The organism is Methanothermobacter tenebrarum, assembly GCF_003264935.1.
Lineage (GTDB): Archaea > Methanobacteriota > Methanobacteria > Methanobacteriales > DSM-23052 > Methanothermobacter_A > Methanothermobacter_A tenebrarum_A.
This window is the reverse complement of record NZ_QLOE01000006.1, coordinates 1-57,671: the sequence shown is the minus strand read 5'-3', so window position 1 is coordinate 57,671 and position 57,671 is coordinate 1. Positions and strand designations below refer to the sequence as shown.

The following is a 57,671-nucleotide window of genomic DNA, read 5'->3' as shown; positions in this document are numbered from 1 at the left end:
CCTTAAAAGGCTGAACGCCCTCACTGGATAATGCCTTCATTATACCAGTGGAAATGGTGGTTTTACCGACAGCACTACCACTACCTGCAAGCACAACTCTCATAATATAGGATCCAATAAAACTCCTATTTAATTCCTTCGAAAAGAAGCTCCTTCATAAAGAGTGGATAATAAGTCAAAAATTCTAGCTATAAAATTTCAAATTATTAGATTCGCATTCTATATCTGAATAGGGGATATGAGGAGTATTGAATCATATAATATTGTATGCTCACATTAGAAGTGAAAAAGTATAAGTCCGATCTTTAGCTTATTGAAAGGATCCATCTAAAAAGTAGAGAAATGAAAGCCAAAAGTATATAAGGATCCTTTTATGTCCATTTATCTTAACAAGAAAAAAAGAAATTTTAATAATACCAAAAGCCTTTTGGCTTCCTTTGTGGGGGGTAGGATATGGTCGTCCAGAATTCGTCTCCAATCCAGTACTCATAAGATATCATCAAAAAATTATATATAAATCTTTCCATCTTCCACAGATATAACTTTAAAAAGGCAAGTCAAAATTTATCGCAGATCCTTCAGAAATTGAATCTATGGTAGCAATTTTTGTGGTTTCTGCAGGGCTTTAAGGTATTTTAGTCAACTATTAAATTATTTATTCTACCTTAGTACCGCCCCATATTGCTATGAGTCCAACGATTATTTTCAATGCTGCATGCCAAACCGGATCCTTAAGATTTGGAAATGGGAATCCAACAAAGCCGAGTATACCCATTATTATTAACAATATACCAATTATGTAAAGTAACCATTTTGTCACAATACCACCCCCTCTCTAATCAGCCCTGCAGAAACCAAATAAAAATTATATAATGAAAGTAATATAAATTTTATTAAATAGTGTTTTTGAGTATGAAGTTATGTTAGAGCGCAAAAGAAAATTGCAAATATTAAGTGATTCTGCACAATTTGACCTATGCGATTATAGTGCAGATGAAAAGCAAAGAAATGTAAATCTTCCTGGAATATATTATAGTAGTATGAAAGGTTGTAAGGTTCCCTTATTCAAGGTTCTGCTTAGTAATAAATGCTACAACGATTGTAAATATTGTTTAAATTGTAGTAAACGGGAATTCACGCGCATTGAACTAGAACCGGATGAATTATCCAAGGTTTTCATGGATTATTATGAAAAAAGGTACGTGAAAGGTTTATTCTTAAGTTCGGCCACGATAGATGATGTTGATAATACCATGGAGAAACTCGTTGAAGTGGTGAGGATTCTACGCCATGATAAAGGATATGATGGTTACATACACCTTAAAATTTTGCCGGGAACTTCGAAGGAACTGATTAAAAGAGCCATGGAACTGTCAAATAGGGTGAGTATCAACATTGAAACAGCAACAGCAGATGGACTTTCAGCCCTTTCATCAACCAAGGACTATAAAATAGATATTATAAGGAGAATGAAATGGATAAAGAAAATCCATGACAAGAACCCTGATCTCACCCCTTCTGGTCAAAGCACCCAATTCATTGTAGGCGCGGTTGAAGAAACCGACCAGGAAATTCTGAAGAGGATATCATGGCTTTATGATAAATTAAATATTAAAAGAACATATTTCAGCAGCTTCCAAGCATTGGATGGCACTCCATTAGAGGATAAACCAGAACCCGATCCCAGACGTTCAATACGTTTATATCAAGCTGATGCATTGGTAAAATCTTATAATTTTAAATTAAGTGAATTTGAATTCAATGAAGGGTTTTTAGACTTGGAAATGGATCCAAAGTATGTGGCAGCGCTCAAAAGTGACCTGTTCCCATTAAATATTAACACTGCTACTTACGATGAACTTATACGAGTACCTGGTATCGGCCCTATATCAGCAAAGAGGATAATCTCAAAAAGGAGGAAAAGCAGAATAAATAGTCTAGATGAACTTAAGGGAATGGGTGTATGGGTTAAACGTGCTGGAAAATTCTTGTACATTGATGGTTATCAAAGCAACTTAGATAACTTTCAATAATCCTATCCAAGTTCTGAAAATAGATCCCATATCTCAGGGTATTTGTTTTTAACAGCTTCTTCGATTAAAAGAGACGCCTCTTTGCTTATGCTGAATTCCGGTTTTGTCTTCTTTAGGTATCTTAAAACTGCAGCTGATCTTGCGGACCATAATGTTATCCTAGGGTTCTTTTTAACCTCTTCTAAAACCTCTTTGACTTTATCCTTGGAGTGTGTGCTTGGGGGTGTTAATGTATCCTTAGCATGTTCCTTTTGTGGAGTGGTTGTTGATTTTGCTTTTATTAGAGCGTCAAGACCTCTTCCAAGACTTTTATTTTGTCTTGTCATTTCTCGTCCTCCATCTCGATCAGTTCCTCTGCTAACTTAAGGTATGCTTGGGAACCTTTACAGTCTTTGTCATAAATTATGCATGGTTTTCCATGACTTGGGGCTTCTGCTAAGCGAATGTTTCTTGGTATTATTGTTTTGAAGATGTATTCTTGCGGAGAGAAGAAATTTTTAATTTCTTGGTAAACTTCCCTTCCAAGTCGGGTTCTTCCATCATAGAGTGTTAACAGTATGCCTTTTATTGGGCATGGGCTTTTTAAGCGGCTTTCAACCAATTTCATGGTTTTAAGGAGGTCAGCCATGCCCTCAAGGGCGTAATATTCTGCTTGTATTGGTATTATAATGCTATCGCCTGCAACAAGGGCGTTTAATGTTAGTATTCCAAGGGATGGTGGGGCGTCAATGAATATGTAATCAAAATCTCTTTTGATGGGGTCTATAGCTTCCTTGAGTATGGTGTGATAGCCTATTTGGCTGGTGAGTTCCACTTCCGCGCCGCTGAGGGCAAGGTTGCTTGGGATAATATACAAGTTGGGTATCATTGTCTCATGTATCGTATCTTCTATTTTTGCTTCTCCGCTTATAACAGAGTATATTGTCGAATTTAATTCTGCCTTGTTGACTCCAAAACCTGTTGTTGCATTTGCTTGGGGGTCTATATCAACTATTAGAACTTTTTTGCCCAAAATTGCGAGTGCACTTGATAAATTTACTGCTGTGGTTGTTTTACCACAACCTCCTTTTTGGTTTATAATGGATATTATTTCACCCATGGAAAACCTCCAAGAATTTAACTATAATAAGTTCTAAATTATCATTTATAAAGTATACCCTATAACTTATAAGTTATAACTTACAATGTGGGTTCATATAAATTTCACAAAAATCCTACCCTCAGAAATTGATTCTCTCAGAAACCCTCACAGGTAACGTAAGTGGCCTGAAAGGCATCCCCTTTACTTCATTTTTCACCATGGAAATAAAATCTCCCAACTTGAAAATCTCTTTCGCACCAGTTTTCCTAATATTCACTGAAAATTCAGCACTTTCAAGTTCTCTGTCACCCACAACTATAACATACGGTATCCACTCCTTGGCCGCATCCCTGATTTTTTTACCAACACTCTCTGGCCTATCATCCACATCAACCCTGATACCCTCATCCCTTATCTTATCAGCGATCTTCATTGAATAGTCAACATGCCTCTCTGCAACTGCTATTATCCTAACTTGAGTTGGTGAAAGCCACACAGGAAACATTGGAGGCCTCTTTTCCATTTCAATCGCAGCCTTCTCCAACAAACTACATATTACTCTCTCTATACTCCCAGTAGGGCTGCAATGGAGTATTATAGGATTTCTATCAGCCCCATCTTCTTCGAGAAATGTTATATCAAATCTCTCCCCACTCTCAACATCTATTTGGACTGTTGGATTCTCTATGGGCCTTCCAAGATAATCTATCGCCGCAAAATCCATTTTAGCTATCCAATAGTGCTTTCTTTCAGGTAAAAGTTCCAATAATATTGGTTTACCAACCTTCTCCACAAGTGAAAGTATCCAATCCCTGTAACTATTATAGAAATCCTCTGTAGCCCTGAATATCACCTCATAGTCCACTTCAAAATCCCTGGAAGTTCTAAGACAAATTTCAACTTGCTTCTCAAACTCTTCAAGTGCTTGGCCCATGTCCCTACATACTGTGTGAAGATCTGGCATAGTGAAACCTCTAAGTCGCTTAAGACCAACAACTTCTCCCTTCTTTTCTAGTCTGAAACTGTAAGTTGAAAGTTCATAGACGCGAACAGGGAGGTTTTTCCATGTTAAAAACGAGTCTGATAATATCCTGAAGGCCCCGAAACAACAAGCATATCTTAACATTAATTCTTTTTTGTTTTTCATCCTGTATTGTCTTTCCCCAAACTTTTCAGCGTGCACTCTTATTGCTTTGTCTTCAAGGTCGTACATTATTGGCGTTTCCACAGGCATGGCACCCTCCGATGTTACGAGTTTATATACGTAATCTGCTAGGAGATCCCTTATAAGACGTCCCTTTGGGTACCAGCGGAGGTGTCCAATATCAGCAGAAGGTTCATAATCAGCCAAGTTTTTTTCCTTCATGAGTTTAACATGGGGTGGTTCTCCTCCTTTAGTTTCCAAGACTCCTAACTCGTAGTCTACAAGGGATTTGAAATTCTTGCTTTTGAATTCAAAATCTTTGGGATCCATAAGTTTTCCATTTTTGATTATGAACCATTTGGATTCTATTTCTTCCTTGGCTATTTTTTCTCTTTTAGGTTCTGCTTTTATTGTCCTTGAAAGTTCCGAGAGTGGATGGCCTTTACATGATATCTTGAATGCCTTGTACCATCCGAATGGTACTCTTGAAACATTGAATCCTTCATTTTCCAAGGCAGTTTCCATGCTTTTTAGGATTTTTTTCGCCATTTCGGGCGAGCTTAAGGATGAACTAAGGTGAGCATAAGGGTATATGACGATTTTCTCGGCTTTAACTTTGTTAAAAACCTCTTTTATCTCTTTGATGGCATTTTTGATCACAGCCTCTGGGTTGGTTTCATCTTCTTTTTCAATTGCTGTGAAAACTACTAAAGATTCTTTGAAGGACCCTTCCATCATCTTCTCTGGTATATCCTCTGCTATACTTGTTTTATCCCGTACATTGTATTTTAGATAATCCGCGTGGATTAAAAGTATTCTCATCTAAATCACCTAAGGCCTTTAAATGTGGAGTAAACTTCAATTATTTAATTTGAATCTTTTGAGTATTATAAAAATTTTGGGGGAGGGTTTACTCTGATCTAATAAAAGAATTCCAAATAGGATATTTGGATTAACTTTTCGACGATTCTTTGATATTTAGCGACAAAAGCTATTTATATATTTTGCATACACAACAGAAAATGGTGATAGATTATGAAATATCGCTGTAAAGTATGTGATTATATCTATGATCCAGAGAAGGGCGATCCTAGCCAGGGTATAAAACCTGGAACGCCCTTTGAGGATCTGCCAGAGGATTGGATTTGTCCAATCTGTGGGGTTGGAAAAGACCAATTCGTGCCATTAAAAGAGGAAGGACCCATTCCAAGGGTAGAAGATATTCAAATGTTTTGCTACCAATGCTCTCAGACAGCAAAGGGGAAGGCTTGCACAATAAGGGGAGTTTGTGGAAAAGAGCCAACAGTTGCAAGATTACAAGACAACTTATTATTTGTCATAAAAGGAATTTCCGCCTATCTTTACCATGCGAGAGAACTAGGATATAGTGACAATGAAATAGACGCATTTCTTGAAAGAGGATTCTATTCTACCCTAACAAATGTCAATTTCGACTCAGAAGAATTTATAAAACTTGCACTTGAAGCGGGAAAGATGAACATAAAAACAATGAAGCTTTTAAAAAGGGCCCACATAGACAATTATGGCGAACCAAAACCCACAAAAGTGGAAGTTGGAGCATCCTCCGGGCCAGGAATCATAGTAACAGGGCACAGTTTAAAAGCACTCGAAGAATTATTAAAACAGACAAAAAATACAGGTATAAACATTTACACCCATTCTGAGCTTTTACCAGCTCATGGCTACCCTGGCTTGAAAAAATATGAACATTTGAAGGGGCAGCTTGGCGGTCCATGGTTTGATCAAAAAGAAACATTTTCAAAATATCAAATTGCAATACTTGGAACATCAAATTGCGTACTCCTCCCAAAGGATGAGTATAAGGACAGAATGTTCACATCTGGTGTTGCAAAACTCCCAGGAGTAGAGTACATTGAAGATTATGATTTCACACCATTAATTGATAAAGCCCTTGAATTACCATCACTAAAAGAAGAAGAGGAAAAGAAAACATTTACAACTGGTTTCGGCGCTTCAACCATACTATCATTATCTAACAAGATAAAAGAGCTTGTAGAGGATGGTAAGATCGGAAGATTCTTCTTGGTTGGTGGATGCGACTCCCCACTCCCCCAAGCGAAATATTATAGAGAATTCGTAAGTAAACTCCCAGATGATACCATTATATTGACACTCGCTTGTGGAAAATACCGTTTCAACGACATGAACCTTGGGGATATAGAGGGAATACCACGTCTTATAGACCTTGGACAATGTAACGATGCCATAGTAGCAATAGAAATCGTAGAAGCCCTCAGCAAAATATTCAACATGGAAATAGATGAACTACCACTTAACATTGTCCTAAGTTGGATGGAGCAAAAAGCAACAGCCATACTCTGGAGCTTACTCGCACTAAACATGAAAGGAATGTATGTCGGCCCCATACTCCCAGGTTGGGCTAACGATGACATCAAAAAATTCCTAGTGGAAAAATATGATCTGAAACTTATAAGCAAGCCTGAAAAGGACATGAGGGAAATGTTAAGGTGATATAATTGGAGGATTTAAAAGGAAAAGTCTTGAAGTTGAAAGAGCTGATAGATTATCAGGATGGTGCGGTCGTAAGTCGTGAAATCATAAGACGTGATACAGGTACAGTTACAATATTCGCCTTCGACAAAGGACAAGGCTTAAGTGAGCATACGGCACCATTTGATGCCATGGTCCAGATCATCGACGGCAAGGCTGAGATAACAATAAGTGGCAAAAAACATGTGCTAGAAGCCGGGGAAATGATCATTATGCCGGCCAACGAACCACACGCATTATATGCAATGGAACCGTACAAGATGGTACTCACCATGATAAAATCATAGCCCCATGTAGCGAAAACCAACTAAGAGGATTATAATTAGCCCTGCAAGTATCATAGTAGCGAATATTACCCCTATTCTTTTTCCAAAACTCTTCGTGCCAAATAATAGAGCTATTCCAAACTTTACAAGGGTATTGGAGATGCTTGCAAGTGTTATTGTAGTTATCGCAGTATATGGTGATATCATATTATTCCTGGAGAGAATGGCCATGCTTACTGTGATGGCGTCAACGTCGGCAATGCCTGATATCAAACCTGCTAAATAGACTCCCATATTCCCTATATAGATATTGGCAGCCTTCGCCGTGAAAAGTATCATCATAAAGAGGGCTCCGAAAATAAATGCTGGTCTTAGTGAGAATGGGTTCTTCAATTTCACCTCAGATTTCACATTTTCATCCGGACTTCTAAGCAAACCCAAACCAAGAACTATTCCAATAATACCCATAGTAAGGAGTGGCAATGAAAGGAATGTTAAAAGTCCAGGATTTATAACCATGACTTCGAATAATATCCTGAAAAACATCATAGAACTTGCAACAACAGATGCAAATACAGCAGCCCTCATAACACCCTTTGATTCCTTCACCCGCCCGGCCATAGCTGTTACAACAGCTGTGCTGGATACAAGACCCCCAATGATCCCTGTAATACTAAGGCCCCTCTCAGGGCCTATTATTTTCATGGCAATATACCCTGCATAGCTTATACCTGAAATAAAAACAACCATTAACCATATCTGATACGGATTAAAAACATTAAAAGGACCCATATAAGTGTTGGGAAGTAATGGTAATATCACAAATGCAACTACTAGAAATTTTAGGGTGTCTATCATCTCCTTTTCACTTATGCGCTTGGCGAATAAATGTAAATACTTTTTAAGGGCGAGTAATGCTGTTATGATAATCGCCACTATCGGTGCAAGCTTGTAACCATCACCCCATGCGCAGATGGCACCAAGTACAAATGTCAAAAGCGCCGCAACTTCACTTGTAAGTCCAATATCACCATCATCCTTCGTACTCATAATATAACTCGCAACTATAAGAGCAACAAGTCCTATAAATGCCACAAGCAAAAAATATGGGAAAACTTCTGAAACATAAAATGATAATGTCCCCAAAAGAGCCATTAACATGAAAGTCCGTATACCTGCAAATTCAGAATTTTTTCTACGTCTCTCCCTCTCAATACCAATAAGGGCGCCTATGCCAAGGGATATAAGGATTCTTAAAATCAAAGATTCCATATTACAATATAAGCCATACATCCTATATATCTATAAATCAGATAATAACATATACTCCTATAATTGTTATCATCAGGTGGGTTTTCATGAGAAGTGACGAGATTAAAAAAGGATTTGAAAGAGCCCCTCACCGTTCACTACTAAGGGCTTGCGGATTAACAGATGAAGATTTCAAAAAACCTTTCATTGGGATAGCGAACAGTTACACTAACATAGTACCGGGACACCTCCACCTTAAAAGCTTAGCAGAGGCTGTAAAAGCTGGTGTGAACCAAGCAGGTGGTATACCATTCGAATTCCATACCATGGCAATATGTGATGGTATAGCAATGAACCATGATGGAATGCGCTACTCACTCGCCTCAAGAGAGATAATAGCAGACACCGTTGAAAGCATGATCCAAGCACACCGCCTAGATGGTTTAATACTCCTCTCATCCTGTGACAAGATAGTCCCTGGCATGTTAATGGCCGCAGCCAGACTCAACATTCCAAGCATAGCTGTTACAGGAGGTCCCATGCTCCCAGGAGAATGCCAAGGAAAAAATGTCGACCTTATAAACGTATATGAGGGTGTTGGCGCCCTTAAAGAGGGTAGAATAAGCCCCAAGGACCTTGAAGAGTTAGAGAAGTGTGCTTGTCCAGGGCCTGGATCATGCGCTGGCCTATTCACTGCAAATAGTATGGCTTGTCTTACCGAGGCCATTGGCATGAGCCTTCCTGGCTGTGCCACAGTCCACGCCATAGACTCCAAAAAATTACAGATCGCACGCCTTTCAGGTGCCAGGATTGTTGAAATGGTGAAGGAGGATCTCCGCCCAGCGGATATAATGACCCAAGAGGCCTTTGAAAATGCAATTGCTGTGGATGTTGCTCTCGGAGGTTCAACAAATACTACACTTCATCTGCCCGCCATCGCAGCCGAACTCGATAATGTTGATGTAAACCTAGATTTATTCGATGAACTAAGCAAGAAAATACCCCATATAGCTGCAATATCCCCTGCAAGTGAAAATCATATGATAGACCTTGAAAGAGCTGGAGGTATACCAGCCGTACTAAAAGTCCTAGAGGAGAGAATAAACTTAAACGTGATTACGTGCACTGGTAAAACTTTAAAAGAAAATATAAAAAATGCAAAGGTGAAAGATCCGAATATTATCAGGCCATTAGATGATCCCATACACAAACAAGGTGGTATCGCCGTTTTGAAGGGTAATTTAGCCCCCAGGGGGTCGGTGGTTAAACAAGCAGCTGTCAAAGATGATATGTTAACCTATAGTGGAACTGCAAAAGTATTTAACAGCGAAGAAGAATGTGTCAAGGCAATCTTTGATGGTGAAATAGAAGAAGGATGCGTTATAGTTATAAGATATGAAGGGCCTAAAGGCGGTCCTGGTATGAGGGAGATGCTCAATCCAACCTCGGCCATAGCAGGGATGGGATTTGAAAAAGTGGCCCTTATAACAGATGGAAGATTTTCAGGGGGCACCAGGGGACCGTGCATAGGACATATATCACCAGAGGCTGCTGAAGGCGGTCCAATCGCCGCCCTAGAGGATGGGGATATAATAGAGATAAACATTCCAAAAAGAAGGCTAAATGTTAAACTCTCAGATGATGAAATAAAGGAGAGGCTTGCCAAAGTCGAACAACCAACCCGTAAGGTTAAAGGGTGGCTTAGAAGATACCAGAAACTTGCAACCTCTGCTGATAAAGGAGCTATATTAAGAAGTTAAGGGGAGTGTGAAATGCAACCTCTGCTGATAAAGGAGCTATATTAAGAAGTTAAGGGGAGTGTGAAAAATTGAAAGATCATCTAGAACTAGTAACATATATCGTAATATTATTAGTGGCGGTGATACTTTCACAGCATATGAACGTGGTTGTTTCAGGTAGCATGGAGCCCGTATTTTACCGTGGAGACATTGTTATAGTCCAAAAAAGCGACTTTCTCGGAATCCGGGAATTCGATCCCTTGGATGTTAAAAAGGGTGATATTATAATATATAATGCCAATTGGTTCCCCGAGCCTGTTATACACAGGATTATAGATATAAAGAAGGATGAGAATGGAGTATATTATATAACTAAGGGTGATAACAATCCTGTTCCAGACCCTGAAAAGGTAAGACCATCACAAGTAACAGCCCGTGTAATCAAAATAGACAATCACCTCCTTATAATACCAAAGATAGGATACATAACCTTGTGGATAAAAGGATTATAGCAGGCAGTGGTGAAGCAATGATAAAAACAGTGGAAGATTTGGCGAGAAAATCGTTAAAAAAAGCCATTTCAAGCCTCGATTACCCCATGGTTGATATAAGATTTGAAGAACCCCCCAACCCTGAACTGGGAGATCTTGCGACAACAATATCCTTCGAACTTGCAAGTAAATTAAAAAAGAATCCTGTTGAAATCAGCAAAACAATAATAGGGATGGTAAAGTTACCCAAATTCTTTGAAAGAGTAGAAGCAAATGGCCCATATATAAACTTTTTTATAGATTATCAGAGTTTTTCAAGGGAACTGTTAAATTCCATAGATGAAGATTATGGTAGATTATCTAAAAAAAGTGAAAAAGTCATTTTAGAACACACGTCTGCTAATCCCAACGGACCCCTACATATTGGACATATAAGAAATGCTATTATAGGTGATTCCCTTGCAAGGATACTTAAATTTGCAGGTTATAATGTTGAAACCCATTATTACGTAAATGATATGGGTAGACAAATAGCCATGATAGTATGGGGCCTTCTTAATCTCCAAAAAAATTTGGCAGATTATCATGGAGACAAATGGGATCATAAAATCGGCAGATTATACTTTGAAGTCAATCAGTACCTTGAAAAAAATCCAAAATTAAAAGATGAAATCGATGAACTCATAAGATCCTATGAGAACGGAGAACTAGAAAAGATCTTCCAAGAGGTTGTTAAAAAATGCCTCCAAGGTATAAAAGAGACGCTCAAAGAACTCCATATTAAACATGACAAATTTATCTGGGAAAGCAAATTTGTAAGGGACGGATCAGTCAAAAATGTCCTTGAGAAACTGAAAAAGACCCACTACATCCGAGAAGATGATGTCTTATATCTCGACTTGGAAGATTTCGACATTGATAAGGAGCTTATATTAACCCGCTCGGATGGCACCTCACTTTACTCCACCCGAGACCTCGCATACCACTTATACAAGTCAAATAATTGTGACATAGTTATTGACATCCTCGGATCTGACCATAAATTAGCCGTTAGACAAATAGAGGCGGCTATGGAATTACTCGGCGGTAAAAGACCAGAAGTTATATTCTACGAATTCATAACACTCCCAGAAGGTTCAATGTCCACCCGTAGAGGTGTTTTCGTATCAGTAGACGATCTCTTGGATGAAGCCAGATCACGGGCGGTCAAAGAAATAAAAAAGAGAAGAAAGGATTTAAAAATGGCTGAAATTGAGGATATCGCCGATAAGGTAGGTGTAGGTGCCATAAGATATTATATTGCAAGATTATCCCCAGAGAAACATCTTGTTTTCAAATGGGATGAGGCATTAAATTTTGAAATGGGTTGTGCATCAATCCAATACGCCCATGCAAGGGCATGCAAATTACTCAAAAAAGCCCTGTTCAATAATGATGTTAAAATAGAAGGGGAATGGGCACCTGATGAAACGGAAAAAGATGTTATAAGATTGTTAGCCAAATTCCCAAAGGTTGTTGAGGAATCTGCGAAAACTAGACGTGTTCATTTAATAGCTCAATACTTGCAAGAGCTTGCAAATGCATTTAACAAATTCTACAAGTTCTCACCAGTAATCGGATCAGAATTTGAAGGAGCGCGCCTAATCATAGTTGACAGGGTCCGGAAAACTATCAAAAATGGGCTAAAACTCCTCGGGATAGAAGCGCCTACTATGATGTGATTATAGGCTCATTTTATCAGCCAATACATGATAGCCTTCTGAGCATGGAGTCTATTCTCTGCCTGGTCCCATACTACTGAATTTGGACCGTCAATCACATCAGTTGTAGTCTCCTGACCCCTTTTTGCAGGCAAACAATGCATGAATATAGCATCAGCTTTCGCATGATCCATTAGATCCTTGTTAACCTGGTATGGTCTGAATGCCTTTAACCGTTCTTGGGCCTCATTTTCATGTCCCATACTAACCCACACATCAGTATAGACAACATCAGCCCCTTTCACGGCCTCGTATGGGTCATTGGTTATCTTTATCACGGATTGGTCTCGTGCAATTTTTTCAGCTTTTTTTATTATCTCCTTATTTGGTTCGTAGCCTTTTGGCGATGCAACATAAATGTCCATTCCTAGAATTGCTGATATCAAAATTAAGGAGTTGCAAACGTTGTTACCATCACCTATAAATGCTAATTTGCGATTAAAATCCCCTTTATATTCTCTTATGGTCTGCATGTCTGCGAGTGTCTGGCATGGATGCTCAAGATCTGTTAAACCGTTAATTACCGGTACTGATGAATTTTCCGCCAATTCTATAACGTCCTTGTGCCTGAATGCTCTTATCATTATGGCATCAACATATCTACTTAGGGTTCGGGCTGTATCTGCTATTGGTTCGCCCCTTCCTAGTTGCAAGTCTTGAGCAGATAAATAGAGGGGTGTTCCCCCCAATTGGCTCATTCCCACTTCAAATGATACTCTTGTCCTCGTTGAAGCTTTCTCGAACACCATGGCCATATATTTGTCCTTCAATGGTTTTCCTTTTATCAAGCCATTCTTGAATTTATCTGCAAGGTCTAGTAGGTATTCTACTTTGTCTTTCATGTCACATACTGATAGTAGGTGCCTCATTTTTATTCTCCGCTTCTATTTTTTTATCTGTTTGATGTGATTGATTCTCTTTTGGATGAGTTCTCTTGTCCCGATATCCCTGCGGTGATATACGTCTCCTTTGATGAATTTTGTGGCATTTTCACATGTCTGTTCTGCTGTGTAGATATCTTCTGCTAGTGCAACTAATGCCACGGCCCTCGATGATGTTGTGTATATCCTACCATCTTTTTCATTCACTGAAGCGTAATAAATGTCAGCACCCTCACTTTTTATCATTTTTTCATCTATTTCCAATGGTTTTCCAGCCTCTCCCTTGTCAGGGTATCCTCTAGGCACTATATATTTGCAGACTGTTGCTAATTCCTTGAATTTAGCAGTTTTTAATCTAGTGTTGATTATGTCCTCGCATATGTCAACCATGTTGGTTTCAAGTAATGGTAGGACGTTCATGGCCTCTGGGTCTCCGAATCGGGCGTTATATTCTATAATACGTGGCCCATCACAAGTTAACATAAACTGTCCATATAATATGCCCTTATATGGGCCCACTTCTTTATCTAATGCATCTATGGTCTTTTCCATTATTTTAACTGCTTCATCATATTCTTTCTTTTCTAGAAATGGTAGTAGTCCATTTTTATCTGAATAGGACCCCATGCCTCCTGTTATCGGCCCTTTATCGCCTTCGAATGCATGTGGATGATCCTGAACTGCTGGCATGGGGACTAATTTTTTACCATCAGAAAATGCTTGGAGGGTGAATTCCTCGCCAGTGACCTTTTCTTCGATAACAACCCTAGAGTGGCCTCCTATCTTTTCTTCTATTACCTTTTTAGCATATTTTTTAGCTTCTTCATTGTCTTTTAGGTGTTCTCCCACTATCTTGACACCTTTACCCCCTGTAAGTCCAACTGGTTTTACTACTGCCTCGCCTTCAAAATCGTCCAAGAATTGGCTAACCTCTTGGTAATCATTGAATACCTTGTATTGAAGTGATCCTGGTATCTTGTATTTTTCGAAGAGTATTCTCATGAAGGCTTTATCTGTTTCTATCTTGGCGGCTTCAGCTGTGGGGCCTACCGTTTCAATGTCGGCGGCGAGTAGCTTATCTACTATGCCCTTTTCTAGTGGGGCTTCCGGTCCGATGAATGCTATATCAATATTTTTTTCGATTGCGAAATTTTTAACCTTTTCAGTGTCTGTTTCATCTCCTAATTTGAAATCTTTCACGATACGTGCTATGCCCGGATTTTTGTTGCTCATGAAAGAATAAATTTCAGCTTCGCCTTCTAATGATTTGCATATGGCATGTTCTCGCGCTCCTGTACCCACTACCAAAATCTTCATGGGTTGATCCTCCCCTTTAGACAATAAAATTAATTTATTTTTTAGTTATTTATATAAAGTTGCAAGTATTATAAGCATATATCATTAACAATAATGATAAAAAGAGGGTGTAGTACCAAAGGTGTTCCTATGAATGGAGGACAAGCAATAGTCCAGGCACTTCTAGATGAAGGAGTAGAAACAGTATTTGGATACCCTGGCGGGGCAGTGCTCCCACTATATGATGTACTATATGATTCAGAACTCAAACACATCCTGGTAAGACATGAACAATGTGCAGCCCATGCAGCAGATGGATATGCAAGGGCTTCAGGGAAAGTGGGTGTATGCATGGCTACATCAGGTCCCGGGGCAACAAACCTCGTAACAGGGATCGCAACAGCCTACATGGACTCATCGCCAATAATAGCAATAGCAGGACAAGTTGCAACCCAACTTATCGGCAACGACGCATTCCAAGAAGTGGACATGCTTGGCATAACAATGCCCATCACAAAGCACAGCTTCAGGCCAAACAACCCAAACGACATACCCCGCATAATAAAATCAAGTTTCAAAATAGCAAGAACAGGAAGACCAGGACCAGTTGTAATAGATCTTCCAAAGGATATACAAGAAGCTAAATTAGACGAATACATAAACAAGCCATTCAAATTACCAGGATACAAACCCACATTAAAAGGCCACCCATTACAGATAAAAAAGGCCGTAGATGCTATTATAAACGCCAAAAAACCTGTTATATTAGCCGGTGGCGGTGTAATAATATCTGGCGCTTCAAAAGAACTCAAAAGGTTAGCAAAAACAATAAAAGCTCCGGTAACAACAACACTCCTAGGGAAAGGCTCATTCCCAGAAGACCACCCATACTCACTTGGAATGCTAGGCATGCATGGGCGAAAAGTCGCAAACCTAACAGTGAACGAATGTGACTGCCTAATAGCAATAGGATGCAGATTCTCAGATCGAACAACAGGAAACATAGCAGAATTCGCACCAAACGCCAAAATAATCCACATCGACATAGACCCGGCAGAAATAGGTAAAAACATAGAAGTAGATATACCAATCGTTGGCGACGCCAAAAAAGTCCTCCAGGACATCCTAAAAATACTAGAAAAAAAAGAAGATATAAATTCTGAAAAGAAAGAATGGATCGAAAAAACAATAGAATTCCGCAACAAATGCATGCCAAGAATATCATTCGACAAAGAAATCCCACTAAAACCCCAACAAGCCATAAAAGAGATAATGGAAACCATAGACGACGATACGATAGTAACAACAGATGTTGGGCAAAACCAGATGTGGATGGCCCACTTCTACACCTCAAAAAAGCCTCGAAAATTCATATCATCAGGCGGCCTTGGGACAATGGGCTTCGGATTCCCAGCAGCAATGGGGGCGAAAATGGCCCTACCAGAAGAAGACGTAGTAGCAGTATGCGGCGACGGCGGATTCCTCATGGTATCACAAGACCTCGCAACCCTTAAAGAATATGATATACCAATTACAATCTGCATCATGGACAACAGACACCTTGGAATGGTAGCACAATGGCAAAGACTATTCTATGATGAGAGAATGTCACACACATACCTAGGTGAAGTACCAGACTTTGTCAAACTAGCAGAAGCATACAATATAGACGCGGAAAGAGTGGAAAAACCCGGAGAAGTTAAAGAAGCCCTAAAAAGTGCCATAAACTCTGGGGGCCCCACTATCATCGATATCGTGATAGATCCTATGGAAATACTCCCAATGGTACCCCCAGGCCGTGGGCTTACAGAAATAGTAGGTGAATATAAAGTAGAAACAAAAGCCATCAAAAAAGGGAAAGTGGAGGGGGAATAATGGAACTTAAAACTCATATAATCAGCACTATTGTCCAACACAAACCAGGAGTGTTACAGAGGGTATCAGGGTTGTTCACAAGAAGAGGTTTCAACATTGAAAGCATAACAGTGGGAGAATCCGAGACCCCAGGGCTCGCCCGCATGACAATTATAGCAAAAGGTGATGATAAGCTCCTAGAACAACTAACAAAACAATTAAACAAATTAATCGATGTCATTAAAGTAAGGGACCTCGAAGCCACAAACATAGTCCAAAGAGAACTCTGCTTAATAAAAGTTCACGCCCCCGAAGAAAGAGCAAGATCAGAAATAATACAATATGCAAACATCTTCCGCGGAAGAATAGTTGACGTGAGCACCGAAACCTTAACAGTGGAGATTACCGGGGACACCGACAAAATAGATGCATTCATAGAACTCATGACAGGCTTCGGCATAAAAGAGTTGGCTAGAACAGGCCCAACAGCAATGTCCCGAGGTCCCAAGACAATATAATAATTGGAGGAGGATTAAATATGAAGATCTATTATGAAGATGATATAGAAATGGATGTGATAGCTGATAAAAAGATAGCAGTCATAGGATATGGTAGCCAAGGAAGAGCACAGGCAAGAAACATGGCTGACAGCGGATTAAATGTGATAGTGGGTGTAAGGAGCGGAGGAAATTCATGGAACATGGCAAAAGAAGATGGTATGAATGTTATGACAATAGAAGATGCTTCAAGGGAAGCCGATATAGTACATATTCTCATACCTGATGAAATACAGGCAACAGTCTATGAACAGTCCATAGAACCATATCTTACAGAGGGGAACACCATATCATTTTCACATGGATACAACATCCACTACGGGTACATAAAGGCTCCGAATGGAGTCAACGTCACAATGATAGCACCAAAAGGTCCTGGGGCCATGGTTAGAAGAACATACCTTGAAGGATTCGGAATACCCGGACTAGTGGCGGTTGAAGTCGATGCAACAGGAGACGCGCTTGATATAGCCCTTGCAATGGGTAAAGCTTGTGGATTTGCAAGAGCAGGGATACTAGAAACAACATTCAAAGAGGAGACCGAAACAGACCTTTTCGGCGAACAAACTGTCCTTTGTGGTGGTGTCACAGAACTTATAAAAACAGCCTTCGAAACTCTAGTAGAGGCCGGCTACCAACCAGAACTCGCATACTTCGAAACATGCCACGAACTAAAATTAATAGTAGATCTTATCTACGAAAAAGGATTCACTGGAATGTGGAAAAACGTCAGCAACACCGCAGAATTCGGGGGTCTCACAAGACGTTCAAGGATAATCACCCAAGAAACTAAAAAGGAAATGGAAAAAATACTAGAAGAGATCCAAAAAGGAGAATTCGCAAAAGAATGGACACTAGAAAACAAAGCCGGCAGACCAATGCTAAAAAGAATGCGAGAACTTGAGGTAGGATTAAAAATAGAGAAAGTAGGATCCAAACTGCGAAAACTTTGCGGCCTAGAAAAATAAGGTGGAAAAAAACATTGGCATTCGTTGGAATGGATCACGGTACCACAGGCATATCATTCACTATTTTATCAAAGGAAATCGAACACTTCAAACTAGGACGTGAAGAGCTTTCAAAGGGTAAAGTCTCGGCAATAGAAGAGCTCTCCAAGAGAATAGACCCTGCAGAAATCAAACTCATGGCAATAACTTATGCCATGGGGGACGCCATAACAACCATCAAACCATTGGAAAAAGTTGAGAATAGGGGTATAATCTCAATTGGTGGTGCAGGTAAAGTCACAGGGGGTGGAACCGCAGTATATTCAGAGATAGAAAAGTCAGGAATACCAACAGTCCTAATCCCTGGCTTGCATCGGAACCTTCCTTGTCTAGATGAACGTTTCAAAGCAGCATATTCCCATCATGGAAGTGCAGAAAAGGTTAGCATATCCTATAATGCCCACCTAGAAACTGGCTGGGAAAACCTAATAGTCTCGGATATAAGCTCCAACACAGTAACCATCCTAATCCAAGACGGTATTATAAAAGGTGCCATGGACGCGTGTATAGGTGCAATGGGGATAATACATGGCCCATTAGACCTTGAAATGATCAGGGCAATCGATGACGGTTATAAAACTGCTAACGAATGTTTTTCACATGCAGGGGCTGTGAAAATAGCGGGTATAGATACAAAAGTCGCGCGGGCGAAGGACGAACTCATAAAGAGATATCTCGAAGGCGATTATAAAGCAAGATTAGCTATTGATACAATGGCAATGACCATAACAATGGAAATATGGGGGCTTATAAGCATAGCAGATAAAATAGATGGTATAATACTCACAGGGTCCGTAGGGGCTATGAAAGAGCCCATAAACTTTTATAGTATCCTCAAAAAACAATTAGATTGTCCAATGGAAGTTCGTAGATTACCGCCCACTTCGGGATCATTAGGCAGCGCCCAGATAGCCAGGGACATCTACCAAGGAAAAAAAGAAATCCTCGGAATTGAAGTAGAAAGCTTACCCTAACAGTGATATGAATGCTATCTTGGTACCTTTTATAAACTGGATCCCATTCTCTGTCTCAAGGACTGTGTTAAGATAATTGTCAATGGATATAATCCTACCCTCATGTTCATTATTGTCTTTTAAAGTGATAAGCACTCTCCTGTCCTTGAACCTTAAAAATTGTCTGTTAATCTTATCAACCATATAAACCCCTTTATATTTCTTATAAAATTAAGTTTATAAATGATTCGGAAAAACAACCAAATTCGATAATTTAAAGCCATCCTTCCATGGATTTAAGATCAGACGTGCAATCAAGGGATAAAGGCGTTAAGGTCGCTACATTCTCCTCTTTAAGCGTATAAACATCCGTCCCAGGTAAATCATGGCCTGCTGGCTCTCCATCAATCCAATAATAGGGTCTGCCACGAGGGTCGAGCCTCTTTTGCACATGTACATTATACATTCTGTCACCCAATCTCGTAAGCCTGATTTCATCTCTTTTCATATGCAATGGTATATTAAGGTTTAGGAAGTCAACACCCTCAGGCAAGCCTTTCTCTAGGATATTTTTAGCTATCCTATAGGTTATCTTCTTTGCAGAGGAAAAATCAATGTCAACATGCCCATCATGGAATTTAATATCACCCCTTTTCACTTGCAACGAAACAGCGAGCGCCGGCACCCCATGCACAGCAGCTTCCATGGCAGCCCCAATAGTCCCTGAGGTGGTCAACTCTGATTTTCCAAGGTTTTCACCCATATTTATCCCAGATATCACAAGGTCTGGTTTTTCCTCTGCCAATTCAAAAATGCCAATGATAACAGCATCAGTTGGCGTCCCAGAAACAGAATAAGCCATGGTACCATCCCTTAATGTGACATCATTAACTCTAATAGGCTCAAAAAGTGTTAAAGCATGTCCTATCCCACTCTGCTGCGTTGCAGGGGCCACTATTATACATTCTCCAAGGCCTTTCACAGCATCCTTTGCAGCTATTATACCCGAGGAATTCACTCCATCATCGTTTGTTATCAAAATTTTCATCTTCAAATCCTCAATTAGTACTGTGGCTAATGATCAAATAAACATATTGAATAAAGATTATGGCAACATTTTTAATTATTATAATTATATATAAATTGACAAAGGGAAGCAACTTCTAGGTGGGAGATTTGAAAAAAGAGAAGCTAGTAAATTTCATGTCAAAGATCATGGAGGAATCTGGTTTCAAGGTTTATAAAGATTTCAGAACCTCAAACTATCTTGTGGACATCTATGGCATACTCCCAACCGCTATCGGAGATATAAGCGTGGTTGTAGCATGCAAAAATTATGATGAAAAATGGAAAGTAGGATTAGACGTCCTCAAAGAAATGGAAATGGTTGCAAAAAACCTTAAAGCTTCCAAAATCGTTATTGTAACCACATCAGATTACACAAAACAAGCCATAAATTATGCTGCAAGAAAGAATATCAAACTCATAAACAGACAAGGGATAATATCATTAGCAGAAAACTTTTCAAAGAGACTACAAGCGCCAGAGGAAGAATTCCAGGATGAGATAGAATCCTACACGCCTAAAGAATCCAATTTTAGCAATTCAAGGAAACTATTATCCCGGAGGGAACCCGAAACCCCAATCCTCAATAAGTTCAGAGGATTATTTCAAAACCTCATCTTCCTAGTCCTATTAGTAGTCGGCCTTTCAGTTGGACTCACAAAACTTATAGAAACCTTCATCCAATTAGACGGTAGGATTCTAGGAATATTAAAAATATTCTTTTCATTTATCTTATCCTATGGTGTAACACCCCTCGGAGAAAAGGAAAAAGTGCTCATATTACTAAGGGGCACCGTAGTCTTCTTCATATCCCTACTAATACTCATAATCATAATACTTATATAAAAAAAGAAGAATGGGTTTATTTTATTTTTGGTATTATTAGGCCGCCGAGTGTCATGAGTACTGAGAGTATTGCGAGTGCTAATGGTGCTCCTGTAGGTTGCATTGGAACTTTCTCGGCGCTTGCTGTGACGCTTGGTGTAACTGGTCCTATAATGTCGATGACGTATTCGTCTTCATTGTTTGTTAAGTCTGGCTCGTATTGGTCGCCTTCTATCCCTGCGCCAAGGATCCCGGGTCCTGCTGTTTTTGCCGTGAAACCGATTAGGAGTGCGTAAATGTCACCGGCTGGCATGTTACCAATATCCCATATACCTTCTACTGGATCAAAGGAAGGATCAGACTCAATCCAATTGATACCATCCCATGAAACTGCCCACCAGTTTACAATGTTTTCCACATCAGGGTTTCCGAAGCCTTCTTCCCAAAGTTCAACAACCACTCCTGTTGCATCATCAGGACCAAGATTTGCTGCTTCAACCACGCCAACGACTTCATCACCGACCGTGGCATTATCAATAGGGTTGCCCTCAGAATCTGTTAACATGACATCTACTGCAAGATCAGATTCACCCGTTTGATCAACATCATCTTCTTGCGCCGTAACCGCCCCAGCGCCAATCACTGAAACCAAAACAATCAGTGCAAGTAATGGTACGATTTTCCTCATCATTTTTCACCCCCCAAGTTTAGTATAAGGAAACTAGAGATGTCCCCCCATCCGAATACAATTTTTATATCTCATGGTATATACTTTTATCTTTTCCAGGAAAAAATAAGAAAAAGGTAGGGAGTGGGCCGGGCGAGATTCGAACTCGCGACCACCTCGTTGTAAGCGAGGTATCCTAACCCCTAGACCACCGGCCCTCGTATTAAAAAAATACTATATTTAATCTATATAAAGTTTCCCCCTAAATATACCATTGATATAATACACTTGCTCTATAGCTTATATATACCAAGTAGTGAATAATTAAAAAGAATAAGCTTGAGGTTTTGCTTATGTTATCTAATAAAGGGAAGATATGGTTCAACAATCGTTTTATAGAATGGGATGAAGCAAAAATACATGTGCTCTCACACGTAGTACACTACGGATCAAGTGTATTTGAAGGAATTAGATGCTACAAGAACAAGGAAGGATCCGCAATTTTCCGCTTGGAAGACCATATCAGGAGATTGTTTAATTCAGCGAAAATATATATGATTGATATCCCCTACACCCAAGAGGAGATATGTGAAGCCATAATTGAAACAATCAAGGTTAACAATCTCGAGGAGTGTTATATAAGACCTATTGTCTTCCGAGGGTATAAAGAGCTTGGTGTCAACCCCCTTAATTGTCCAGTGGAGGTTGTGATCGCAGCATGGGAATGGGGAAGTTACTTCGGACAAGAAGCATTAGAAGAAGGTGTTGATGTGGGAGTCTCAACTTGGAGGCGGATGGCGCCAAACACCCTCCCAAACATGGCCAAAGCCGGTGGAAATTATCTCAACTCGCAACTAGTGAAGATGGAAGCTATAAAGCACGGCTATGACGAAGGTATAATGCTCGACTACAATGGGATGGTAAGTGAAGGCAGTGGAGAAAACATCTTCATAGTAAAGGATGGTGAACTATACACTCCACCAGTATCTTCTTCACTATTGCCTGGGATAACAAGAGATTCTGTTATAAGATTAGCCAATGAAATGGGCATAAATGTGAAAGAAGAGCGCATACCACGTGAAATGTTATATTTAGCAGATGAACTGTTCTTCACAGGAACAGCGGCTGAAATAACCCCTATAAGGTCAGTTGATGGTATAAAAATTGGAGATGGGAGAAGAGGCCCTCTAACAGAAAAACTTCAAGATAGTTTCTTCAAAATTCTAAGAGCAGAAGTCGATGACAGATTCGAATGGCTTACATATATCGAATAAAATCATAGTATGCTTCTATTCCAATAATATATTATAGAAGGTGGATCTATTGGACATTATACAGGCGATAATATTAGGGATAGTCCAGGGTGCTACAGAATTTTTACCTATAAGTAGTTCTGCCCATCTTGTAATAGTCCCTTATCTTATTGGTGTGAATTATTCAGATCTTGCATTTGACACCCTCCTTCATATAGCCACTCTTGTTGCTGTTATTGGATATTTCCGAGTTGAAGTGGTGGATATTCTTAAAGGTTTTTTTTCGAGCCTCTTAGATATCCCACAAGGGACTTTTAGTGATGGGATTAAAAATGACCCTATCAAAAGATTGTCTTGGTTTATAATAATTGGGAGCATCCCTGCAGGTTTGATGGGTGTTTTTTTCAAAGATTTTTTCGAGGGCCTTTTCAATAATCTGCCTGCAGTCGGATCATTACTTATCGTCACAGGTTTCATATTATGGGGTTCTGAGATAATATATGGGCGATTTTCGAGGAAGAGAGTCTTTGATAATATGAATTTGGCCGATGTTCTCTTGGTCGGGTTTGCCCAAGGATGCGCTATAATGCCTGGCATATCCCGTTCAGGGGCGACTATAGCAACTGGTTTATCACTTGGATTTGAAAGGGAGTTCATGGCAAGGTACAGTTTTTTATTATCTATACCTGCAATATTTGGGGCTTCATTAGTCCAATTAAAGGATATAATGGGAGGATTCCATTTTGAAACCCAGAGTTTCACATTAGGGTTTATTGCGGCCACAGTTTCTGGTTATTTGGCTATTAAATATTTCTTGAAGTTTATAAAAACGAAAAATCTTGTCTTATTCTCTTGGTACTGTTGGATAATAGGAGGTTTAACACTCCTTATAAGCCTCTTATAAAAATTTAACATTGTAAACTTTAAAATAAAACTGGTGCCATGGAATATACTTATGAGTCCAAATATAAACCCACCAAGTGCTCCAGAACACTTCCATAAATGCTGCGAATAAAAATATGATAAGTATCCTAAACAATAATGGTAAAAATCCGCTCTTAAGCTCCTTGGTGAAAATATTAACTGAACCAGCCTTCAATGAACGATACAAGGAAATATAAAAGGCGAAAAAAGCATCTATTGAAAGTAGAGCGCCTAAAATCTCCAAATGCAAATGGAATAATCCAAGATATATTATCAAACCCTCAAATCCAAAACGAGAAATCAAAGCATTCAACAAAGCACCAGAAAATCCTATAAGATTTAAAAATACAGCATTAATAATGGGAAAACCCAAAAATATACAAGAAAACACGATCAAGACATTTGAAATGAATATATTAAAGGTCACGCCCCCTAAACGATCTATAAATTGGATTTTAAGATAATCCCATGTTATAGGATGTGATTTGAAATATACGATAAAATCTCCTGTTAAAAAGCCAAAATTAAAGGTCTTTATAAAAAAATAGGAGATAAAGCCTCCTATATAAAATAAAAAAGCCACGAGTATAATTGGATTTGATGGTTTCAAGTTCTTGAAAAATCTTAGAATAACTTGTGACATAATTCATCAATTCTATCCCTTATGGTGTCCATGCTCACGCCCTTCAAAAGGGCTTCAAGGAGCATGCCACCCGCACCAACACCTTCCTTAACAGATCCTGTGAGATAACCATGCAAACCTTTATGAGTGGCTCTTTCGAAACCAGGATCCACGGCATAAATGGTTATATCACCTATCTGCCTTGCTATCTGATTAATATCCGAAGTTTCATCCTCGGCCACGAAAATTGTTGTTGCGATGGGTGTTCTTGAAAAATCAAAATCTTCCTCAATGGCCTTGATAAAAGCGCATATGGCTGTCATCTGAGTTCCACCAGCTAAAGTAATAGGTATGTCAGTTCCCATACATATACCTGCTATAGCAGGTATCATAGGATCCCCAACAGCTTCAACAGCCTTAAATGGGTCTTTAACCTTCTCACCCCATTTTATACCAGCATTCTTTAATCCTTCTTTGACCACGTCCCTTTTAAGGTTATGTGGGTTTTCAGGGAGGCTTGCGCTCACTTTAAAGTTTGCATCATATCCCAGGGCTGTTAAAACCCCCAGTGCTGTGGTGGTGCCCGCAGGCGTGCTTTCACCTATTATGAGATGCTCCGCCATGCCAGATAGCATCTCTCCAAGTATTTTACCGTTTTCAAATATTTTCCTCGGATTATCCACAGCTTTCCCAGTGCGTATGTCATCTCCTGGTTTCTCATTTATAAGAATATATGGTAGATTAGGTTTTATCCGAGCACCTGCATCGGCCACAAGGAATGGTATATCAGCCAATTCTATGCAAGCTTTTGTTATTACTGCTGGAGTGGGTGTTGATCCTCCTTCCACTACAGTTTTAGGTATTTCAGGAAGACATAAAGGGGCTTCATGGACTATCAACTCAACGTCGGCTGCTGGAGTATATTCTGTAAGATCTGGAGCAGCACCGGCCCCTGTTATACCAGGGATCTGTGAAGTGGCTGTAGTTGCAAGTACACATAAAAATAATGGTTTCTTATCCTCTAATTCATGGAGAAAATCTTCAGACCCATAAACCTTTAATTCTTCGAACATTACTCTCACCCCTCTGTGAAACTCTGTGAAAACTTATTTTAAACGAACTATATAATCAAGTTATACCTTAAGATAATGGGGTCAAAAATGTTATGCTTAGGCATAGAAGGAACAGCAGAAAAAACAGGTATCGGTATAGTTGATGATAAAGGCAATATCTTATCCTCAATTGGAAAATCGCTAATCCCCAGCACTGGTGGAATACATCCAAGGGAAGCTGCTGAACACCATTCAAAACACATACCAGAACTTCTAAAAGAGGCATTTGAAGAGGCTGGGGTTGAAGCCAAAGACATTGATTTGGTAGCTTTTTCACAGGGCCCTGGACTTGGACCGGCTCTTCGAACCGTTGCAACAGCGGCAAGAACAATAGCATTAACATTAGGCATACCTATAGTGGGGGTTAACCATTGTATCGGGCACATAGAAATCGGAAGACTTACCACAGGCGCTGAAGACCCGGTTTCACTTTATGTAAGTGGTGGGAACACGCAAGTTATAGCATTTGAAGAAAACCGTTACAGGGTTTTTGGGGAAACCCTAGACATCGCCATAGGGAACATGTTAGACCAGTTCAGTCGTGAAGTGGGAATGGGGCATCCGGGCGGTCCTAAAGTCGAAGAATTAGCCGAAAAGTCTTCAAATTATATCCGACTACCATATACTGTTAAGGGGATGGATCTAGCATTTTCAGGTTTGCTTACAGCAGCCCTTAGAAAATATGAGACGGGTGCAGAACTTGAAGATCTTTGTTATAGTTTACAGGAGACAGCATTTTCAATGCTTGTAGAGGTTACAGAAAGGGCTCTTGCCCATACAAAGAAAAGGGAAGTTCTACTTTGTGGTGGAGTAGCAGTGAACAAGAGATTGAGGACTATGTTAGAAAAAATGTGCGATGGACATTATGCTAAATTTTTCATGCCCCCACCAGAATATTGCGGGGACAATGGTGCTATGATAGCATGGTTAGGTCAGCTCACATACAAGTATAAAGGACCTGATCGTATAGAGGATACAACCATCATTCAACGTTACAGGACAGACCAGGTTGACATACCCTGGATGGAAGAAACCAAGGAAAAATTGGAATTACCTAGCCATCTTAAGGCGAAGGGTGCTGAGGCAAACATTTACAATGGAACTTGGCTCCACTACAATGCAATAATAAAGGAAAGGATAAAGAAAGATTATCGGATAAAAGAAATTGATGAAGATCTTAGAAGATTCCGTACAAGAAATGAGGCTAAATTATTTAATGAAGCGAAAAAATGTGGCGTTCTAACACCTCTTTTATTCGATATAAATCTCAAGAGGACTTCCATTAAAATGGAAAATATCACAGGAAAACCATTAAATGATATCATAGAAAATTTGGACCCTAGTGAAAGGAAGAAAATTTGTGAACGTATTGGGGAAAATATAGCTAAACTCCATGAGCATGGGATCATCCATGGAGATCTTACAACCTCTAATATTATCATGGAAGGTAATGATCTTGTTTTCATCGACTTCGGCCTTGGAAAATTTTCAAAAGAAACAGAAGATAGGGGAGTTGATCTTCTAGTCTTAAAAAAGGCCCTTAAAAGCACCCATTATAATATATGGCGGGAATGTTTCAAAAAAGTTCTCAAGGGCTATGAAAAAAAATCATCCATCGAAATAGAATCAAAGATTAAAGAGATAGAAGATAGGGGACGCTACACTTAATTGGTAAGGTAGATTAAGATGAAGATAACATTTATAACCGGTAACAAACATAAGGTATTGGAGGCAAAAGGGATTTTCAAGGAGTTTGGTATACAAGTAGAACAAGTAGACATCGAATACCCAGAACTCCAAGGCACGCTCGAAGAAGTGGCAAAATATGGTGCAAAGTATGCTGCGAAACTCCTCAGAAAACCCGTTATCGTAGAGGATGCAGGATTATTTATAAGGGCTCTAAAGTGGTTTCCAGGACCATACTCAGCATATGTGCAAGAGACCATCGGCAATAATGGCATCCTCAAATTAATGGAAAACATAGATGATCGCTACGCCGAGTTCAGGTCGGTTGTAGGGTACTGTGCACCCGACACCGAACCCGAGACTTTTCTAGGCGTGGTGAAAGGCGAAATAGGATTTAAAGAAAAGGGAAATAAAGGCTTCGCATTTGACCCTATATTCTACCCAGAAGGAAAAAATAAAACCTTCGGGGAACTAACCAGGGAAGAGAAGAATAAAATATCCCACAGAAGCAAATCCTTCAGAAAATTCGCAAAATGGTACAAAAGAGAGGTGATCCTATGAAGATAAAACCAGATTGGGTTGAATATTCCAATGAAGAAATAGAAGAACTAATAATAAAATTATACAAGGAAGGAAACCCCCCTAGTAAAATAGGTATAATCCTAAGGGACCAACATGGGATCCCAAACGTCAAAGCAATAACAGGAATGAAGATAACAGAGATCCTAGAAAAGCATGATATAAAATTAGAGTACCCAGAGGACCTAATAAACCTCATGAAAAAAGCTGTTAACATCAGAGAACACCTAAAAGAACACCCAAAGGACCTTCACACTCGGAGAGGACTGCAACTTGTTGAATCAAAAATCAGGCGACTAGTAAAATACTACGTGAGAAAAGGCGTACTACCAGAAGGATGGAAATATGACCCAGAAAAGGCAGCGCTCATTGTTAAATAGAGGCGATGAAGCTTGCAAAATACTTAAAGAACACTTAGATAAAGGGGACATAATACGCGTCATATCACATAATGATGCAGACGGCCTTTCAGCAGCTGGTATGATAGGTAAAGCCATTTCCACCAGAAATGGCCAATTCCATATTTCCATCGTCTCCAGGTTAACTGATAATTTCATAAAAAAACTATCAAATGAAAAATATCAAGTTTTCTTTTTTTGCGACATGGGCAGCGCCAATTTACCTGCCCTCTCACACCTTCATGGAAATGTTATAATAGCAGACCACCACCAACCCATAGACTCGACTACAGACACTAATATAATCCATGTCAACCCCCATTTGTTCGGGTTTGATGGAAGTCGGGAACTCAGCGCCTCAGGAGCCGCGTATCTGATAATAAGGGGCTTAGAAAAATCACTCGCATCATTCGCTCTCGTAGGCGCCTTTGGCGACATGCAATACTTTAATGAATTTATAGGCATGAACCGTTTCATAATGGAAGAAGGGATCAAAAACGGTTCAGTACAAACACATGAAGATCTTAGGATAGCATCAAGATATGACGAACCATTATACAAAGCCCTCGCATATACATTCAACCCCACACTTCCAGGCATAACCGCAAACATAGAAGGTTCCAAGGAATTCCTCGAAAAAATAGGAGTATCATATGCCATAAGATTTCAAGATCTTGGAGCCGAAGAAAAAGACACCCTAAAAAGCGAATTAATTAAAATAAACCCGGAAATATTTGGAGAAGTTTTCACAGATAAAAGACTTCCATTGACCATAAGATATCTTTCAGATTTCGCAAAACTTCTAGACGCTTGTGGCAAAAATAAAGAGTATGGTCTAGCCATAGGAATATGCCTTGGTGAAGAAGAAAAATCTCTAGAAAAAGCTTTAAACCTTCAAAGAAAGTATCGTGAAGGTATCATAAAGGGTCTTGAATGGATCAAAAGGGAAAAACCAAAGAAAATGGAACATATACAATACATTTACACGGAAGAAAAAGCCCTCAAAGGCGTGATGGGAACCATAGCTGGCATATCATTCTCACTAGGATTATCAGATCCAAGCCTGCCCATACTCGCCCTTTCAAGGATGGATAATCAAGTAAAAGTTTCTGCACGGGCCACTCCCAAGATCATTGAAAGGGGCGTTGACCTTGGAAAGGCCCTTAGGGATGCCTCCTCAAACTTTGGGGGTACGGGTGGAGGTCATGATATAGCGGCTGGGGCCATGATTCCTTATAGAGAGCTTGAAAATTTCCTGCGCCTTGTGGATAATATAATTGGAAGTCAGAAAAAGGAGAGTTGAGATGTATCTCACAGCCCATGAAGAGGAAATGTATGATGGAGAATATGGCGAGGCTATCGAGAAAAGTATGAAAATTTTAGTAGCCCTTGGTGACATTTACGGGGCTGAGAAGATGGTAGAGATATCTTCAGCCCAGATCTCGGGCGTTTCTTATAAGACCATTGGAGATGCTGGATTAGAATATTTAGAAGAATTTTCAAGGGATCCCTCTGCTAGGGTGAAGGTCCAAAGCAGCTTGAACCCTGCGGGTATAGACCTAGAGAAGTGGCAAGAGTTAGGATTTCCAAGAGAATTTGCAGATAGACAATATAGGATTATAGATGCCTATACTAGAATGGATGTGATGAACACTTGCACTTGCACCCCATACCTTATTGGGAACATTCCAACAAGAGGCTCCCATATCGCCTGGTCAGAATCCTCGGCCGTCATATATGCAAATTCTATTCTGGGGGCGAGAACCAATAGGGAGGGGGGTCCTAGCGCCCTTGCAGCCGCTATTTGTGGAAGAACACCTGCCTATGGTTATCACTTGGATGAAAATAGAACTGCTAATATTCTTGTGAAAGTTGAAGAGCCCATAGAGGGTTACGAGTATGGTGTTCTTGGATACCATGTTGGGAAAGTTGTGGAGGATGGTGTCCCTAGTTTCCAGTTTCATGGGCGGCCTTCAAGTGATGAATTTAAATCATTGGGCGCTGCACTCGCATCTTCTGGTGCTATTGCATTATATTATGTAGAGGGTTTAACCTCCGCGATTGCGTGTGAATTTGAGGATAAGATATCTGTTGACAGCGCATCCCTTAAGGATTCTGTGGATGAGCTTTCCACCACTAATGATAAACCGGATTTAATATGTGTCGGTTGCCCTCATTGTTCATTAAATGAAATTAGGTTGTTGGCCCGTTATTTGCGCCGTCAGAGTCTTTCATGTGATTTTTGGGTTTGCACTTCTCATGCTCTTAAGGCGGCTGCGGATCGGATGGGGTATAGTGATATTATAGAGGAGTCTGGTGGGGTTATGGTCTCTGATACTTGTATGGTTGTGTCTCCTATAGAGGATCTTGGCTTTGAAGTGGTTGGTGTTGATTCAGCTAAGGCTGCTAATTATATTCCTAGCATGTGTGGGGTGGATGTTGTTTTTGATGATTGGAAAACCCTAATAGAATTATAACTTATAATTTATAAGTTTTAAGTGTGAAGTTTGAAACCATTATATAAACGTATACATCATAGAAAAATTCATGGCAAAATATATTGAACATCCCCTCATAAAACCAGAGAAAATCGAAGCCAGACTATATCAACAAAAAATCGCAGCAGACGTACTCAAAAAGGGCAATTCTATGATAGTAGCTCCAACAGCCTTGGGTAAGACCGTTATAGCCGTGCTAGTAGCTGCTGAAAGATTACAAAAATATAAAAAATCAAAAATCCTAATTCTCGCACCAAGCAAACCCCTCACAATACAACATGAAGATAGCTTCCAAGAATTCTTAACAGTACCATGCACATCCATCACAGGAGCCATCAACCCCACAGAACGTGTTAAACGTTGGAAAGAATCCCAAATAATATGTGCAACACCCCAAACAGTTGAATCCGACATAATAAATGGAAGATATAACCTCAAAGATGTTTCACTCCTAGTTTTTGATGAATGCCACCATGCAATAGGCTCATACTCTTATGTATATCTGGCATCACGCTACCAACAAGAAGCCCAAAACCCCCTCATACTAGGACTGACAGCATCCCCCGGTTTCGAAAAAGAAAAAATAGAAAGCGTATGCAAAAACCTCTTCATAAAAGAAATTATAATAAAAACAGAAGATGATCCTGATGTATCACCCTATTTCAATCCCATAGAAATAGAATGGATAAAAGTTAAAATGGGAAGTACCCTGAAAAATATAAAAAAACACTTGGAAAAAGCCCGCAAACACCGACTAAAAATGCTAAAACACCTCCACATAATACCAACAATAAACATAACAAAAAAAGATCTACTCAAAGCAAGGGGAAAAATCCAAAACACGATCGCAAAAACAACAAACCCGCCAAAAAAATACTACATCGGAATATCATTACTAGCCGCGGCCATAAACATAGAACATGCCATAGAACTCCTAGAAACACAGGGCATAAGCACATTACACCAATACTTCCTAAGATTACAAAAAAAGAGTACAAAAGCGGCTAAAAGCCTCATAACAGATCCAAATTTTTCACGTGCAATGATAGAAACAAGAAGAGCATACAAAAGAGGAATAGAACACCCAAAACTTGATAAACTAATTAAAATATTAAAAAAGGAGCTTAAAAAAGAAGACATAAAAAGGATCATTGTATTCACACAATTCAGAGACACAGTCGAACAAATATACAAAAAATGCCAAGAAGAAAAAATAAACGCAGCTAAATTTTACGGACAAGGCACCAGAACCGGTACCAAAGGCCTAACACAAAAAGAACAAAAGGAAATCATAAAAGCATTCCGCATAGGAAAATATGACATTCTCATTTCAACTAGTGTCGCGGAAGAAGGAATGGACATACCAGCCGTAGACCTCGTAATCCTATACGAACCCGTACCATCAGAGATAAGAATGATACAAAGACGTGGCCGTACCGGGAGGAAAAAAATGGGCCGCATGATGGTCATGATAACAGAAAAAACCCGAGACGAAGCATACTACTGGTCAAGTATCCACAAAGAAAATAAAATGAAAAAACACCTCCAAAAAGCGAAAAAAATGGAAATAGAAATAAAATCAGGAAGTTTAGAACCTCAAAAGGCCTCGGAGGGTAAATATATTGTCTATGCCGATTCCAGAGAGGTTAATTCACGAGTTTTAAGAGAATTAACTAAAATGGACGTCGAAGTAATCATAAAACCAATGGCAGTTGCAGATTACCAAGTCAGCGACGAAGTTGCCATAGAAAGAAAAACAACAAACGATTTCATAAATTCACTCATTGACAAAAGACTCTACAAGCAAGCAAGAGAACTTGTAAAAGAATTTAAAAAACCCATCATGATACTAGAAGGGGAAGACCTCTACTCAGCCTTCATCAACCCAAATGCCATAAGAGGAGCCATAGCATCCATTGCAGTGGACTTTGGAATACCCATAATCCCAACAAGATCACCGGAAGATACAGCGGCCATGATAAAAAGGATAGCAATCCGTGAACAATCAAAAGAAAAAGTAGAGATACAAATAAGAACCGAAAAAAAACCATTAACCCTAAAAGAAAGACAACTATTCATTGTAGAATCACTACCATACATAGGCTCCGTGAACGCGAGAAAACTCCTTAAACACTTCAAGACAATAAAAAACTTAGTAAATGCCTCTGAAAAAGAATTGAAAAAAGTAGAGGGTATAGGTGAAAAAATAGCACGAGAAATTCGCAAAGTCTTAGACTCTAAATTCGAAGGGTGATGAATTGAAAATTTTAATAGATGAAAGAGGCAAAAAATACATGCCTCCAACGGGTGAAGACTTCCAAACCGACCTTGGAATAATAAAAAAAGAAAAAATAGAAGGGAGCACCCCAGGAGAAGAACTGAAAACGCACCTCGGGAAGAAATTCAAGGTAATAGAAGCCAATATCAATGATTTCATAGAACTAATGGAAAGAAAATCATCAATTATCCTCCCCAAGGACATCGGAATAGTTATTTCATATACGGGCCTTGGAAGCGGTCAAAGAGTATTAGATGCAGGTACGGGTTCCGGGAGTGTTGCACTAACCCTTGCAAATATAGTGGGTGACACAGGCAAAGTCTACACTTATGAGATAAGAGAAGACTTCGCAACATTAGCAAAAAAGAATATCAAAAATTCTGGGATGAAAAATATAATCCTTAAAAATAAAGATATAAAAAAAGGCATAGAAGAGAAAAATTTAGATCTCATATTCCTCGACCTCCCAGGATCCTGGAAAATCATAGAAGACGCTAAGAACGCCCTAAAAAATGGAGGATGGATCGTATTCTACAATCCATACATAGAACCTGTTAAAATCATCCACGAAAAGGCTAAAAAGTGCGGATTTAAAGAGATAAAAACTGTTGAAGTTATTACAAGAGAAATTGAAATAAAAAGGAAAGGTACAAGACCCCGCACACGGATGATCGGACACACAGGTTACTTAACATTCACCCGAAAAATATAGGTGATCAAATGGGCTTCCAATTAGAAAATGTCATATCAATAAAAGATTTCACAAAAGAAGACATCGAATTCATATTAAAAGAAGCAGAAAAAATGGAGCCCATCGCCCGCTCCCAAAAGACCTCAAAGATCTTGTCAAGTAAAATACTAGGCATGATGTTCTATGAACCCTCAACCAGGACAAGACTATCATTCGAAGCAGCCATGAAAAGATTAGGAGGTAGTGTGATAGGCTTCTCAGAAGCCGCTGAAAGTTCAGCCGCCAAAGGTGAAACACTAGCAGACGCTGCAAGAGTGGTAGCATGCTATGCTGATGCAATCGTAATAAGACATAACGCAGAAGGAGCAGCCCGCTACATTTCAGACATCATAGATATACCAGTCATAAATGCCGGGGATGGAGCAGGCCAACACCCTACACAGACACTCCTCGACCTTTATACAATGAAAAGGATATTTAATGGCATAGAAGGCTTAAAAGTAGCTTTAATCGGCGACCTTAAATATGGTAGGACAGTTCACTCACTCGCATATGCACTTGCCATGTTCAATGTAGATATGATATTCGTATCCCCAAAAGAACTTAAAATGCCACGTGACATTATCCATGATCTCAAAGAACAAAGTATATCTGTCCATGAAACCACTAGGATTGCAGAGGTTATAGATGATGTGGATGTACTCTATGTGACAAGAATACAAAAGGAGAGATTCCCAGATCCAGAAGAATATTCTAAAATCAAAGGTGCATATCGAATAGATGGTAAAATGCTAAATGGTAAAGATGTTATAGTAATGCATCCACTCCCCCGCGTAGATGAAATATCAGTTGATGTAGATACTATGCCCCAGTGTAAATATTTCCAACAAGCATTCTATGGCGTGCCAGTGAGAATGGCCCTCCTAAAAGCGCTTATAAAATAGGTCACATCCAAAGGGCGTTTTCAAGGACTGATGTATCGCACTGCAACTTTATAATATTGGTTCTGCCCTTTCCCCTGCCCTTTGAAACAGTGTTGGTAGATATGAGTCCTAGTAATTCTAATTCGTTAACGAAATCAAATATTCGCCTATAGGAGACGAAATCTCCTTGTGATATTTTCTTATAAACTTCATAAAGCCTGCCTGATGTTATCTCTTCACCTCGTTTGGTGAGATAAAGTATTGCCTCTAATACTCTTTGTTGTTGACTTGGAAGTGTCATGATAATATCAGTGACCTTGTTATGTTCAATATATTCCTTTGCTTCCCTTACAAATTCTCCCTTAACAACATCAGAACCTTGTTCGTCTGCTATTTCTCCAGCAGTTCTTAAAAGATCAAGAGCATAACGAGCATCACCTTCTTCTCTAGCGGCTAAAGCAGCGCATAATGGTATCACATCGTCCTCAAGCACCCCATCATTGAATGATAATTTAGAACGCTCATTAAGTATATCAACTAATTGTGGAGCGGCATATGGGGGAAAAACAATCTCACGATCCCTTAAACTGCTCCTTACCCTCGGTTTTATGAATTTTTTAAAATCTACATAATTACTAATTGAAAGTATTGAGACATTATCAGTACGTGTAAGAGTATATAATAGACCATCTCCATCATTTTTAAGTAAAATATCTATTTCATCAAGCACTACTATGAGTATGAGGTCCTGTCCAAACACATTCTTTTTAAAAAGGCTTCTAAAGGTATTTATGACTTCCGCCTTTGTCCATCCACGATAAGGAACATCCTTTCCAAACTGCTGACACAATCTCGCCAGAACCTGATACTCTGTAGTGTAATCTGTGCAACGTATATATTCAGTCCTCACATTGACATTAGAATTCTTAGATGCTTCATTGAGCTGTTTCATGGCAAATTTAGCCACTGCAGTTTTACCAGTTCCTGTCTTCCCATAGATCGTAATATCTGGAGGTGTAACACCCTTAAGTGCCTCTACCCAATACTTAGCTATAGCCCTTATTTGTTCTTCACGGTGAGGTAGCTTATCCGGTAAAAACCTATGATCCAAAAACCTTCTATCTTTAAAAACCGACTTCTTACCCTCCAATTCATCAAACACATTCATGATACCACTTCTAATAAAATTTTTAGAGCTCTGGTCCCACTTGTAAAAATCAAAATGATGTGATAATGTACCCCCACCTGATTTTAAAACACATGAAATTCCAGTTATATTGCAAGTGTAACTTTTCATCAAACATATTACATAAAACTTTTTATTAAAATATGCCATAAAAATATTACGATAGAGGGAGGGATACATTTCAAGTGTAACAAATAACTACCCCCCCAGCCCAAAACAGAGAGAGATACATTTCAAGTGTAACACCCATAAAAAATAGTAATTCTTCAAAACACTTAGGATAAAGAATGCCAGCTCGCTGAAATTAGCCAGTGAACAAAATCACAAAAAATTGTATCATATTATTCAGAAAAAGGTCAATAAAAAAGAAGAATAAATTTTGTAAAGGATGATGTAGAAGCTCCATGAATAAAATTATTTGCACGATGAGAAATCCTCAAGATCTAAAAATTGCACACAAAATTCATTTCAAAATTGATAAAACAAAAAATTCGATTTAGATTTAGGAAATATAACAGTTACCATTTGTTAATGTGCCAAGAGCATCCATATGTTCTAAAAATCCGTTGAAGTATAAATAAATGGTCCTATCCTCCAATTTGTGAAATATCTATTTTTATTAGCCCATATTAAATTCCTCATTATATGGAAGTTTACAATAAAAAGGATAATCCTATCTATTTAATTTCTGTAATAATTTCAGATTATATAGGTTAAAAAAAGAAGATAGATAAGTTATATAGACTTTGTAATTTGCAATATGAAATGAATCAAATAATTTGGAGGTATGCGCCCGCTGTTATGTATATAAAGACTTGGAAATTCTAAAGATGGCCTCCTCAAGCCCAAATGAGATAAAAATGAAAGTTAAACTCTCATGGAACTTATAAATTCCAATAGTTCCTACACTGTATCTTCTTACATAATTAAAAAATTGAGGGTTAGTCCCCATCATCAACTTTTTGAAGGAGTAAAAGGAGAAACCCTCGAACAGGGTAATTCAAACTCAAAAAGAAATGGGGAATGGAAGTGATCGGAGTAAAAACCAACATTGAACCTATCAAATGCCAAGAGAGATTATGAACAACATTACACCAAAGTAAATCAAACTTAATAAAATTAAGGAATGAATATCCACTAAGAGATTTACAAAGATAGGAAAAAGTCAACAAAATGAAATAAAAGGTTAAGATACGTGCATGCTTGAAGTTATCTTGGGAAAAAAATAATCCAAGAAGAAAGCAATAAAAAAACCAAAAATAATAGTAATCGCCTATCAAAAAAATTATATGAAAAAACCTGATAATAGATGTATTTCCGATGGAAAAACACAAAAACCCATGCTTATATTATTTTCCAGTTTTTGCAGGCTATAATTTTTCAGTGTTAAAAAAGAAAGCCAATTTTTTTACAAGTCGAAAAGTGAAGGTTATTAATTAGCTCTAACCACATAGACGGCATGACCCAATGAAATTCGCATAGGAGTTATAATAATTCTTCAAGTAATAAAAGATAGCAAGTATTAAAATGGGGAGATAAAGCAATCCTTTAAATTTTTTCGTGGTATTCTCAGAATATTAATAATAATCAAAGAATACAGCTCATAGTTGAGCAATGCTGGGGAGAATCTCAAGAATTTTTCAGATAAAATAATGTACCTAGACCTAAGTAATCCCTCATTTGTGGGGGGATGTCATTGCAGTCAGATAGATTTCAAGTGTAAATTACCCACAAGAAATTTTTTACACTTGAAATGCACCCCTCTCTCATTCATGATGGGGGGCTCTCTCAATTTTTACACTTGAAATGCACCCCTCTCTCTAGACATACATTGTGTCTTCATGAAATTCATCCTTTTTTTCCCCGAATTTCTTCTGTATGAGCCATAGGACATGTAATTTGGCTTTAAATACTTTTTTGATAGTAGATATTAGCCTATCTTTAGTTAATGCATCATTGTAAATCTCATCAGTTACAAGATAACTTTCTAGGATGTTTCTTGGATGTTCTAATTGGAAGTCCACGAGAAACTTGTTCAAGGAAAATCTGACCTGCCAAAGAAACTCTTCCCTCTTGGATTCGCTTAATTCCCGGATCTTTGATAAATGCTCTGGGCTTACACTCGTGGCACATGCAACTAATACTAGATCCTCTTTATCCTTTGGTTGTATGACATCTATTACATGGTCTTCTGGGTAATTTACAATGAAATGGAAATTGGCATTTTCATCGTCTACTATTTGCCCTAGAAGACCTTCTTCAGTGAGCCATCGTTTTATTTTACTCTCCAAAATTATCACCTTCTCCTTCCTAAATTATTGTCAATAGTATATATATTTAGATAGGCAAGGAAAATTTTCTCAAAGGGAGGGAAATTTCATCATATTGAACAATATGGAAATATTCATGATCGGAGTTTTAATAGATATTTTACTAGGTGAACCACCAGTTTATTTCCATCCAGTAGTATGGATAGGTAGCATAACTGAAAAATTGAAGTACAAGTTTGGAAAAAAGAAAATCTCAGGAATAATACTAACTTCCATAGTCCTTCTGCCATTTATTATTCCAATTTTATTCATCAACCTTTTACCTTGGCTATTAAAGATCTTGTTATCATCCTTTTTGTTTTCTATAACATTTTCCATCAGATTCTTCTTTAAATCGATAAAAAAAGCAAAAAGTGAACTTGAGAAGGATATTGGAAGAGCCCGTTTGCATATTTCGAATTTGGTAAGCAGAGACACGTCTAAACTTAACAAGGAACAGCTTACATCTGCTGTAATAGAAAGTTTAACAGAAAATATAACAGATTCCATAATTTCCCCCATAATATTCTTCATGATACTAGGGCTCCCAGGGGCAATGGGATACCGGGTTATTAATACATTAGATGCTATGGTAGGCTACAAAGACGAGCAAAATCGCTCTATTGGATGGTTCCCTGCGAAGACAGATGACATCCTAAATTATATACCAGCGCGGATAACAGGACTCCTCATAGTAGCCGCGGCTTTCATACTAAGAATGGATTGGAAAAAAAGCCTGAAAACCATGTTACGTGACAGTAAATTAACTCCCAGCCCCAACTCTGGTTATCCAATGGCCGCCGCCGCTGGAGCTCTCAATATCAGATTAGAAAAGCCCGGTGTATACATAATAGGGGATGAAAACAATGAACCAAAAACATCAGCAATTTCTGATGCATTAAAATTATCATATGTTACTATATCATTGTTCATATTACCCATCATAATCTTGGGGGTGTTAATCTGAAAATAGCGCTGTTATCAGTGACAAAAAACGGTTTAGAAATCTCAAAGCAACTTAAAAGAAAACTTTCACAAGATCCAAGAATATTTCAAATTGATATTTTCCATAAAAATGTTAAAAAAACCCTCAAAGAAATATTTAAGGATTATGATGCGATTATTGGTATAATGGCTACTGGTATAATGGTAAGAAGTATCTGCAAGCTTTTATCAGATAAAAAAGAAGACCCTGCAATTATTGTCATGGATGATGCTGGAAAGAATGTTATAAGTTTAATATCGGGACATTTAGGAGGGGCGAATGACTTAACATTAAAAATAGCAAAATTAACAAAGGCGAGGCCGATTATCACAACATCTACAGACGTCCATGGTTACATAGGTATAGATGCACTTGCAAAAAAATACTATTGGCAGATAAAAAACACGGAAAAAATAGTTAAATTTAACAAGGCATTATTAAACGGTGAAAAAATAACAATCAAGGGCCCTGAAAATCTAGAATATTTATGTGATGATCCACTTTTCAGGAAAAGTTACATTATAATGAAAAGAGAGGATAAAATCATCAAAGCAATACTAGATAGAGATGAGATCTTAATAAAACCCAATAAGCTTGTTGCAGGCATAGGTACGAAAAAGGGTGTCAATGAAGAAAAGATAATAGAAAGTTTAAAAAAGAGTTTGTCATTATTGGATCTTCCACTTGAAAGATTAGATGTCATAGCGACAGGAGAGATGAAAAGAGGCGAAAAAGGTATAATAAACGCTTCAAAAATTTTGAAAAAGCCATTAAAGTTCGTTGATTTGGATGATTTGAAATTAGAGGATACGCATTCAAGGTCTAGTTTCGTGGAGGATAAGTTTGGTGTGGGAAGCGTCTGTGAAGCCGCTGCACTTCATGTTGCAGGCAAAGGATCGCGGCTTATCCTAAGAAAAACAACTTATAATGGGATTGCGATAGCAATAGCTGTATCCCGAGAAAAAGTTTTTTAAAGAGTGTGCAACAAAATAAAACCACCAAGAAAAAGTATTATCAAAATTTTATTTTAAAAGAAAGGGAGGATTTTAACATGAGTAACAAGACTTTTGAGAAAGTTTCCAAAATCTTAAAGAGTATAATGGAGGATACTAGCGTCCCAAGGAATATTAGAAGGGCCGCGGAGGAATCAAATGAAATATTACAAAATGAGGAAGAAGATGTAACCATCAGAGCAAGTACTGTTATATCAATACTTGATGAGATTAGCAACGACCCTAACATTCCCATACATGCAAGGACACTGATATGGGAAATCTTAAGTGAACTTGAATCAATATAAAACTGCTCTAATTAAATTTTAGTGAGTATATAGGCTAAGAATTGTGTCTTAGCACTTTGTTCTATAAACTCTGCAAGTTGAATTGCTTCTCGGAGATTTGAACCGCAACAGACAACACCATGATTTTTTAAGATTAAAATCTTACCCTCTTTTATCTTTTCGGCGCATTCTCTGGCCAATTCCAAACTACCAGGCTTATGATATGCTACTTCCACCATGGAATCTTCCTCAACTCCATTGAAACCTTCAAGTCCTTTCAATCTTTTATCTGAGAAAGCAAAGGCAGTTGCATAGGGTGAATGTGTATGTACTATACTTTTTATATCCTTTCTTACCTTATAGATTCCAAGGTGAAGATATAGCTCAGATGAGGGGTCCCCTCCTAATAATCTGCTCCCATCCATGCCGACGATAGCTACATTTTCCTCTGTCACAAGGGAAAGGGGGACACCTGTAGGGGTTATGGCGATTTCCCCCATACTTAAACGGATACTAATATTACCCGCGCTCCCTAATACAAGACCGCTACTATACAAGTAGTGGGCTGCTTTAACTAACTCTTTTATATTTATATTTTCTCCCACATCATACCTCCTATAGGTGGAGAATAGTTTAATTGAATTGTAGTACTTTTATCTCTCCCCTATGTAATACTGGTACTTGGCCACAAGTTGGAACTATATTGTAGATTTTCTGGAATTCTGTCTGGGACTGGAATGTCCCTGAATTTATGAGGTGGATTCCCTTGTATTTTTTGTAGGCGTTGATATGGACGTGTCCTGCATGGAAAATATGTGGTATTTCATCTATGACGAGATGGTCTTCAACTTCATAGGCTATTGGTGTTCTCTCCCCATAAATTGGGGCTAGGTGTCTCTTTTCTAAAAGTTCGGCCATTATAAGGTGTGATTTGTCGTGTGATAAATGGTTGACGGTCATTGCCATGTCATCGAAGCTTCTACCATGATATATGAGTACTTTTACACCGTCTAAGCTCACTATCGACGGGTTGCTTACGAATTCTATGTTTTTTATCTGGTATAATGGTTTTGCATACTCTTTTGGTATGGCTGGTTGTGGTTCAGCTATCCTGGAAGCGTCGTGGTTGCCAGGAGCTATTATTATCTTTATGTCGTCTCTTATCTCACCTATCAGCCTCGCGGCCTCTTCGTATTGTTCATTCACGTCTTTTATTATGAGTTCTTTTTCCTGGTTTGGGTATACCCCTATACCATCAACGATATCGCCGGCTATGATAAGATATTTAACATCTTCTGCTATTTTCATATGTTCTTTGGTTCCGAGTTCACAGTTTAACCATTTTATGAACTTTTTGAATGATTCTTCCAAGAATGTGGAGCTTCCTATATGAGTGTCTGAAATGAAAACTGTGGAAAAATCCATGGGTTTTTCCTCAATTCTAGGCAGACCTGGATGGACTATCTCTGATGGTATCACGAACCTCCCCTTCAAACTCCCCTTAACTCCAATAACCTCATCCCTTACTAGCCTGTTAGCTTCCTCAAATAATTTACGGTTTTCTTTATGGACTAAAAGGTTTATTTCTCCGGTTTCATCCTCTATTTCTATTATTTTATGATTATTTTTCGTGTCTCTAATCTCACGTATCATCCCAATTATAGCTACAACATCATGACGCGGTGAAACGCTTGAAATCGGCAGAAAATCCCTGAATTCACCCCTTCCTAAGAATATCTCTTTTAATTTATTATATCTACTATTGAAGTAGTCACCCATATCCTTTATTTCACCAGTTGTATAAGATTTCATACTTGTATCCTTAATTATTTTAAAATCAAATTTTTTCGCCCCTCTGGCTTCTAAATCTACTCTTTGATCGCTAGAATCCATGCTAAGGATTTCAGGTGTTATAATTAAAAGTTCACCATCTTTTCTTTGGCTCTTTAAATTTTCAATAAGATTAAGAATGGTTTCTTCCCCTAACAATTTCATCTTTTCATAAGCTTCAGGTTGTACAAGCAAACCATCCTCTGCAAGTCTCAGAAGTATATCTCGGCTCATAATAACCAATCTTTGACAATTTTATAATATACGGAGATAATGTAGTCGAAACTTTCTTATAGACCACTACAAAATATATGATAAAAACTATGATAAATCAGTTACCCTCCCACCACACTACAGATTTTAAAAAATATTATAAATTATTATAAGACTCACAATGTGGTAACACATCTAAGTTGTAAAAAACTTAAAAGGGTGATTTAATGTCAAGAATACTTAAATTCTTCCTATTCTTTCTACTCTTCATAATATTCTTTGAAGTAGGAGTTATAAGCTCATATACCCTAGTTACCTCCCAACCACCTGACGTGGAAAAATTAATAAACACACAATTAGATATACTCTCATCCTATCTAAAAATAGGTAAAGAGATAGTAGGCCCCAAACCAGAAATAGTTAACATCACTAATAATGTGGAAGTGGCTGAGACACTTCAAAAAAAGGCCCAAGTAGATGGTGTTGAATTAGAAACACTCAATGCAACAACCTTCGAAGACTTGGAAAATGAGCGCGTGAATGTTAACATCACAGCAATGGCCTATAGGGAAAATGTGACTGAATCCACTGGTCAAATAGTCATAAAGCCAACAGCACGATTCATGATAACAGCAACAGCAGTTGCAACGGTTGAAGATCACGAGATCAAAGTAGATGTAGGGACAATAAAAATACTTTCTATTATTCGCGTTTATTAGGGTGGATAAATTGATTAAAATCGTTGGAATTGGACCTACAAGAGATGACATGACATTCAGAGCTTTTAAAGCTATAAAAGACGCTGATGTTATAATAGGCTACAAAAAGTATATTGATAAAATCCGCGATATCATAAAGGACAAAGAAGTCATTGAGAAGGGGATGCGAGAAGAGATTAAACGGGCCGAGATCGCGATAAAAAAACACAGAGAAGGAAAAAATGTTGCACTAATAAGCTCAGGGGATCCTGGAATTTTTGGCATGGCCAATGTATTCTTTCATTTAATCGACAAATACTCCAATATTGAAGTTGAAGTGATACCTGGGGTGACGGCAGTAAATTATGCCGCTTCTCTACTTGGAGCGCCTCTACATGATTTTGCAGTCATAAGTTTAAGTGACATTCTAACACCACTTTCCGAGATAAAAAAGAAGGTTGAAAATGCTGTGACAGCAGGATTTATCATAGTATTCTATAACCCAAAGAGCAAAAGGAGGAAAAGGCCGCTAATGGAAGTATTAAAGATAATAAAGGAACATTTAGCCCCTTATACACCAGTTGGGGTGGTTAAGGATGGAAAAGCCAAGTTGACAAACCTCCAAAGATTAGATGTGGAGAATGTGGACATGTCAACTACAATAATAATTGGCAATCCCACAACCTACATTAAAGAAGGTTACATGATAACACCGAGGGGATACGCTCTTAAATATTTTATTCACCCACTTGCGCGCGAATATTATCAAAGGTACATCAATGGAGAAATCCAGGAAGGTCCTAACCTCGAATGTGAATATTATCCTTGCCATTTCATGGGCCAAGATTGCACATTCTGTTATTGTCCTTTCTATCCTTGTGGTGACGGTTCGACAGGTGGTTATTGGATAAAGGATAAAGGTGTTTGGAGTTGTCAAGAATGTGAATGGATCCATGAAGAAGACACTGTTAAATGTTTAAAGAAAAGTTTAGATGATATTATTAAGGAGGTTGAAGATCTCAACAAGAAAAAGAAAGAGCTTTTAAAGTTGAGGAGGAATTGCATTCATGAAACTAGACTAATGTGAGGGGAGAAAATTGTCAAAGGCTAGTGTTAAAGATATCCTAATTGAAATGAAAAACCTTTCGGAGTTAATGGTCGACTTGGCATATTCCGCGCTTTTATTTAATAGTAGGGACGCTGCTGAGGAAGTTAAAAAATTGGAAAATAAAGTGAATAGGCTTAATTATGAGATCAAGAAAGAGTCCCTCCTCGCTGCAAGATCTGTTGAAGACGCGGAAGAACTCACAGCTTTACTTGAGGTAGGGCAAGCCGCCGAAAACATAGCTGACGCCGCCAAAGACATTGCAGAACTAGTTTTGAAGGGTATAAAACCCCACCCAGTATTTAAGATGGTGATGGAGGAATCTGATGAGATAATCATGAGGGTAACCATAGAAGAGGGATCAGAACTCATCGGAAAATCACTAGGGGAGATTCTCTTGGGAACAAGGACTGGTATGAGGATAATCGCTATAAGAAGGGGTGAATCATGGATCTATGGACCTGACAGGAACACAGTATTAGCTGAAGAGGATACTCTTATCGCCAAGGGCAATGAAGCCGGGGCAGAGTTATTGAGAAAACTTGCCAAGAATGAAATGTCACTCGATGAACTCTGAATAACAAAGGGAGAAGTTGCAGGTGATCCTATATGACGAAAAAATTAACAGAGAAAATAAAGATTATAATGGATCACCTGCTCACGCTCCTAGTTAACATTTCAATATTGTTCTCAAAGGCTTTTATAAAATTCTTCGAAATTTTCAAGAAAATAAATTTTTTTATCAAAAGCGTAAAAAGGATCCTTGGCGAAAGTTTATTCGCACTTCTTATATGTGCCATCGGCGACCTTATAGCAGGTATAGTCCTAAGTAAAATGACACATTTCCTTGAAGCCTACCCAGGTCTTATAGTCCTTATACCTGGTGCAATAGGGATGCGAGGTAACATTTTCGGGGCTTTAGGTTCACGTCTCGGATCGAACCTTCATATAGGTACCCTCTCAACAGAACTTAAAAAATCTAAAATTTTAAATGATAACATAGAATCCACCATAATTTTAACTATAATAATGTCCTTATTCCTTGGGCTTATGGCATGGACAATCTGTGAAATTTCAAATTTTAAAAACATAGGAATAATTGATTTCACCATCATATCAGTCATGGGTGGTATAATCTCCGGGATTTTTTTATTACCTGCCACGATCCTGATCGCGCTCAAAAGTTATGAAAACGGGTGGGATCCTGACAATATTACCACTCCATTGATAGCAGCATCAGGAGACCTTTTCACACTACCATCAGTTTTTTTAGCCATACTATTCTTAGAATTAATAAAAAATACAATCTTAGAACCAACATTTTTTCTTCTTTTCATTTTAATGGGACTATTGGGCCTTTTAATAGGGTTAAAAGGGGATGAATATTTAAAGGGTATAATTAGTCAAAGCGTCCCGGTGCTACTTCTCTGTTCTATCTTTGGAACAAGTGCTGGTAGCATCCTAAACAGTAGATTATCTGTCATATTAGATAATCCTAGTATACTTGCACTTGTACCATTATTCTCAGGAGAAAGTGGGGACCTTGTAAGTATATTAGGTGCTAGATTATCCTCTGGTCTACATTCAGGTATTATACCTCCAACACTGATACCACGGAAAGGGGCTCTTTATAATTTTGGCATAATTATCATACTTTCCATTATAATCTATCCAGTGATAGGGGTTTTAGCCCATATTGTAAGTGCTGGGTTGGGCTTGCCAACCATTCCACTTCATAAGATGATCTTGATAAGCGCACTTGCAGGTTACATTCTAACACCCTTCCTTTTGATTTTAGGCTTCTACTTGAACTCTCTTTCATATAGAAGAGAATTAGACCCGGATAATGTTGTAGTGCCCCTTTCAACAAGTTTAACAGATCCTATGGCGAATATTTGTCTTGTTTTCATGATAATATTATTTTTAAATGTTTAAATCCATGCTACCATGACAAAATCGCATGGTTGAACTTGGAAATAAGCTGGTTGAAGCGGTACAGAATATCCCTTAGGCACTGAAATGATTAAAACATTCCCATCACCTTTTACATGTACCCAGATTATCCCAGTAGAATTCGAGGATAAAAAGCCTTCTATTATATTATTTAAAAGTACAGGAGACTCATAGGTATTTTCTTCATAGTTCTTGTTTTCGGGCGTGTCTATAATCCATGATATCCTTGGATTGTCTGCTAAAAGGTAATAATTATTCTCTTCAATTTCCTCAAGTGTTGCTTTGAAGTAGCCACATTTCCATTTATCATGCCTATAGCAACCATTAGATTTCGAATTTAATTCTAGGATAACATATTTCTTGTAGAAATCACATTGGACTGTCCTATTCACTATGAATATCTCATGAGGTGTTCCATCATCCCCTTTAATTATAATGGGTGGTATTATCTCATTTTTAGGATATAATGTTATGTTCATATGTACTTGTGGTGGGAGTATCCTGTTGAGGAGTTCTGGGTTGGCTTTTAATTTACATATTTTATCATAGGATAAAATTTTGGAATTTTCAGTAGTAGATAAGCCTGGGATCACATTATTAGTAGTGGGAAGAGTCTCCCAGTTATCCGGCGATCCTGGTATATTTATCAATATTTCTGTTGTTTCGCTTGCTATCCTTTCAAAATAATACCTTTGAAAATTTTCATGGGTTATCTCCCTGTTCATATCCATCAGATCGCTGGAGACTCCTATTATGACAATTATGACGACTATCGATAATAGCATGTCTGTTGAGAATACTAGGCCTTCTTCTTTCATTTTATCCCATACTTTTTTTGATGAGCTTCATCCAAGAAGAGCGCATATGTGGCATTTATGATAAATGGTTGGCCTTCATATAAATCGTTGAATATAACATGATCTATTGAGGCTATGGTAGAGCCATTATTCAACATATAAGATATTATGAAAGTCTCCAAGCCTTGATGGAGGCATGTAGCTCTTCCTTCTAACCGACAGAGGTAACAGGCCCCATCATTACTTTTATGATAATAGCCGTTTTGGATGCAATCTAACATGACTGGGATGGATCCATGGGTTTCATAGGGTTCATAGGGGCATTTTTTGATAATAAAAGGTGAAGTAGCGTTTTCATAAAATGATCCGTTTTCCACACCTCCAAGATAAGCTACTAAGCCGTGATGATATTCTATACAAGTCATATTGTGGGAGATTGAATCGCATTTCGTAAATGGGAGCGGATCTGGCAAGCCTTCAATTGATACTAATTGTGAAATGTTTTCTACATGTTTAATATTGTCTTTTTGGACTGTTATTGTCGAATTCACTTCAATATAGAATGGGTCATTCTCATATGATGCTATGCTCTTTATTGTGCAGTTAACATCGCAATCATAGCTGAGTTTATTGATTCTTTCCTGCACTTTCTCTTTCACATATTCACTACTGTTTATAATTGTCATATTTTCTTCGATGACTTCATAGGCACTTTCATTCAGAACATCCAAGGTTATAACTGGTATATTATTTTTCACGTCTTTAAATGTTGAAATGACATTGTTTGAATTCATTGAATCATAATTAGCCCTATTCTCATAATTTAACACAGTTAACGCGCTGAAAAGTAATATGAAAACTGGTATTATAAGTAAAAGTACCGTTCCATTCAAAACATAACCTTTATCCCCAATCATAAATAATACTATAATATAAAATATTATAAAAATATTATCATAACAATTTTTAGCAAATCATGAAAAAAGTATTACCCCCCTAATAGTTTAAATAACATGAAAACTTAAAAAGGGTTTTAACAACTCCCATGGTATGTATACAAACTAAAAAGTATTCTAAAACCACAAGATAGTGCAGAATGGAGGTTCATAAAATGTCAGAAACTGTGAGAACATGGCGCCATATACCCCAACGTTACAATCTACTAGGCTCTAAATGCCTAAAATGTGGTTCAATATTCTTCCCAAGACGCATAGTATGCCCCCACTGCAGGAGAAAAGGCAAACTAGAAGACATAAAATTTAAAGGAAAAGGTAAAATACACAGTTACTCCGTGATACACGCTCCAAGCGACGAATTCAAAAACATAGCACCATATGTAGTGGCCATAGTCGAATTAGAAGAAGGGGTTAAAATAACCACACAAATCGTTGACTGCAACCCTGACAATATAAAAATAGGAGACGAAGTAGAAATGGTATTCAGAAAAATAAGAGAAGAAGGAAAAGATGGAGTGATAACATATGGCTTCAAATTCAAACCAGCCAAATAAAATAGGAGTCCTACTCGTAGGCCATGGCAGCAGACTACCATATGGAGAAAAAGTTATAAAAAAACTCGCCAAACTCTACGAGAAGGAGGTAGAATACCCAGTTGAAATAGGCTTCATGAACATTTCAAAACCAACCATCCCCGAAGCCGTAAAAAAACTTTCAAAAAAAGGCGTTAAAAAAATAATCGTCACACCAGTATTCCTAGCACATGGAGTGCACACAAAACATGACATACCACACATACTAGGAATAGATGATGGAAAAGAACACCACCACTCCCATGAACACCAACACGACGAAAAAATCGAATTTAACGGTGAAATAATCTACACAGAACCCCTAGGCGCGGACCCCCGAATAGTTGAAATAATAAAAGACAGGGTAAATTCCGCCCTTTCATGATAAAGATGAAAGTCTCAGATTTAGGAGAAAAAAAGCTTATTAAAAGGATAATAGCCAATATAAAATTGCATCTGAAGGATTTTAACATAGAAGGTCTTGGTGATGATGCCGCCCTCATAGACATGGGCAAAGAATACATTGTTGCAACAACCGACCTACTAAGACAAACCTCTCATTTCCCCAAGGCCATGAACCATGAGCAAATGGGCTGGAAAAGCGTAACAGTCAATATAAGCGATTTAGCCGCAATGGGGGCTAAACCATTGGGACTACTAATGTCAATGGGTCTTCCAGCCCATATGAAAGTTGAAGAATTCGACGAACTCCTTAGAGGCATCCTCAAAGCTTGTGACCATTACAGGATACCTCTCATTGGAGGGGATACAAAGGAAGCAGATGAGATAATATTAGCAGGGGCTGCCATTGGGAGAACACTGAAAGAAGATGCGCTTTTAAAAAGCGGATCAAAAGAGGGAGATCTGGTAGGAGTAACTGGACAATTAGGCCTCGCAGCAGCCGGGATAAAAATACTCCTCCATAATATAGAAGAAGTACCAGTAACAGATGATATATTATCCAAGATCATGGATCACGCGCTTAAACCAGAAGCAAGATTAAAAGAGGCTCGAATATTAGCAAAATCGCATCTTGTAAACGCAGCTACCGATATAACAGATGGTCTTGTAAGTGAATTGAATGAACTGATAACTGCCACCTCCAATAAAATTGGAATAAGATTATACAAGGAAAAACTCCCCATCCCTTATGAGGTGAAGGAGATAGCGAGATTAATCAAGGAGGACCCCATTGAATTGGGGATTTATTATGGTGAAGATTTCGAACTTCTTTTCACAATACCACCCGAAAATGTCATCCCCCTCAGCGATCGATTAAATTTCTATATCATAGGTGAAGTCACTAAAACAGGGAGAATTGAAATAGTTGATAAAGAGGGAAGAACATACATACCACCAGTAAAAGGATATGAACATCTGAGGGGTTGAAGTTGATAAAAGAGGCTATCCTTTATGAAAAAGTCAATGAGAGGGTGAGATGTAGTGTATGTAATAGAAGGTGTTCGATCCCTGAAGGTAGAAGGGGATTTTGCCTCACAAGGGAAAACAGGAATGGTAAGCTTTACAGTTTAATTTATGCTGCTGTATCTTCCGCTGCAGTGGATCCAATCGAAAAGAAACCATTATTTCATTTCTACCCTGGCAGTTTTGTCTACTCTCTAGGGACGGTTGGTTGTAACTTTCGTTGCAAGCACTGCCAAAATTGGAATATTTCACAAGCAGTAATAGACGAAGCATATACAGAGGATATACCGCCTGAGGAGGCCATCGAGACTACTAAAAGGTACAATTGTAGGTCTATTGCATGGACATATAACGAGCCCACTATCTGGCTTGAATATACACTTGACTGTGCAAAACTTGCACATAAGGATGATATTAAGACTGTTTATGTTACGAATGGTTATATGACCGAGGAAACCCTCGAGCTCTTATCCCCATTGTTAGATGCTGCTAACATAGACTTAAAGGGGATGACGGATGAATTCTATAAGACTGTGTGCAGTGCAAAATTACAACCAGTACTTGACAGCATAAAATGGATGCATGACGCGGGGATACACATTGAGGTCACAAACCTTATAATACCAGGATATAACGATTCAGAGGATGAGCTCAGGGCCCTTGTCAGGTTCATGGTCGATGAAGTCGGGGTTGAAGTCCCATTACATTTCACACGTTTCTACCCCCATTATAAGATGCAACATTTACCCCCAACACCAACAGAGACGCTTCTCAAAGCCCGTGAAATTGCACTTGAAGAGGGTATGAGATACGTTTATGTGGGGAATGTTCCGGGTCTTTCAGAGGAAAACACTTATTGTTATAATTGCGGCGAACTTCTAGTACAAAGATATGGCTTCCAGATAAACCGGTTAAATCTGAAAAAGGGTAGGTGCCCTTCTTGTAATGCGAAAATAGACATAATAATCTAGATTATCCTCTCGAATTTTTCAGATCCTTTTAATGGTTTTGTGGCGTCTACACCAACCTTTGTGGTTGTCCCATCGGCTGATGCTGAAGGATCAAGTGATGAACCCCTAGCCCCTCGGACTATAAGTATATCATCATCTTTTACTCGTGTAGCTATCGCATACTCCACATCCTCTAGATCAAAGGGGTTTATATCATCGTCAACAACTACAACATGCTTTAATGATGGATGAGCTGATAAAGCTGCCATTATAACGTTTTTAGCATCACCCTCAGCCTGTTTTTTTATAGATACGATTGCATGTAACCAGCAGCAACCACCCTCTGTAAGAATCACATTCTTCACACTTGGAACGGTATTTTCCACTGCTTTGAATATTCTCGGCTCTTGTGGGAGTCCTTGAAGGAGTTTATGTTCAAGTCCGGCGGGTAAAATAGCATGATATAGTGGGTTGTTTTTAAAGTGGATCCTTTCAACTTCTATAATAGGTTCTTTTCTTATAATATCATAGGTGCCGGTTAAATCCACGAAGGGACCTTCATCGGTTCTTTTATTGGCCAAGATCTTCCCTTCTATTATTATCTCCGCATCTGGGACTTCAATGTCCACTTTTTCGCATTTGAAAAGTTTAAGTTTTCCATCATGGAAATTGTTTGCAACTTCTAGTTCATCAACATCTATTGGTACTGATGTTGTTGTTGCGAGTAATGTTGCAGGGTGCATTCCAATGACTATAACTATGGGCAAGTCTTCTCCCATTTCTTCGGCTCTTTTGTAATAACTGTAGAGATGCCTTGGAACTATGCGCACAGCTAAGTGTCTTTTATCGAGTAACATCATCCTATGGATAGAAGCATTCCGTACCCTTGTTTCTGGATCTTTGGCTATGATGGCACCAGCGGTAATATAGGGGCCCCCGTCCTTTTGATAGTATTTGAGGATTGGTAGCTTCTCTAAATTTGCTTTTTGGGAATGGTAACCTTCAAGTTTTTTAATATCTTCTATTGGGGTTGGGTTATCCATTGCCTGGATTATTCGTTTTGTTATGTTCTCTTTTTTGCAGTTAAGTGCCCTTGAGATTTTTTTTCTGCTGTTGCATATTCCTGAGATCACTGGTATGTCGGATTCCTTGATATTTTCTAGGATTACTATTTCTCCGGGATGTTCTCTGAGGATTTTAGCGGCTTCAATATGGGTTGAAACTTCCTTTTCGATTCTTATAATATCAAATTCGTCTTTTATGGTTTGTAGAAATTTTCTCATTTGATCACCTAGTTCAGGTTACTGGATCCCTCCTCTTAATTTTTTTATTCTTGTTTCTATTTTCTCATTTTTTATCCCGAGGATTTCAGCCGCTAATATGGCGGCGTTACCACCATTTCCTATTCCAACAATGCCTACAGGGGCTCCTGGTGGCATGTTAACCATAGAGAATAAAGAGTCTAAACCATAAGCTTTAAAGGCACAAGGGACTCCTATAACTGGTTTGTCTGTAAGGGCTGCTATTGTGCCGGTTACATGTGCAGATAATCCACTGATCGCTATGAACAATTTAACAGTTTCCATATTCTCTATGTATTTTTGGAAACGTTCAGGATATCTTATAGGGGATATAACATTCAAATCATAGGGTATGCCCAGTCTATCCAAGAACATGGTGACTTTTTTAGTGATTTTCATATCAGAATAACTGCCCGGGATGACAGAAACAAGTGGGCTGTCATTATTTGCTGTCCTCTCATTGGTTGTCCATGTTGGCTCTGGGATTGCTATTTCGATTGGAGAGTAATAATTTCCTTTAATGTTATTAGTGATATGTGATTCATCACTTTCAACCTTTTCATAATATCCTTTTCTAAGTTTTATTATACGGGCTCTTATTTTCTGATTATAGGTTCCAAGTATCTGGGCTGCGAATAAGGCGCCGTTTTCTCCCCTGTCAATACCAACAGTGGCAACTGGGACTGGGAATGGCATCTGAGAACATGCGAATAGGGCGTCAAGACCTCCTATTTTAACATCAACAGGCACCCCGATAACTGGTCGATAGGTGTTCGCGGCTATTATCCCTGGAAGATGTGCTGATAATCCAGCTATGCCTATGAAAACTTCCACACCATTTTTAACAGAATCTAAAACGATGCTCTTAACCCTTTCATGGGTTCTGTGAGCCGATGCCACCTTCAAATCATAGGAGATTTTAAGTTCTTCAAGAATGTCCATAGCCTTTTCAGCTATCATATAATCTGTTCCGCTTCCAAGAACTATCATTACCTTTGGTTTCATTTAACCACCCAAACCATGAAAGTAAACATAACCTTTGATATAGGGTAGAAGATGTCTTTTCCTTGACAGGTTCTCCATTAATCTTTTACTTAGAGTGAAATCATACTATTAAGCTTTTCTTTATAATCTTGTCTAATCTATATATTAAAGTGCTTTTTATAATAACATTAGTAGAATTGTTAAGGGATATTTTCCCATATATAGAATTTTTTGGAGTCAAAGGGCATGTATTGGTTAATCCTCATCATAGTAATACTACTATGTGTTTTGAAGAAGCATGAAAGGGATTTAAGTGTTTCGGTGGTTATCCCAGCCTATAATGAAGAAAAAACTGTTGCAAAAGTTGTTAAGGCGGCCCATAGTTCATCTTATGTGGATGAAGTTATTGTAGTTGATGATGGTTCATTTGACAATACTTACAAGGAGGCTAAAAGGGCAGGTGCAAAGATAATACGCCATGCAAGCAATCGCGGCAAAGGCGCGGCCCTTAAAACAGGTTTTAAACATTCAAAAGGTGATATCGTAGTCTTCTTAGACGCTGATCTTAGAAATATCACAACAGCCAAGATAGACAAGATGATAAAGCCCATCATAGAGGGCCGGGCGGATATTACAAAGACCAAATTTAAAAGAAGAGCTGGTAGAGTCACTGAATTGACCGCGAAACCTCTCTTGAGATTTTTCTTCCCGGAGATAAAATTTGAGCAGCCATTAAGTGGCCAGTTCGCCGCTAAAAGGAGCGTCCTTGAACGGATGAAATTTGAAGATGATTATGGAGTTGATGTGGGTATAATTCTCGATGCCGACGTCCAAGGGTTAAATGTCAAAGAGGTTGATATAGGCGAACTTGAACATGACATGGCAAGTCTCTCTGACCTTAACATTGTAGCTACAGAGGTTGTCCGTACCATTGTTGACAGGGCCCTTGAATATGGTAGGATAACCATGATGGATTCCATGGGTGAATCAATTCGGATGTGCATACTTGGACTTTCACTCATTACCTTGGGAATTTTTAGCATATTTTTTATCAGGGCTCTTCCCCCAACTGTAGGTATTATAATGGGTGTTGTGGGGGTTATTATAGCAGCTTATTATTTTGTGGCGTTGGTTAAAAGATCATATCATGTTTTAGCCAGTTCAAAGGGGCGCTTACAAGTTTTAAGATCATTCATCTACATGCATTTTCCCATTTTGGTGTCGGCCCTTATCCTTGTTGCCATGATTTCAGCGCTTCTTGGAGCGGTTCATATTGATGAGGGTAAAATATCCATCGAACCCAACCCTGGAAACCTTATAATATGGAAGAAGAATGCGGAGAATAGAACATTCGATGTTAGGGGGCCATACACTATAGATAGTGCCCTTGAAGGTGAAAATGATACTATAAGATTGCCAAAGGAGGCTGTTGACACCTTGGGACTCAACTATGGTGACATAGTTTATATTGGGGGAGTAGATTACACATTAAAGGAATCAAGGCCTAATGATGTTAACATCATTAGGATACCGGCAAATGCTAGAGAAATATTAGATGTGAACGTAGGGGATGTGATCAGGGATAGCGCCCTTCGAAAAGTCTTCAATAATATATTTGCAGTCCGTAAAATTTCAAACCAGTCTAATATTACGATAGAAAATGGTATTTTAATTGAAGATAATGATAAAAGTGGCCGTGAAGTAAACATCTACCTTGATGGTAAAAAGATCACAACAGCCTTGGGCGCGATGAAGAATGGTTCATATGCAATTTATATAAATGGAATACATGTTAGGACAATATACTTTAATGAAAATTCACCCAGGGAAAATTATACCATATACTGGGGTGATCATATTATAATAGTAGAGATCGGGAAGCCGATAAAGACTAATATGCAATTTGCCACAATAGAAGAGGGTATATTCCTCAATATCATCTCTGATAAACTTTAACAGCCTCATCAACATCATCAGATAATCCTATGGCTGCAAGGGCCCCAATTTGTCCTTGGGCTCCTGTGACCTCTATTAATTGGACCCCAACCTCCTCTGCAATTTTTCTGGCCTCATCTACAGTGACTAGTTTTTTCTTAGCTCTTATAGAATATTCTCTAAGCTTTTCTGGGATCATTATACCATTAAAGATTGCGATAGAGGTCTTATCGGAGAGAGTTTTCTCCTTTAATTTCTCTATGATCCTTTCTATGAGTTCCTCTTGGGTTCCGGGTTTAACTGCGAATGTTAATGCAACAGACACACAATTTTGTGTCTTATATGGATTGTGTGGATAAAGTTGCACTATAATATGATCCAAGTACTCGAAACCTTCGCTTGAAAGTTCAACCCCAATATTATGTGCTAGGGTCCATGTGGCTCCTTTATCCTTTGTATCTGTATCATCTATGCCTATGATAACCTTTTCAAGTCTTGGTGTTATAACAGCGGCCCGTCCAACCTTTGATCCTCCACCAACATCGTATAGTTCAACCCGTTTAACGCCTTTTGCCATCCCCCTGCACATTGCAGCGCCAACTCCAGCCCCTGCAAGGCCGGCGTGAACGACCTTAACCTCATCCTTGGTTACGGTGACTTCTTCGATTCCAGCAGCATTCAAGCTCGCCCTTAAATTTAGATGAGTTTTTCCCGTCTTTGTAAGGTAAATGTGGCGGTTACCATCCCTTTTTGCTTTTAGTATTAGTTTACTTGTCCGTGGGTATTGGTAGATCATCCAATGGGAACCTGAAATACAAGGATGATATTCTATTATCTCTACAAGGTCGTTGTCCACCATTGTGATAATCTTTTTATAAGGGGCTATCCATGGATCTTTAAATTTCTCCCTTAATTCTTCAGGTTTTAGAATCTGCAATTCCATCCCAAAATCTAGAGTTTTTTCAGTCTCCTATACATTTTAACAGCAGCTTCAACGGCCCTTTTAGCATAATCTACTCGTTGATGGGCTTCTAAGCGGGTCATGCTAGGTCCTGAGATTCCGAGGGCTACTGGTTTATCATATTCTAGGGCGAGGTCGGCTATTTTACGGGATGCGTGTTGTGCTACTATCTGATCATGATCTGTAGCCCCTTCGATAACAGCCCCCAATGTTATGACAGCATCTATGTTATCATCTTCTAGGAGTTTTTTGATTGCAAGGGGCATGTCAAAGACGCCGGGCACGGGCACGACTTTAGTTATTTCAGAACCGAGAAATTTTGCATGTTCTTCAGCCAACTTTAACATCATCTGGGTTATATCATAATTAAATTCAGCTACCACAGCCCCTATCCTAACTTTTTCCATTAGTGTTCCTCCTAATTATATTAGTGCGTATGCTATTGTGCTTATAATCATTATGATTATTATTAGTATGGCTATTACCTGTGCCTTTGTCATTTTACACTCCCCATTTTCGCTATCTCATTTATAGTTTCTGTTAGTATTTCAATATCTTCTAGAATATTATAATAGTGTATGGAGGCTCTAACGGTACCACCTTTTTCATGGACTCCAAGATGTCTCATAGCGGGTATGGCGCAATGATGACCGCTCCTAACGCATATCCAAGCCATCTCATCTAGCATTCTCGCAACATCATCAGGGTTTATATTATCTATGTTGAAGGACACTATCCCATAAATATTTTTGGGATCCCCATAACATTCAAGTGTGTTGATCTCAGTGAGGGATTCATATAATCTTCTTGTAAGATCCTTGCCATGTTTTTCTATTTTATCCATGCCTATCCTCTTGAGGTAGTCTATGGCTCTTCCAAGGCCTATGAAACCTGCTATATTTAATGTTCCGGCCTCAAACCTCCTTGGCGGTTCTTCTAATTTAAACTGATCTTCTAAGACGTCAATCACGGTCCCGCCGCCGAGATTTGGAGGTTCAAGTTCATCGACACTTTGAATGTTACAGTAGAGGAATCCTGTGCCAACTGGGCCTAGAGCCCCTTTATGTCCTGGGAATGCTATGAAGTCTGCCTTAAATTTCTTAACATCAACTTTCATATGCCCAAATGATTGAGCAGCATCTACCATGAAAAGTATATTATTCTCTTCCGCGATCCTACCGATCTCTTTTATATCTTGTACTGAGCCTATAGCATTAGATACATGTGTTACTGTTATAAGCTTGGTATTTTCGTCGACAGCCTCTTCTACGCGCCCGGGGTCGATAATACCATTTTTATCTGCCTTGATTATTTTTATGTTCACTCCTTCTTTTTTTCGGAGTTTTAACCATGGCAAGAAATTTGAATGATGTTCAATATTTGGAACTATAATAGAATCCCCCTTCTCAAATGTAAGGCCTGTTGCAACAAGATTTATTGATTCTGTTGTATTCTTTGTGAATATTATCTCCTCTGCCTGTGCATTCACGAAATCCGCTATCTTTTTCCTCGCTTCTTCTAATTTTTCAGTTGCTTTAACTGCAAGTGAATATGCACCTCTTCCTGTATTCGCATTATACTCATAATAGTATTTGTCCATGGCCTCTACCACTGGTCTGGGGGTTGGTGTTGTGCTTGCAGCATCAAGGTAGACATAATTTTCCAAGAGTGGAATATCCTTTCTCAGTTCTTTAGGGTTCATCCTGTATCACCTTAGGAGTTTGGGGTGTTTGAGAGGTATTCTTCTACTTGTTCTCTGATTTTTTGGGCTACTTGTGTTGTTGTGTGTTTTCCTTTGAGGTCTGGTGTTTTTATTCCTTTTTTCAGGGTTTCTGTGAGGGCTTT

General features: G+C 38.6%; 56 protein-coding genes and 1 tRNA gene (1 of these 57 running past the window's edge). 33 read left to right on the top strand and 24 right to left on the bottom strand.

Annotated features, from left to right (window positions below; translation table 11 throughout):
* Positions 1 to 103, bottom strand: partial view of a Ni-sirohydrochlorin a,c-diamide synthase gene (cfbB, locus tag DPC56_RS05655; RefSeq protein WP_112094101.1) — the 5' portion only. Its footprint begins 1,241 nt before the window's first position; the window shows 103 of its 1,344 coding nt (coding positions 1-103); the start codon lies at positions 101 to 103; its stop codon lies beyond the left edge, outside the window.
* A gap of 552 nt (positions 104 to 655) precedes the next feature.
* Entirely contained in the window at positions 656 to 820 is a 165-nt protein-coding gene (locus tag DPC56_RS08220; protein WP_181454405.1) for a hypothetical protein, read from the bottom strand.
* Positions 821 to 920: 100 nt separating this feature from the next.
* Between DPC56_RS08220 and DPC56_RS05650 the strand changes: the two genes are divergently transcribed.
* Entirely contained in the window at positions 921 to 2,033 is a 1,113-nt protein-coding gene (locus DPC56_RS05650) for a radical SAM protein (RefSeq protein WP_112094100.1), read from the top strand.
* Between the two features lie 2 nt (positions 2,034 to 2,035).
* Here the strand turns inward: DPC56_RS05650 and DPC56_RS05645 are convergent, their stop codons facing one another.
* From DPC56_RS05645 to DPC56_RS05635, 3 genes are all read right to left on the bottom strand, one after another.
* Positions 2,036 to 2,359 carry a hypothetical protein gene (locus DPC56_RS05645; protein ID WP_112094099.1) on the bottom strand — a complete coding sequence of 108 codons (324 nt, stop codon included), beginning with the start codon at positions 2,357 to 2,359 and terminating at the stop codon, positions 2,036 to 2,038.
* On the bottom strand, positions 2,356 to 3,132 hold the full coding sequence (locus DPC56_RS05640) for a ParA family protein (RefSeq protein WP_112094098.1): 777 nt from the start codon (positions 3,130 to 3,132) through the stop codon (positions 2,356 to 2,358). The genes DPC56_RS05645 and DPC56_RS05640 overlap by 4 nt, the downstream gene beginning before the upstream one ends.
* A 121-nt stretch (positions 3,133 to 3,253) precedes the next feature.
* Positions 3,254 to 5,080 (bottom strand): threonine--tRNA ligase, encoded by a 1,827-nt coding sequence (locus DPC56_RS05635; protein ID WP_112094097.1) that lies wholly within the window; start codon positions 5,078 to 5,080, stop codon positions 3,254 to 3,256.
* A gap of 213 nt (positions 5,081 to 5,293) precedes the next feature.
* On the opposite strand from DPC56_RS05635, the gene hcp reads away from it, so the two are divergent.
* On the top strand, positions 5,294 to 6,772 hold the full coding sequence (gene hcp / locus DPC56_RS05630; protein WP_112094096.1) for a hydroxylamine reductase: 1,479 nt from the start codon (positions 5,294 to 5,296) through the stop codon (positions 6,770 to 6,772).
* A 5-nt stretch (positions 6,773 to 6,777) separates the two neighbouring features.
* Complete coding sequence (locus tag DPC56_RS05625; RefSeq protein WP_112094095.1) at positions 6,778 to 7,098, top strand: cupin domain-containing protein; 321 nt, start codon at positions 6,778 to 6,780, stop codon at positions 7,096 to 7,098.
* Here the strand turns inward: DPC56_RS05625 and DPC56_RS05620 are convergent.
* Entirely contained in the window at positions 7,093 to 8,349 is a 1,257-nt protein-coding gene (locus DPC56_RS05620) for an MgtC/SapB family protein (protein ID WP_112094150.1), read from the bottom strand. The two genes, DPC56_RS05625 and DPC56_RS05620, sit on opposite strands and share 6 nt — an antisense overlap.
* A gap of 86 nt (positions 8,350 to 8,435) precedes the next feature.
* Between DPC56_RS05620 and ilvD the strand changes: the two genes are divergently transcribed.
* The 3 genes from ilvD (at position 8,436) to argS (ending at position 12,279) form a co-directional block, all read left to right on the top strand.
* Positions 8,436 to 10,088 carry a dihydroxy-acid dehydratase gene (ilvD, locus tag DPC56_RS05615; protein WP_112094094.1) on the top strand — a complete coding sequence of 551 codons (1,653 nt, stop codon included), beginning with the start codon at positions 8,436 to 8,438 and terminating at the stop codon, positions 10,086 to 10,088.
* Positions 10,089 to 10,156: 68 nt separating this feature from the next.
* On the top strand, positions 10,157 to 10,579 hold the full coding sequence (locus tag DPC56_RS05610; RefSeq protein ID WP_112094093.1) for a signal peptidase I: 423 nt from the start codon (positions 10,157 to 10,159) through the stop codon (positions 10,577 to 10,579).
* A gap of 17 nt (positions 10,580 to 10,596) precedes the next feature.
* On the top strand, positions 10,597 to 12,279 hold the full coding sequence (gene argS, locus DPC56_RS05605; RefSeq protein ID WP_112094149.1) for an arginine--tRNA ligase: 1,683 nt from the start codon (positions 10,597 to 10,599) through the stop codon (positions 12,277 to 12,279).
* 8 nt (positions 12,280 to 12,287) lie between these two features.
* Here the strand turns inward: argS and argF are convergent, their stop codons facing one another.
* The gene (gene argF / locus DPC56_RS05600) at positions 12,288 to 13,187 is read right to left on the bottom strand and encodes an ornithine carbamoyltransferase (RefSeq protein WP_112094092.1); all 900 of its coding nucleotides are present in this window, start codon (positions 13,185 to 13,187) and stop codon (positions 12,288 to 12,290) included.
* Between the two features lie 15 nt (positions 13,188 to 13,202).
* Entirely contained in the window at positions 13,203 to 14,516 is a 1,314-nt protein-coding gene (gene purD, locus DPC56_RS05595; RefSeq protein WP_112094091.1) for a phosphoribosylamine--glycine ligase, read from the bottom strand.
* Between the two features lie 129 nt (positions 14,517 to 14,645).
* Between purD and DPC56_RS05590 the strand changes: the two genes are divergently transcribed.
* The 4 genes from DPC56_RS05590 to DPC56_RS05575 are packed head-to-tail and all read left to right on the top strand — an operon-like array spanning position 14,646 to position 18,887.
* Positions 14,646 to 16,370 (top strand): acetolactate synthase large subunit, encoded by a 1,725-nt coding sequence (locus DPC56_RS05590; protein ID WP_112094090.1) that lies wholly within the window; start codon positions 14,646 to 14,648, stop codon positions 16,368 to 16,370.
* The gene (ilvN, locus tag DPC56_RS05585; RefSeq protein ID WP_112094089.1) at positions 16,370 to 16,867 is read left to right on the top strand and encodes an acetolactate synthase small subunit; all 498 of its coding nucleotides are present in this window, start codon (positions 16,370 to 16,372) and stop codon (positions 16,865 to 16,867) included. The genes DPC56_RS05590 and ilvN overlap by 1 nt, the downstream gene beginning before the upstream one ends.
* A gap of 20 nt (positions 16,868 to 16,887) precedes the next feature.
* Positions 16,888 to 17,874, top strand: a complete 987-nt coding sequence (gene ilvC, locus DPC56_RS05580) for a ketol-acid reductoisomerase (RefSeq protein WP_112094088.1) — start codon at positions 16,888 to 16,890, stop codon at positions 17,872 to 17,874.
* Between the two features lie 14 nt (positions 17,875 to 17,888).
* Positions 17,889 to 18,887, top strand: coding sequence for a methanogenesis marker 12 protein (locus DPC56_RS05575; protein WP_112094087.1), 999 nt, complete (start codon positions 17,889 to 17,891; stop codon positions 18,885 to 18,887).
* On the opposite strand, the gene DPC56_RS05570 is transcribed toward DPC56_RS05575, so the two are convergent.
* Together DPC56_RS05570 and surE are read right to left on the bottom strand one after the other, a co-directional pair.
* Positions 18,879 to 19,070, bottom strand: a complete 192-nt coding sequence (locus tag DPC56_RS05570; RefSeq protein ID WP_112094086.1) for an LSM domain-containing protein — start codon at positions 19,068 to 19,070, stop codon at positions 18,879 to 18,881. The two genes, DPC56_RS05575 and DPC56_RS05570, sit on opposite strands and share 9 nt — an antisense overlap.
* A gap of 70 nt (positions 19,071 to 19,140) precedes the next feature.
* Positions 19,141 to 19,914, bottom strand: a complete 774-nt coding sequence (gene surE / locus DPC56_RS05565) for a 5'/3'-nucleotidase SurE (RefSeq protein ID WP_112094085.1) — start codon at positions 19,912 to 19,914, stop codon at positions 19,141 to 19,143.
* Positions 19,915 to 20,033: 119 nt separating this feature from the next.
* Between surE and DPC56_RS05560 the strand changes: the two genes are divergently transcribed.
* Positions 20,034 to 20,777 (top strand): restriction endonuclease, encoded by a 744-nt coding sequence (locus DPC56_RS05560; RefSeq protein ID WP_112094084.1) that lies wholly within the window; start codon positions 20,034 to 20,036, stop codon positions 20,775 to 20,777.
* Positions 20,778 to 20,793: 16 nt separating this feature from the next.
* Here DPC56_RS05560 and DPC56_RS05555 read toward each other — a convergent pair whose 3' ends face one another.
* Complete coding sequence (locus DPC56_RS05555; protein ID WP_112094083.1) at positions 20,794 to 21,447, bottom strand: DUF11 domain-containing protein; 654 nt, start codon at positions 21,445 to 21,447, stop codon at positions 20,794 to 20,796.
* 121 nt (positions 21,448 to 21,568) lie between these two features.
* Positions 21,569 to 21,641 (bottom strand) — tRNA-Val (locus DPC56_RS05550).
* 135 nt (positions 21,642 to 21,776) lie between these two features.
* Here DPC56_RS05550 and ilvE point away from each other — a divergent pair.
* Positions 21,777 to 22,697, top strand: coding sequence for a branched-chain-amino-acid transaminase (gene ilvE, locus DPC56_RS05545; protein WP_112094082.1), 921 nt, complete (start codon positions 21,777 to 21,779; stop codon positions 22,695 to 22,697).
* A 40-nt stretch (positions 22,698 to 22,737) separates the two neighbouring features.
* The gene (locus DPC56_RS05540) at positions 22,738 to 23,580 is read left to right on the top strand and encodes an undecaprenyl-diphosphate phosphatase (RefSeq protein WP_245923925.1); all 843 of its coding nucleotides are present in this window, start codon (positions 22,738 to 22,740) and stop codon (positions 23,578 to 23,580) included.
* 644 nt (positions 23,581 to 24,224) lie between these two features.
* Here the strand turns inward: DPC56_RS05540 and cobT are convergent.
* Positions 24,225 to 25,295 carry a nicotinate mononucleotide-dependent phosphoribosyltransferase CobT gene (gene cobT, locus DPC56_RS05530; protein ID WP_112094079.1) on the bottom strand — a complete coding sequence of 357 codons (1,071 nt, stop codon included), beginning with the start codon at positions 25,293 to 25,295 and terminating at the stop codon, positions 24,225 to 24,227.
* Between the two features lie 87 nt (positions 25,296 to 25,382).
* Here cobT and DPC56_RS05525 point away from each other — a divergent pair, with 87 nt between their 5' ends.
* The 8 genes from DPC56_RS05525 (at position 25,383) to pyrB (ending at position 34,408) form a co-directional block, all read left to right on the top strand.
* Positions 25,383 to 27,002, top strand: coding sequence for a bifunctional N(6)-L-threonylcarbamoyladenine synthase/serine/threonine protein kinase (locus DPC56_RS05525; RefSeq protein ID WP_112094078.1), 1,620 nt, complete (start codon positions 25,383 to 25,385; stop codon positions 27,000 to 27,002).
* Between the two features lie 18 nt (positions 27,003 to 27,020).
* Positions 27,021 to 27,581, top strand: a complete 561-nt coding sequence (locus DPC56_RS05520) for an XTP/dITP diphosphatase (RefSeq protein ID WP_112094077.1) — start codon at positions 27,021 to 27,023, stop codon at positions 27,579 to 27,581.
* Positions 27,578 to 27,979 (top strand): 30S ribosomal protein S15, encoded by a 402-nt coding sequence (locus DPC56_RS05515; RefSeq protein WP_112094076.1) that lies wholly within the window; start codon positions 27,578 to 27,580, stop codon positions 27,977 to 27,979. The genes DPC56_RS05520 and DPC56_RS05515 overlap by 4 nt, the downstream gene beginning before the upstream one ends.
* Complete coding sequence (locus DPC56_RS05510; RefSeq protein ID WP_112094075.1) at positions 27,945 to 29,300, top strand: single-stranded-DNA-specific exonuclease RecJ; 1,356 nt, start codon at positions 27,945 to 27,947, stop codon at positions 29,298 to 29,300. The genes DPC56_RS05515 and DPC56_RS05510 overlap by 35 nt, the downstream gene beginning before the upstream one ends.
* A 1-nt stretch (position 29,301) precedes the next feature.
* Complete coding sequence (locus tag DPC56_RS05505; protein WP_112094074.1) at positions 29,302 to 30,474, top strand: aconitase X catalytic domain-containing protein; 1,173 nt, start codon at positions 29,302 to 29,304, stop codon at positions 30,472 to 30,474.
* Between the two features lie 70 nt (positions 30,475 to 30,544).
* The gene (locus tag DPC56_RS05500; RefSeq protein ID WP_112094073.1) at positions 30,545 to 32,749 is read left to right on the top strand and encodes a DEAD/DEAH box helicase; all 2,205 of its coding nucleotides are present in this window, start codon (positions 30,545 to 30,547) and stop codon (positions 32,747 to 32,749) included.
* Positions 32,750 to 32,753: 4 nt separating this feature from the next.
* Entirely contained in the window at positions 32,754 to 33,485 is a 732-nt protein-coding gene (locus DPC56_RS05495) for a tRNA (adenine-N1)-methyltransferase (protein WP_112094072.1), read from the top strand.
* A gap of 8 nt (positions 33,486 to 33,493) precedes the next feature.
* Positions 33,494 to 34,408, top strand: coding sequence for an aspartate carbamoyltransferase (gene pyrB, locus DPC56_RS05490; protein ID WP_112094071.1), 915 nt, complete (start codon positions 33,494 to 33,496; stop codon positions 34,406 to 34,408).
* A gap of 1 nt (position 34,409) precedes the next feature.
* On the opposite strand, the gene DPC56_RS05485 is transcribed toward pyrB, so the two are convergent.
* The gene (locus DPC56_RS05485; RefSeq protein WP_112094148.1) at positions 34,410 to 35,555 is read right to left on the bottom strand and encodes an orc1/cdc6 family replication initiation protein; all 1,146 of its coding nucleotides are present in this window, start codon (positions 35,553 to 35,555) and stop codon (positions 34,410 to 34,412) included.
* Between the two features lie 1,838 nt (positions 35,556 to 37,393).
* Positions 37,394 to 37,873, bottom strand: coding sequence for a DUF2299 domain-containing protein (locus DPC56_RS05480; RefSeq protein WP_245923923.1), 480 nt, complete (start codon positions 37,871 to 37,873; stop codon positions 37,394 to 37,396).
* Between the two features lie 94 nt (positions 37,874 to 37,967).
* Here DPC56_RS05480 and DPC56_RS05475 point away from each other — a divergent pair, with 94 nt between their 5' ends.
* The 3 genes from DPC56_RS05475 to DPC56_RS05465 all read left to right on the top strand — a co-directional run bounded on the left by DPC56_RS05475 (position 37,968) and on the right by DPC56_RS05465 (position 40,167).
* Entirely contained in the window at positions 37,968 to 38,849 is an 882-nt protein-coding gene (locus tag DPC56_RS05475) for a cobalamin biosynthesis protein (protein WP_245923921.1), read from the top strand.
* 17 nt (positions 38,850 to 38,866) lie between these two features.
* Positions 38,867 to 39,841 (top strand): cobalt-precorrin 5A hydrolase, encoded by a 975-nt coding sequence (locus DPC56_RS05470; protein ID WP_112094069.1) that lies wholly within the window; start codon positions 38,867 to 38,869, stop codon positions 39,839 to 39,841.
* A 77-nt stretch (positions 39,842 to 39,918) separates the two neighbouring features.
* Complete coding sequence (locus DPC56_RS05465) at positions 39,919 to 40,167, top strand: UPF0147 family protein (protein WP_112094068.1); 249 nt, start codon at positions 39,919 to 39,921, stop codon at positions 40,165 to 40,167.
* An 11-nt stretch (positions 40,168 to 40,178) separates the two neighbouring features.
* Here the strand turns inward: DPC56_RS05465 and DPC56_RS05460 are convergent, their stop codons facing one another.
* Together DPC56_RS05460 and DPC56_RS05455 are read right to left on the bottom strand one after the other, a co-directional pair.
* Positions 40,179 to 40,751, bottom strand: a complete 573-nt coding sequence (locus DPC56_RS05460) for a class II aldolase/adducin family protein (protein WP_245923919.1) — start codon at positions 40,749 to 40,751, stop codon at positions 40,179 to 40,181.
* Positions 40,752 to 40,779: 28 nt separating this feature from the next.
* Positions 40,780 to 42,210, bottom strand: a complete 1,431-nt coding sequence (locus DPC56_RS05455; RefSeq protein ID WP_112094067.1) for a DNA-directed DNA polymerase II small subunit — start codon at positions 42,208 to 42,210, stop codon at positions 40,780 to 40,782.
* Positions 42,211 to 42,416: 206 nt separating this feature from the next.
* On the opposite strand from DPC56_RS05455, the gene DPC56_RS05450 reads away from it, so the two are divergent.
* From DPC56_RS05450 to DPC56_RS05435, 4 genes are read left to right on the top strand one after another with little or no spacing between them, the layout of a single operon-like run.
* The gene (locus DPC56_RS05450; RefSeq protein WP_112094066.1) at positions 42,417 to 42,908 is read left to right on the top strand and encodes a hypothetical protein; all 492 of its coding nucleotides are present in this window, start codon (positions 42,417 to 42,419) and stop codon (positions 42,906 to 42,908) included.
* A gap of 10 nt (positions 42,909 to 42,918) precedes the next feature.
* Positions 42,919 to 43,974, top strand: a complete 1,056-nt coding sequence (cobJ, locus tag DPC56_RS05445; protein ID WP_112094065.1) for a precorrin-3B C(17)-methyltransferase — start codon at positions 42,919 to 42,921, stop codon at positions 43,972 to 43,974.
* Positions 43,975 to 44,020: 46 nt separating this feature from the next.
* Positions 44,021 to 44,569 (top strand): TrkA C-terminal domain-containing protein, encoded by a 549-nt coding sequence (locus DPC56_RS05440; RefSeq protein ID WP_181454402.1) that lies wholly within the window; start codon positions 44,021 to 44,023, stop codon positions 44,567 to 44,569.
* Positions 44,570 to 44,601: 32 nt separating this feature from the next.
* Positions 44,602 to 45,927: a magnesium transporter gene (locus DPC56_RS05435; protein WP_112094063.1), complete on the top strand. Its 1,326-nt coding sequence runs from the start codon at positions 44,602 to 44,604 to the stop codon at positions 45,925 to 45,927.
* Here the strand turns inward: DPC56_RS05435 and DPC56_RS05430 are convergent.
* Positions 45,924 to 46,763, bottom strand: coding sequence for a hypothetical protein (locus tag DPC56_RS05430; protein ID WP_112094062.1), 840 nt, complete (start codon positions 46,761 to 46,763; stop codon positions 45,924 to 45,926). The two genes, DPC56_RS05435 and DPC56_RS05430, sit on opposite strands and share 4 nt — an antisense overlap.
* Positions 46,760 to 47,659, bottom strand: coding sequence for a hypothetical protein (locus DPC56_RS05425; protein ID WP_181454400.1), 900 nt, complete (start codon positions 47,657 to 47,659; stop codon positions 46,760 to 46,762). The genes DPC56_RS05430 and DPC56_RS05425 overlap by 4 nt, the downstream gene beginning before the upstream one ends.
* Positions 47,660 to 47,853: 194 nt before the next feature.
* On the opposite strand from DPC56_RS05425, the gene DPC56_RS05420 reads away from it, so the two are divergent.
* Genes DPC56_RS05420 through amrS form a run of 4 tightly spaced genes read left to right on the top strand, consistent with a single transcriptional unit; the run spans position 47,854 to position 50,666 of the window.
* The gene (locus DPC56_RS05420; RefSeq protein ID WP_112094060.1) at positions 47,854 to 48,252 is read left to right on the top strand and encodes a Zn-ribbon domain-containing OB-fold protein; all 399 of its coding nucleotides are present in this window, start codon (positions 47,854 to 47,856) and stop codon (positions 48,250 to 48,252) included.
* A complete protein-coding gene (gene cfbA, locus DPC56_RS05415; protein WP_112094059.1) occupies positions 48,224 to 48,655 on the top strand; it encodes a sirohydrochlorin nickelochelatase in 432 nt (143 codons plus the stop codon). Before DPC56_RS05420 ends, cfbA begins: the two co-directional genes overlap by 29 nt.
* Positions 48,652 to 49,659 (top strand): thiamine-phosphate kinase, encoded by a 1,008-nt coding sequence (gene thiL, locus DPC56_RS05410; protein ID WP_112094058.1) that lies wholly within the window; start codon positions 48,652 to 48,654, stop codon positions 49,657 to 49,659. The genes cfbA and thiL overlap by 4 nt, the downstream gene beginning before the upstream one ends.
* A gap of 2 nt (positions 49,660 to 49,661) precedes the next feature.
* Positions 49,662 to 50,666, top strand: coding sequence for an AmmeMemoRadiSam system radical SAM enzyme (gene amrS / locus DPC56_RS05405; RefSeq protein ID WP_112094057.1), 1,005 nt, complete (start codon positions 49,662 to 49,664; stop codon positions 50,664 to 50,666).
* Here the strand turns inward: amrS and DPC56_RS05400 are convergent.
* Together DPC56_RS05400 and purE are read right to left on the bottom strand one after the other, a co-directional pair.
* Entirely contained in the window at positions 50,663 to 51,928 is a 1,266-nt protein-coding gene (locus tag DPC56_RS05400; protein ID WP_112094056.1) for a UbiD family decarboxylase, read from the bottom strand. The two genes, amrS and DPC56_RS05400, sit on opposite strands and share 4 nt — an antisense overlap.
* A gap of 18 nt (positions 51,929 to 51,946) precedes the next feature.
* The gene (gene purE, locus DPC56_RS05395) at positions 51,947 to 52,951 is read right to left on the bottom strand and encodes a 5-(carboxyamino)imidazole ribonucleotide mutase (protein ID WP_112094055.1); all 1,005 of its coding nucleotides are present in this window, start codon (positions 52,949 to 52,951) and stop codon (positions 51,947 to 51,949) included.
* 225 nt (positions 52,952 to 53,176) lie between these two features.
* Between purE and DPC56_RS05390 the strand changes: the two genes are divergently transcribed.
* Positions 53,177 to 54,886: a glycosyltransferase gene (locus tag DPC56_RS05390; protein ID WP_112094054.1), complete on the top strand. Its 1,710-nt coding sequence runs from the start codon at positions 53,177 to 53,179 to the stop codon at positions 54,884 to 54,886.
* Here DPC56_RS05390 and mmp11 read toward each other — a convergent pair.
* From mmp11 to DPC56_RS05375, 3 genes are all read right to left on the bottom strand, one after another.
* Positions 54,867 to 55,802 carry a methanogenesis marker protein 11 gene (gene mmp11 / locus DPC56_RS05385; RefSeq protein ID WP_112094145.1) on the bottom strand — a complete coding sequence of 312 codons (936 nt, stop codon included), beginning with the start codon at positions 55,800 to 55,802 and terminating at the stop codon, positions 54,867 to 54,869. The genes DPC56_RS05390 and mmp11 overlap by 20 nt on opposite strands.
* Positions 55,803 to 55,816: 14 nt before the next feature.
* On the bottom strand, positions 55,817 to 56,233 hold the full coding sequence (ribH, locus tag DPC56_RS05380; protein ID WP_112094053.1) for a 6,7-dimethyl-8-ribityllumazine synthase: 417 nt from the start codon (positions 56,231 to 56,233) through the stop codon (positions 55,817 to 55,819).
* 89 nt (positions 56,234 to 56,322) lie between these two features.
* Positions 56,323 to 57,528 carry a cysteine desulfurase gene (locus tag DPC56_RS05375; RefSeq protein ID WP_112094052.1) on the bottom strand — a complete coding sequence of 402 codons (1,206 nt, stop codon included), beginning with the start codon at positions 57,526 to 57,528 and terminating at the stop codon, positions 56,323 to 56,325.
* Between the last annotated feature and the right edge of the window lie 143 nt (positions 57,529 to 57,671).

Excerpts from the sequence above, each read along its gene's own strand:
- DPC56_RS05650 (WP_112094100.1), top strand. The coding sequence starts at position 921 with ATGTTAGAGCGCAAAAGAAAATTGCAAATATTAAGTGATTCTGCACAA.
- DPC56_RS05645 (WP_112094099.1), bottom strand. The coding sequence starts at position 2,359 with ATGACAAGACAAAATAAAAGTCTTGGAAGAGGTCTTGACGCTCTAATA.
- DPC56_RS05640 (WP_112094098.1), bottom strand. The coding sequence starts at position 3,132 with ATGGGTGAAATAATATCCATTATAAACCAAAAAGGAGGTTGTGGTAAA.
- DPC56_RS05635 (WP_112094097.1), bottom strand. The coding sequence starts at position 5,080 with ATGAGAATACTTTTAATCCACGCGGATTATCTAAAATACAATGTACGG.
- hcp (WP_112094096.1), top strand. The coding sequence starts at position 5,294 with ATGAAATATCGCTGTAAAGTATGTGATTATATCTATGATCCAGAGAAG.
- DPC56_RS05620 (WP_112094150.1), bottom strand. The coding sequence starts at position 8,349 with ATGGAATCTTTGATTTTAAGAATCCTTATATCCCTTGGCATAGGCGCC.
- ilvD (WP_112094094.1), top strand. The coding sequence starts at position 8,436 with ATGAGAAGTGACGAGATTAAAAAAGGATTTGAAAGAGCCCCTCACCGT.
- argS (WP_112094149.1), top strand. The coding sequence starts at position 10,597 with ATGATAAAAACAGTGGAAGATTTGGCGAGAAAATCGTTAAAAAAAGCC.
- argF (WP_112094092.1), bottom strand. The coding sequence starts at position 13,187 with ATGAGGCACCTACTATCAGTATGTGACATGAAAGACAAAGTAGAATAC.
- purD (WP_112094091.1), bottom strand. The coding sequence starts at position 14,516 with ATGAAGATTTTGGTAGTGGGTACAGGAGCGCGAGAACATGCCATATGC.
- DPC56_RS05590 (WP_112094090.1), top strand. The coding sequence starts at position 14,646 with ATGAATGGAGGACAAGCAATAGTCCAGGCACTTCTAGATGAAGGAGTA.
- ilvN (WP_112094089.1), top strand. The coding sequence starts at position 16,370 with ATGGAACTTAAAACTCATATAATCAGCACTATTGTCCAACACAAACCA.
- ilvC (WP_112094088.1), top strand. The coding sequence starts at position 16,888 with ATGAAGATCTATTATGAAGATGATATAGAAATGGATGTGATAGCTGAT.
- DPC56_RS05570 (WP_112094086.1), bottom strand. The coding sequence starts at position 19,070 with ATGGTTGATAAGATTAACAGACAATTTTTAAGGTTCAAGGACAGGAGA.
- surE (WP_112094085.1), bottom strand. The coding sequence starts at position 19,914 with ATGAAAATTTTGATAACAAACGATGATGGAGTGAATTCCTCGGGTATA.
- DPC56_RS05555 (WP_112094083.1), bottom strand. The coding sequence starts at position 21,447 with ATGATGAGGAAAATCGTACCATTACTTGCACTGATTGTTTTGGTTTCA.
- ilvE (WP_112094082.1), top strand. The coding sequence starts at position 21,777 with ATGTTATCTAATAAAGGGAAGATATGGTTCAACAATCGTTTTATAGAA.
- cobT (WP_112094079.1), bottom strand. The coding sequence starts at position 25,295 with ATGTTCGAAGAATTAAAGGTTTATGGGTCTGAAGATTTTCTCCATGAA.
- DPC56_RS05525 (WP_112094078.1), top strand. The coding sequence starts at position 25,383 with ATGTTATGCTTAGGCATAGAAGGAACAGCAGAAAAAACAGGTATCGGT.
- DPC56_RS05520 (WP_112094077.1), top strand. The coding sequence starts at position 27,021 with ATGAAGATAACATTTATAACCGGTAACAAACATAAGGTATTGGAGGCA.
- DPC56_RS05515 (WP_112094076.1), top strand. The coding sequence starts at position 27,578 with ATGAAGATAAAACCAGATTGGGTTGAATATTCCAATGAAGAAATAGAA.
- DPC56_RS05510 (WP_112094075.1), top strand. The coding sequence starts at position 27,945 with ATGACCCAGAAAAGGCAGCGCTCATTGTTAAATAGAGGCGATGAAGCT.
- DPC56_RS05505 (WP_112094074.1), top strand. The coding sequence starts at position 29,302 with ATGTATCTCACAGCCCATGAAGAGGAAATGTATGATGGAGAATATGGC.
- DPC56_RS05500 (WP_112094073.1), top strand. The coding sequence starts at position 30,545 with ATGGCAAAATATATTGAACATCCCCTCATAAAACCAGAGAAAATCGAA.
- pyrB (WP_112094071.1), top strand. The coding sequence starts at position 33,494 with ATGGGCTTCCAATTAGAAAATGTCATATCAATAAAAGATTTCACAAAA.
- DPC56_RS05485 (WP_112094148.1), bottom strand. The coding sequence starts at position 35,555 with ATGAATGTGTTTGATGAATTGGAGGGTAAGAAGTCGGTTTTTAAAGAT.
- DPC56_RS05475 (WP_245923921.1), top strand. The coding sequence starts at position 37,968 with ATGGAAATATTCATGATCGGAGTTTTAATAGATATTTTACTAGGTGAA.
- DPC56_RS05465 (WP_112094068.1), top strand. The coding sequence starts at position 39,919 with ATGAGTAACAAGACTTTTGAGAAAGTTTCCAAAATCTTAAAGAGTATA.
- DPC56_RS05455 (WP_112094067.1), bottom strand. The coding sequence starts at position 42,210 with ATGAGCCGAGATATACTTCTGAGACTTGCAGAGGATGGTTTGCTTGTA.
- DPC56_RS05450 (WP_112094066.1), top strand. The coding sequence starts at position 42,417 with ATGTCAAGAATACTTAAATTCTTCCTATTCTTTCTACTCTTCATAATA.
- DPC56_RS05440 (WP_181454402.1), top strand. The coding sequence starts at position 44,021 with ATGAAAAACCTTTCGGAGTTAATGGTCGACTTGGCATATTCCGCGCTT.
- DPC56_RS05435 (WP_112094063.1), top strand. The coding sequence starts at position 44,602 with ATGACGAAAAAATTAACAGAGAAAATAAAGATTATAATGGATCACCTG.
- DPC56_RS05430 (WP_112094062.1), bottom strand. The coding sequence starts at position 46,763 with ATGAAAGAAGAAGGCCTAGTATTCTCAACAGACATGCTATTATCGATA.
- DPC56_RS05425 (WP_181454400.1), bottom strand. The coding sequence starts at position 47,659 with ATGATTGGGGATAAAGGTTATGTTTTGAATGGAACGGTACTTTTACTT.
- DPC56_RS05420 (WP_112094060.1), top strand. The coding sequence starts at position 47,854 with ATGTCAGAAACTGTGAGAACATGGCGCCATATACCCCAACGTTACAAT.
- cfbA (WP_112094059.1), top strand. The coding sequence starts at position 48,224 with ATGGCTTCAAATTCAAACCAGCCAAATAAAATAGGAGTCCTACTCGTA.
- thiL (WP_112094058.1), top strand. The coding sequence starts at position 48,652 with ATGATAAAGATGAAAGTCTCAGATTTAGGAGAAAAAAAGCTTATTAAA.
- DPC56_RS05400 (WP_112094056.1), bottom strand. The coding sequence starts at position 51,928 with ATGAGAAAATTTCTACAAACCATAAAAGACGAATTTGATATTATAAGA.
- purE (WP_112094055.1), bottom strand. The coding sequence starts at position 52,951 with ATGAAACCAAAGGTAATGATAGTTCTTGGAAGCGGAACAGATTATATG.
- DPC56_RS05390 (WP_112094054.1), top strand. The coding sequence starts at position 53,177 with ATGTATTGGTTAATCCTCATCATAGTAATACTACTATGTGTTTTGAAG.
- ribH (WP_112094053.1), bottom strand. The coding sequence starts at position 56,233 with ATGGAAAAAGTTAGGATAGGGGCTGTGGTAGCTGAATTTAATTATGAT.
- DPC56_RS05375 (WP_112094052.1), bottom strand. The coding sequence starts at position 57,528 with ATGAACCCTAAAGAACTGAGAAAGGATATTCCACTCTTGGAAAATTAT.